Consider the following 56,424-nt stretch of genomic DNA (forward strand, 5'->3'; position numbering starts at 1 on the left):
CACAGATATTTTTACAGTCTCGCGTCTTGTTTTACCGCAATGATATGAAAATAGCGGCCCAGCCACAGATAAGGGTGAACAGTTCCGTACTGTATTTCCTTAGCTTTGATTTGCTCATAGTGGCTGCTTTGCATTGTTTTATCACGCATATAGTCATGAAAACATCGTATTCCCGCCTGGTGCCTGATATCCAGCCCCGCCTTCTCTACAAAATCCAGTACCTGTGACGGCGGCAAGGCATTGTTCGGGTTAAGGCGGACCCTGTTACTGACCACAAAATCTTTATCGATATAGTCGAAATTGCCGTACAACAAATTACTGAATCGATGCGCGTCACGGTTAAAAAAGCTTAAAGATATATAGCCGCCTGGCTTTAACCGGCTAAACAGGTGCTTCAATGCGTCGAAAGGATCATGAAGCCATTCCAGCACCGCATGGCAGAGGATCAGATCAAACTCGCAGTCAGCAGCCAGGCTCTGCAGGGGGCCGCAGTGAAACGCCACATCAGCAAAGCCGGCCAGTTTAGCCCGCGCCAGTTCCAGCGCCTGATCAGAGATATCATTCACCAATACACTATGCCCCAGATCAAGCATCTCTTTCGCCATCATCCCTGTTCCTCCTCCGGCATCAAGGCACTTAAGAGGCCGCTCAGGCAAATGATGGCGCAGATAATGAGACAACAATTCATGGCGTAAACGGCCTTTGCTTGTGCCATAGATATTTTTTTCGAACTTATCTGCTATCTGATCGAAGTTCTGATCCTGTTGCCACTGCTTAGTCATGTAATTATGCCGGGTTATCGATATCAACAAATTCCACGGTCAGATCAAGCTGACCTGCCAGATGTTCCCCTGTCGCTTTGGCACCATAGCGTTCGGTAGCGTGATGCCCCGCAGCAAAAAAGGCGATGCCCATCTCTCTTGCTGTGTGAATGGTTTGCTCGGATACTTCACCGGTAATAAAGGCGTCAATTCCCTGCGCTGCAGCGTGCTCAATAAACCCCTGACCTCCCCCTGTACACCAGGCCACCGTGTTGATGGGTTTGTCCTGATTCCCCTCAACTAATGGTTGTTTTGACAAGCGCAGTGCGATGCGCTCGCTGAGCTGCGCCACAGTAACCGGCGCATTAAAACGCCCACGCATTGCAACAGAATTAGGGTTAGCGGCTTCCAGCCCCCCGGTTACCTGTATATCAAGTATTCTGGCGAGTTGCGCATTGTTACCCAGCCCCGGATGAATATCCAACGGCAGGTGATAAGCATACAGATTGATATCATGAGCCAGTAAACTGGCCAATCGACGTTTCTTCATGCCTGTGACACATTGCTCTTCTCCTTTCCAGAAATAACCATGGTGAACAAATATTGCGTCGGCCTGGCGGGTGATTGCTTCGTCTATCAGCGCCTGACTGGCGGTGACTCCGGTTACCAGTTTATGGATTTCAGTTTTACCTTCTACCTGCAGTCCATTGGGACAATAATCCTTAATGCTGTCAGGTGAGAACAGTTTATTGAGGTATTCGGTGAGTTTATCTCGCAATATCACGTTAGAACCGCCTGTAAAGAGTGAAAATTAGACATTAAAAAGCAAACAAGGTATATATACTCCAGAGACCTCAAAGTATGAGGTTCAGAGCCACTGGTTACTTGGGTATAAACACCCATTCTGCGTTTTTAATCACTCAAAATAAAGGTACTGATAAAAGTATTAAGAGATCTCTAATTATGAGTAAACTGGATAAAGAGCAAGTCATAGAAAAATTCACCGCCGCTTATAAAGCAGCGAATGGTAAAGCCCCTGATCTGGAAGCCAAAGGTGGCTGGTACAGTGTTGATGGTGGCAAAAATATGCGCCTGGCTCAACTCGACGAGTTGGCAGATTCATTGTCAAAAGGTGGAGCGAAGAAAGCTCCGGCCAAAAAAGCCGAGAAAGCAGCTGAGAAAAAAGCCGAACCGGTGAAAGCTAAGCCTGCAGCAAAAAAAGCGGCTGCACCGGCAAAAGCCAAGAAAACCAAAAAAGCCAAGAGCTCTGACTTCTCCGTGAAAGCTATGTGGGCAGAGCAACTGAATGGCAAAGACCATCAGTGTCGTCTGCCAAGATAAAGACAGACTTTGTGCTTAAGAAAAAGCGGCTGACAGCCGCTTTTTTTATGTCCAGGGATGGACGGTATGCCGGAAATGTCGGGAACGTTTTTCCGGCGATGTCCAGGGATGGACGGGCAGGTGATTGCTCCTGCATAACCTGCACTTCCGCCATCCTTGGCGGTCGTATGCCGGAAATGTCGGGAACGTTTTTCCGGCGATGACCAGGGGCTGATCGCGTCCGGAAACTGCGGAGCAATGTAGTGCCCAATTTATTGGGCATAGAAAAAGTCGAATAAATTCGACTCTACACTGCAAGAGGCAGGACGCCTGATCCAAAAGGACGGGCAGGTAATTGCTCCTGTATAACCTGCACTTCCGCCATCCCGGCAGTGTTCAGTTTTTCAGAAAATCAGCGAACTGCGCTTTAGTATCACTGACTGCCTGCTTGTGCTCTACCACTGGCTGAGGGTAGTCCAGGCTATCTGCCCCTGACCATTTTTGCGGTTCATGCAGATATTTTTTTGGCACAAAGGACAGCTCCGGCACCCATTTCAGCAAAAACTCCCCTTCTTCATCGAAACGTTTACCCTGGCTAGCCGGATTAAAAATACGAAAATAAGGAGCTGCGTCGGTACCTACCGAAGCACTCCATTGCCAGCCACCGTTATTGGAAGCAAAATCTCCATCGATCAGCTTACTCATAAAGTAATCTTCACCCCAGCGCCAGGGTAACCGCAGATGCTTTGTCAGAAAGCTGGCTACCACCATCCGCAGTCTGTTGTGCATCCATCCGGTCTGATTCAGACAACGCATAGCAGCATCGACAATAGGATAACCGGTGTGTCCCGTGCACCACGCCTGAAATAAATCTTTATCTGTTTGCCAGGCAAAATTATCGTACTTTGTCAAAAAGCACTGATGCCGGCAAACATGTGGAAAGTGATACATCACATAACGATAAAAATCCCGCCACGCAAGCTCTTTGAGCCAGGTGTATGCGCCCCCCTCTGCAGAAAACAAGGTATCGCCAAAACGATTAACAAGGGCATTGCTGGTCTGCACAGGACTGAGCACGCCCATAGAAAAATAGGGAGAAAGCTGACTGGTACCGGGCTCAGATGGAATATCCCGCAAAGCGTCGTATTCCGTCACATCCTGGTCCAGAAAATCTGCCAGGCGTTGTAAAATCTCATCTTCGGTGGCGGGCCAACCATCTGATTTATGGGTTAAAAAGGCAGTGACCAAATCAGCGTCATTCGCGAGGCTTTGGCTAAAAGTCTGACTGTTACTAACCTGCCCGATACCGGGAATCGGTACTATTGCAGACTTAAGCCGCTCTAGCCAGATCCTGAAATAAGGGGTAAACACCTTATAAGGCTGTGAACTCTGGTTTAGTATTTTATCCGGACGGCTGGTACAGGTGTCATGAAATACACCGCATTCAATATCATGTTCTGACAACATGGCTCTGACGGCTTTATCTCTGTTGCGCTCATCCAGTTCATATTCGGCATTAAAGTACAGATGCCGGATATCGTATTCCTGACACAGACTTTCCAGCTTTTCGGGAATATCAGCAAAGTTCTGCGCAGCTACAATATTAAGTATAATGCCCTTCTCTTTCAGTTCATTCCTCAGCTCCAGCACCCTTCTTATTAACAGGTCCAGCTTACTTTCGGCCAGTCCATAGTGCTGCCATTGCTCCGGAGTGATGAAAAACACCACGCTGACATTGTCGTGCTGCTTTGCAGCATAGGAAAGAGGTGAGTGCCATAATGTTCTCAGATCGCTTCTGAGCCATACCAATGCTGACATACTAAGCTCTTAGCCCCAGTGCTTCAGGATAAGGCTGCAAATAGCGCTGTTGTTGCAGATAATCATTCGGGTACTTTTTCAGATGGTGGCGCAGCAGGGTGACCGGCGCCATTAATGGCACATAGCCAAGCCTGTATTTGTCTATCTGCTCACAAAGCTCCTGCTTATCGGCTTTATCCAGCTGTTTCTTAAAATAGCCCTGAAGGTGCATCAATACATTAGTATGTTTGCGTCTGTTGGTGGGCTTACTCAATGCACGCATCATTAAAGTCAGATATTGTTTTGATATGGTCTCTTCATGCCCTTTCGCACCGGCCACCAGACGCCCCAATGCCTGATAAGCCTGCGGACTATAGGCCATCACCAGCATCTTGTTCCGGCTGTGAAAATCCACCAGAGCTCTGACACTGAGCGTGTTCAGTACCTGTCGACGAAAATCATGATAAGCGAATATGCGCGTAATAAAACTCTCCCTGAGACCTTCATCATTAAGGCGACCATCTTCTTCCATGGGTAAGTCCGGGAATTGCTGTTTCAGCATCTGAACGAAAATCCCCTGCCCCTTTCGATGCAGCAACTCGCCCTCTGGTGTATAGACTTTAATTCTTTCCATACCGCAACTGGGGGATTTTGCTGCGAGAATATATCCATCCAACTGGCTTAGCTGTGGAAGTCTTGCGGAAAAATAAGCCTGCATCTTATCAGTATGATCTACCTGTGCATCGCGACTATCCGTTAAGCGTTGTTGCTGTCCAATCTCCCTTATATGTATTGTCGGTCTTGGCACAGGCATACCGATTCCCATCTCAGGACAAGCTGGAGCGAAACGGATAAATTCTGAGAGCTTGTCTGTAACAAAAGCTGAACGCTTATGCCCACCGTCATAGCGAACCTTTTCACCCAGCACACAACTGCTGATGCCGACTACCGGTTTACTGTCAGTATTGGTCATAATTCTAAGGCTACCTGATTTTGTGTCGGGCACATATTTGCCCACCTTAATGATGTATTGTGTTTATACGATAATATAAAACTCTGGATCAAACTGGTTACCGGTAAACAAAAAACGCACCTTATCAGGTGCGTTTTCTATTGGTACGGGGTTATTCTTAATATCAGCTCAACGGCTTACTACTTTCCACCCGGCTTTTCAGTTTTTGGCCGGGCCTGAAAGTAACAACACGGCGGGCCTTGATGGGAATATCTTCACCGGTTTTTGGATTCCTACCCGGGCGTTCATTTTTTTCCCGCAGATCAAAGTTACCGAACCCGGAAAGCTTAACCTGTTCTCCGGTCTCCAACGCTTCTCTGACTTCCTCAAAAAACGACTCAACCAGATCTTTCGCATCACGTTTATTGATGCCCAGCTTTTCAAACAAATGTTCTGCCATATCGGCTTTGGTAAGCGCCATAGTTCAATCCCTCAGAGATGCACCGAATTTTTCTGACAATGCAGCCAGAACGCGTTCAACCACAGCTTGAATCTCTTGTTCTTCGAGGGTTCTTGCCGGGTCCTGCAGAGTCATTGATATTGCCAGACTATGGTGCCCTTCGGCAATACCTTTGCCCTTATAGATATCAAACAAGTTTAGGCCAACTAATTGATTTCCGCCATAATTTTCTATGCACTTCAGTATATCTCCGAGCGCATGCCGTTCATCGACAACGATCGCGATATCTCGCCGGTTTGCCGGATAGCGGGAAATCTCCTCTGCCTGGGGCAGACGACGCTGGCACAATGCATCCAGTTCAATTTCAAATACAAATGCCCGCCCGTTGAGTTTCAGCGATTTCTCAAACTGAGGATGCAACGCACCCAGAATACCAATCTGGCGATCGTCGCGATAAATGGCTGCAGCCTGGCCAGGGTGAAGCGCGCTGTGACTGATTGCTTTAAAGCTAAAAGAACCCGGCGACGAAGCCGTTGCTAATACGCTTTCAACAGCACCCTTGAGATCGAAAAAGTCCACAGATGTGGTTTGCAGATCCCAGTGTTCAGCCTGACGTAACCCTGCCATAACCCCACCGATAACCGCCTGCTGTTTTACACCGGCTGTCTCATTGCTATCCGGTACAAATCGCAGGCCTGTTTCAAACAGGGCCAGTGTCGATTGCTGACGCTTCTGATTGTACGAAACAGCCTGTAACAATCCAGGCCACAGGCTTACACGCATGGAAGACATGTCAACAGAAATAGGATGTGGCAATTGCAACGGTGCCAAATCTGGGAACAGACTCTGCTGCACTTTGGGGTCAACAAAAGAATAGGTAATCGCCTCCTGGAAACCAGCGCTGATCAGGCGGTGTTTAATCTGATTCAGCGGCGTTTGCTGCTCAGGTTGGCCTGTCATTCTCAGATTTGCAACCGGGGCGACTTCCGGTACGTTATGATACCCAAAGACTCGCGCCACTTCCTCGATCAGGTCTTCTTCGATACTGATATCAAAACGATATGAAGGAACACTCACCTTCCAACATTGTTCACTTTCAGTGTAGCTGACGGCAAAACCCAGGCGTTTGAGAATATCGGTAACTCTGTCAGCATCAATATGCAGACCGATGATTCTGTCGAGTCGCGTTCTGCGTAATTCCACGTTTGCCGCCACCGGCACATCGGCTTCACTTTTTGCCTCAACTAACGGACCGGGTTTACCGCCGACAACCTCCACCAGTAATGCCGTTGCTCTTTCCATGGCATCGCGCTGTAGCTGCGGGTCAACGCCTCTTTCATAACGATGAGATGCATCGGTGTGCAGACCATACTGACGCGCTCGCCCCATAATGGCATCAGGTGCAAAAAACGCACTCTCAAGAAAGATATTACGGCTGCTATCAGTCACGCCGGAAGCTTTCCCACCAAATACGCCGGCCATGGCCAGAGGCTTTTTCTTATCGGCGATCACCAGAGTATCCGTATTCAGCTCGACTTCCTCACCATCAAGCAATACCAGTTTTTCCTCCGGTTTTGCCATTCTCACCAGAATGTCACCCTCAAGCACATCGTTATCGAAGGCATGCATAGGATGACCGAGCTCCAGCAACACATAGTTGGTCACATCCACAACCGGATCGATACTGCGAATACCACTGCGGCGCAGCCTTTCCTTCATCCATAATGGTGTGACGGCGTCCATATTTATATTTTCAATAACCCGGCCCAGATAACGCGGGCAGGCTGAGGGCGCCTGCAGGGAAATATTACGTCTGGCATCGCTGGCTTGTGTGACAGGCTCTATCACCGGTTCATTCACATCAGACTGAGTCAGTACCCCCACCTCTCTGGCCAGGCCTTTAATCCCCAGACAATCCGCCCGGTTAGGGGTAAGATCGACTTCGATGCTGACATCATCCAGCTGCAACAATTCCCGGAAATCTGCCCCTACCGGGGTTTCCCCAGGCAGTTCCAGAATACCATCGTGATCATCTGAAAGACCAAGTTCAGACCAGGAGCAGAGCATACCGTTTGACGGCTGCCCACGAAGTTTGGCCTTCTTAATTTTAAAGTCACCGGGCAATACTGCGCCGACCACAGCAACCGCAACTTTCAGACCCTGACGACAATTGGGCGCACCACAGACGATATCCAGCAGTTCACCCTGCCCTGCATCCACTTTAGTAATCTGAAGTTTGTCCGCATCAGGGTGTGGGCCGCATTCAACAACTTCACCTACAACAACACCAGAAAAGGCGGCAGCGACTGGCTCAACACCATCCACTTCTAATCCTGCCATAGAAAGCTGCTCAGCCAGTTCATCACTGGAGATATTCGGGTTAACCCACTCTCTTAACCACTTTTCACTGAATTTCATTCACCGAATCCTAATTAAACTGTTTCAAAAAGCGCAGATCGTTTTCGAAGAAGGCCCGCAAATCATTAACCTGGTAACGCAGCATAGTCAGACGCTCAACACCCATTCCAAAGGCAAAACCAGTATATTTCTCGGGATCGATGTTCACCGCTTTGAGTACATTAGGATGCACCATGCCGCAACCGAGCACTTCGAGCCACTTGCCATTCTGCCCCATTACGTCAACTTCAGCAGAAGGCTCTGTGAAAGGAAAATAGGACGGGCGAAAACGTACCTGCATATCCTGTTCGAAAAAATGGTTAAGAAAATCGTGCAAAATACCCTTAAGTTCTGCAAAGCTGACGTTCTCATCTACCATCAGCCCCTCGACCTGGTGAAACATCGGCGTGTGGGTCTGATCGTAATCATTACGGTATACGCGACCAGGGGAAATGATTCGAAGCGGTGGCTTTTCCGTTTCCATGGTCCGAATCTGTACCCCTGAGGTCTGGGTACGCAGCATCAGATCGGGATTAAAGTAAAAGGTATCATGGTCTGCCCGGGCCGGATGATTGGCCGGGATATTTAACGCATCAAAGTTATGAAAACCGTCTTCAATTTCCGGGCCTGATTTAACCGCAAAGCCCAACTCACCGAAAAACGCTTCAATCCGTGCAATAGTGCGGCTGACCGGATGCAGGCCACCGGGCTGTCTGTTCCTGCCTGGCAGCGTAACATCTATTTTCTCTTCAGCCAGTCTGGCATCGAGCTCCTGTCGGCGCAACAGCTCGCCACGCTGATTAATCATTGCCTGAATCTGTTGTTTGGCCTTATTGATTTGCTCGCCCGCGGCCGGGCGCTCTTCAGCAGAAAGTTTACCCAGCCCCTTGAGTAACTCAGTTAAACGACCTTTTTTGCCGAGATACTCGACTCTGACTTTATCCAATACATTAAGATCGGCCGCATCGCTGATCTGCGCTTCGGCCTCTTTGCTTATGGCTTCAAGATCCATGTCTACTCCGCAACATTGCCAATCGTGAGAGGGTCACGAAGGATAAAAAATAAAAAAGGAATTCTACACGAAAATGCCGGTTTTTCACCAGCTTAAAGACACTATTTCGCACTTATGGAACCATTGTTTGCTCTGGCAATGGAGGGTGGCGGGAGTGAATTTATTTCGTTTTGTATTCAGAAAAGAAAACGGGGAGCATCCTGCTCCCCGTTTCCTAAGAAAGAACTTAAGCTTAATAGTTAATTATTAAGCCAATGCACCCTTGGCAGTTTCTACCAGAGCGCCAAATGCTGCCTTGTCATGTACAGCGATGTCAGCCAGGATCTTACGATCAATTTCGACAGATGCTTTTTTCAAACCGTTAATGAAACGGCTGTATGACAAACCATTCTGACGGGATGCCGCATTGATACGTGCAATCCACAGTTGGCGGAATTGACGTTTCTTATTACGACGGTCACGGTATGCGTACTGGCCAGCTTTGGTAACCGCCTGTACAGCAACGCGATACACCCGTGAGCGGGCTCCATAATAACCTTTGGCTTGCTTCAGTACCTTTTTATGACGGGCACGTGCAATAACACCACGTTTTACTCTTGCCATTATTCAGTCTCCTAAGCTTAAGCGTACGGCAACATGCGTTGGATTAACGCAGTATCCGAATCATGGGCCAGTTTCTTGCCACGTAAGTGACGTTTACGCTTAGAGCTCTTCTTGGTCAGAATGTGACGCAAGTGAGACTGCTTTGTTTTAAAGCGACCAGAAGCTGATTTTTTGAATCGCTTCGCAGCACCTCTGTTACTCTTCATTTTAGACATTGCTAAAACTCCGCATTGTTAATGTTAAAAACCAGCAGCAAGGCGTTTTCAGTGCGCAGTCACTGAAACTCTTGTAGGCCTTTACTACTTCTTAATGGGGGCCAGCACCATGATCATCTGTCTGCCTTCCACCCTTCTGGGGAAAGACTCGCAGGTGGCCAGTTCTTCCAACTCGGTTTTAATCCGGTTGAGAAGATCAATGCCGATCTCCTGGTGTGCCATTTCACGACCGCGGAAGCGGATCGTGACTTTGGTTTTATCACCCCCTTCCAGAAAGCGACGCAGGTTGCGCAGTTTGACCTGGTAATCGCCTTCATCAGTGCCAGGGCGGAATTTCACCTCCTTGACCTGAATTTGCTTTGTCTTTTTCTTCTGCTCTTTCTGAGCCTTACTCTTTTCGAAAAGGAATTTGCCGTAGTCCATGATCTTACAGACTGGCGGCTCCGCATTGGGGCTAATTTCAACCAAGTCCAGCTCTACTTCAGCTGCTTTTTCCAATGCTTCAGTCAGAGATACAATCCCTAACTGATCACCATCCATACCGATCAAACGAACTTCTTTTAGCTTTATTTCTTCGTTAATGCGGGCTTTTGCCGAATCTTGACCCCGATTGTTAGCGCCTTTAATGTGCTATTCCTCCACGAAATTAATCAATTAGTTTGCTATCGACCTGTTGTGCTGCAAGCTTTATAAAGTCTTCAACACTGAATTTACCCAGGTCTTCACCTTTGCGTGTCCTTACTGCTACCTCGCCAGCTTCCATTTCTTTATCACCGACAACCAGCATATAGGGAACTCGCCGTAAAGTATGCTCGCGGATTTTAAAGCCTATCTTCTCATTTCTCAAGTCAGACTTTGCTCTAAGTCCCGATTGTTGTAACTTTTTCACCACATTACGTGAATATTCGCCCTGATTGTCGGTAATATTGAGTACCACCGCCTGGGTCGGAGCCAGCCATAATGGAAACAGCCCTGAGTATTCTTCGGTCAGTATACCGATAAAACGCTCCAGTGACCCTAATATCGCACGGTGAATCATTACCGGCACCTTACGCTCTCCATCTTCCGCGACATAAGTACTGCCGAGACGACCGGGCATAGAGAAATCCAGCTGAATAGTGCCGCACTGCCAGGCACGATCCAGACAGTCATGCAGGGTGAACTCAATTTTAGGACCGTAAAACGCCCCTTCTCCGGGCAGATAATGGAATTCAATACCTTTATCCTGCAAAGCCTCAGCCAACGCTTTTTCTGATTTATCCCAGGCTTCATCTGAGCCGACGCGTTTTTCCGGCCGCGTAGAAAGCTTAACGACAATTTTCTCAAAACCGAACGTCTTGTACGTATCGTAAATCATATCGATACAGCCGCCGACTTCATCCAGAATCTGTTCTTCAGTACAGAAAATATGCGCATCATCCTGGGTAAAGCCTCGTACCCGCATCAGTCCATGCAACGCGCCGGAAGGCTCATTACGATGACAGCAGCCAAACTCCGCCATTCGCAGTGGCAAATCGCGATAAGACTTCAGGCCCTGGTTAAAGATCTGTACATGACCGGGGCAATTCATCGGCTTGATGGCATATTCACGCTTTTCTGACTCTGTGGTGAACATGTTTTCCGCGTATTTATCCCAGTGACCGGATTTTTCCCACAGGCTCCGGTCCATCATTAATGGTCCTTTCACCTCATCGTAGTCGTATTCACGCAGTTTCTCGCGCACATACTTTTCCAGTTGGGTATAAATGGTCCAGCCATCGTTATGCCAGAACACCATACCCGGGGCTTCTTCCTGCCAATGAAACAGATCCAGCGCCTTACCGATTTTGCGGTGATCGCGCTTTTCTGCTTCTTCGAGGCGCTGTAAATAAGCTTTGAGTTGTTTCTTGTCTGCCCAGGCAGTGCCATATACGCGCTGCAGCATTTTGTTATCGCTGTCACCACGCCAGTAGGCACCGGCCACTTTCATTAACTTAAAATGCTGACAGAATCTCATGCTGGGCACATGGGGGCCCCGGCACATATCGATGTATTCCTCGTGATGATACAACCCTGGCTGATCGTCCTGACTGATATTCTCATCCAGGATCTGAATCTTATAGGGTTCGCCGCGCTGTTCAAAAGTATCTCTGGCCTGCTGCCAGCTGACGACTTTCTTAATGACGTCATACTGCGTCTTCGCCAATTCCAGCATGCGTTTCTCGAGTTTATCCAGATCTTCCTGACTCAGAGTGTGATCCAGATCCACATCGTAATAGAAGCCATTATCAATAACCGGACCGATGGCCATTTGTGTATCCGGCCATAGCTGTTTAATCGCATGCCCGAGTAAATGCGCGCAGGAGTGGCGAATTATTTCCAGACCATCTTCATCTTTAGCAGTAATAATCTGTAAGCTGGCGTCATTGTGAATCAGATCGCTGGCATCAACCAGTTTCCCATCCACTTTACCGGCAATGGTGGCCTTAGCCAGACCCGGGCCGATATCATTGGCCACATCCAAAACAGATACAGATTGTTCAAACTGGCGTTGACTGCCATCGGGGAGCGTAATCAGGGGCATGTAACATCCTCAACAGTGGTGACACAAACCAAGCGCCACTTGTTTAATAATCAATAAAAAACACCCGGGCGGGTGTTTTGCGTATTTAGTTTAAGTGTCTGCTACTATCAGACTACTATCTTCATAACTATATCGATTTCGCGCCCCAGATGCAATTTCCCCTGTTCGTAGTACTTCTTTTTTGCGCCCTTTTTACCCGGGCCTCATGCCTGCCCGCGGATGCAGGATGGCAAATACGAAAATCTGACAATCAGGTAAAGGTCTATGTCAGAGAAGTGGATAACACCTTTGAAATTCTCGCCATTACCCAGGTAGAAAGCTCACCGGAAGCCTTTTTGTCTTTGCTCAGAGATACTGATAAGAGCCCTGACTGGATCCACAAGGCCAGCAAAGTCACCTTACTGGAACAACCTGCACCCGATCAGGATCTAGTCCATACTGTTTTTGATGCACCATGGCCGGTACAGGACCGTGATATGGTCACGTTGTCCCATATTGTCCGTGTTCCACAAAGCAACGAAGTCAAAATCAGAATATCCGATGCAGGCAATCAACATCCCCCTGCCCCGGACAGAGTCAGAATGAAAAACGTTAGTGGCTTATGGCGTTTGCTCCCCCAGAACACACACACCCTTATTTGCTATCAGGGAAGTGGTGACGCTGCCGGAAGTGTTCCTGACTGGCTTTCACGTTCTTTATTGGTTTCAGGCACTTATAATAGTTTCATTAACCTTGCTAAGGAGCTTGAACAAAGAGACTCACAAAATGAGTAGAAAAATTTTCATCACAGCCCCAACATCTGTTCCATACTAAGAACAGGTTTCACCTGACATTTAGCTACTATGTGGCATTTTATCAGCGAACAGATTAGCGAGCAGCTGGGCCAGGATTTTATCTGTGATGATATTCGCCAGTTACATGAGCAATTCTACACCCGGGCTTTTCGTATCACAGATGGACAGCGCCGGTTCTTCGTGAAGGTTACTGAAGTCTCTGAGTTACTTCGCCTGGAAACAGAAGCAGCCGGGCTGAACAAGCTACGCCAGAGTGAGTTGCTTAAAATTCCTAAGGTCATATGTGTCGGGAAAACTTCCCAGTCCGGGTTTCTGGTGCTGGAATACCTGCATATGCAGGAGGGCAGCCCGGAGCAGTGGCAACAATTCGGCCAACAACTTGCCAGATTGCATCAGTCTGATCACCAACAAATGTACGGCTGGCAGGAGGATAACTATATCGGCGCTACCCCGCAGCCAAACGGATGGAAAAAGAAATGGTGCCAGTTCTTCTCTGAACAGCGTATTGGCTATATGTTGCAGTTACTTAACGAAAAAGCCCTTCTCAAATCAGATGTGGATAAAGTGGTCGACCGGGTCAGGCAATTACTGGCGGGTCATACTCCCCCGGCGTCACCTCTGCATGGTGATCTCTGGCAGGGAAACACCGGGTTCTGGAAAGGCCAGCCTGTGCTCTATGATCCGGCCTTCTATTTTGGCGATCGTGAGACCGATATTGCCATGACCGAGTTTTTTGGTCGTTTCCCGGAGGCTTTTTATCAGGGGTATGAACAAGTCTGGCCGTTAAGCGAAGATTACCAGTATCGCAAGCCTGTGTATCAACTCTACCACAACCTTAATCATGCACTTTTATTCGGTGGGCAGTATATTCACAGCGCCCAGAACCAGCTCAACAATATGGACTAACTGCGCGTCTTTGCATATTGTGCGGTTATTTCCGGCTACAGTACCCAGCAGAACTCTATGCAAACTCAACAAAAAGTTATCTTCATCAGTGGCAGTGCTAAACGCCTTGGTGCAGCCATAGCGCGTTTCCTGCATCAACAAGGCTACCGTATAGTGCTGCATTGTCAGCATTCACTGGACGATGCCAGAACACTACAAAATGAACTCAATGAACAAAGAGCCGGCTCGGTGGCACTGGTCATTGGTGATCTCTGTAACCACGATGATTTACGCAGGTTATCCACAGAAATACTGGCTGCATTTGGCAGACTGGACGGGTTAATCAATAACGCCTCAGGTTTCTATCCTACCCCTGTGGGACATATTGAAGAGCAGGACTGGAATAATCTGATGGGAAGCAATGCCATGGCGCCGCTGTTCTTGTCCCAGGCACTGAGCGGCGAGCTTAAACGCCGACAAGGCACTATCATTAATATGGTGGACATTCACGCAATGCGGCCGTTGCAGCAACATACTGTCTACTGCATGGCAAAGGCGGCTCTGGTAAATATGACAGAATCTCTGGCAGTGGAACTGGCGCCAGATGTCAGGGTCAATGCTATAGCACCCGGCGCCATTTTATGGCCAAGTTCAGAGGTACCTGAGCAACAGAAACACGACGTACTGGAAAAAGTCCCTATGCAGCGCCTCGGTGACACCGATGATATTACCGAAGCGGTGAATTTTTTAATCAACGCGAACTACGTAACCGGCCAGATCCTGAAAGTAGACGGTGGCCGCAGCCTTTCGGGAAACGGTCCGTTTTAAAAATAAAGGAGAACATAATGAAAGCCAAAACTGTTCATGTAGATTGCCCTCATTGTGGTCACAGCATGCATGTGCTGCTTGACTACAGTCAGGGAGATCAGGACTATTACGAGGAATGTACAAATTGCTGTAATCCAATCCGTATCACTATGCACGTGGACGAAGAGCACAGTAAGCTCAGTTTCAGTATCAATGCGGATGATGAACAATACTACTGACAAGGCATGACGTTGCCATCCAGACACATTTTAATGCCCATCTGCCTGCTGTTGTGTAGTTGTAGTTTTCAACCTGACATTAGCGATATCACAACAGAATATGCTCAGCGACTGGCCACCGTTATGGACAGCTCTGCGGCTGAACTTTCTCACATCACTCCCTTGCCTGAACTACCAACAGAAAATATTTCCGCAGACATAGTTGAAATCAGCCTGAAAGATTTTTATCAGCTCAGAAATTGTCGTCTTTACAGCCTGGTTGCTGAACGCAATACAGCACTGGGCAAAATCCAGGCGGCTTCACAACGATATCTTTATGAAATTAAGCTATTGCAGGAAATGCAGGTTTGTCTGAATCTCATTGATGATAAAACACTCAGAGAGCAGATACAGCAGTGGCAACAACAAAAGCAAAGCGCATTACAGCAGCAATGGCAGTTGGTTCTGCAAAGTGATGAAATTCGCTATGCCCTGAGCAGAAATAACGGATGGATCGGCACCAGACAAACTGATCAGTTAGGTGAAACCCGCCAGTCATTGCAGTACCTTCTGAACTTGCGCCCCGAAACCCACGAGCAGCGTGCCCCCTCTGCATTAGAAAAGCACCTGCAACAGTTACAACAAGCACGGCTGATGGCCAGAGTTTTCCGGACTGCGCGACTACTAGACTCACACCTCAGCAGTCTGACTCAATGGCTCAAAGCACGGCAGATACATTGCCCCGATGGCAACGCACCACAACAGATACAATACCTGCGCAACGTATTCGGTCTGTTTTTCATCGAACAAATCCAGCCTTTGGCAAGCCGGCTCAATGATATTTACTATCAGTTAATGCCAAAATGGCAATCCTTATTGCAGGCGCATAAGGGTATGGATGAGTGGCTGCATCAGCGAGAAAGTGAATTTGAACAGTATCGCCATAGTCTGACCGGGCATATAAAGTTCTGGCAGACGCTGTTTAAGCAATGCAATCTGTCACCACCGGTTTCCAATAAGCCATAGCCCCATCAATACCGGCATCAGTATACTGGCTATTACATTCAGCGCCATAATGGTCTGAAAGCCTTTTGATTGGGGCTTATTCGTGTAAAGTCCTGTGAGCACCTTTATATTAAGTAACAAAGGCAGGAACAATGCCCATCCCCAACCAGGAGATGTCACAAGAATCAGCGTTATCAAAAGGGCAATTGCAGCAAGAGCTGTGAACAATGCATAAATTCTGTTGCTGGTTTTAAAGCCATAGGTGCTGGGAAATGTACAACGGCCGTATTCACTATCTGCCTGACAATCAGGGTACTGATTGACCAACAGAAGATTATTAACAAGAAAAAACGGAACCAGAGAAACGACAAATACAACAGCAGAGAACCGCCCGGTAAGTACAAATACGGAGCCCGCTACCATAATCAGACCAAAACCTGTGCCCGGTGCTATTAAACACAGCAGTGGTTTCTTATTGAGTACAGATGTATAGGTTAAAACAATGGCAACGGCCAGTATCCCAAACGCATGGGGAAACCAACCCATCCCACTGCTCAGGTGCAGCCCCAGAATTATACAGCCAACAAGACTTACAATAGCAACGCCAAGCACAACAGGCGCTGCCTGAGAATATTCCGGTAATGCGCCACTTCCTCCGCTGAACGGTGTTCTGGTCGTTTTGTAATCCAGGCCCGAACGAAAGTCCTGATATTCATTCAGGCAATTCACACTGATATGAGCCAATAGCGCACACATCAGTAGCTCGGCACTTCTACCCCCGTCCACCTCACCTTGCAGATAGTAAGCGCAGGCGACTGCCAGAAATACAGTGGCAAGAGTCAAAACTAGAAAACCCGGTCTTGTCGTTCTGAGCAGAACGTTCAACATTTCTACACCATCAGACAGTGATGTCTCCAGATTGATTAGTCAGCGGAGTTAAACGCTGACCAATTGTGTCAGCATCAAACTGGATGCCACCATGGCGAGGATACTACGAACACTATGTAATCGCCCCCAGGTTTCCAGCAATTTGCGGGCACGAACAGATTCAGGCTCAAGATCAGCCCGTTGTAATTCAGTATTAACGGGCATGATTATAGCGAAGGTGAAAGGCACAACCAGCAGAATCAATACGCTGGCCAGCAACCATAACAGGCTGCCACTTAACCACCATACGCCAGCAGCAGAAAAGCCGCTGATCAGCGCCAGTGGCGCCTGCATTCGTGTGGCGCGCTTGTAGCTGGATTCCCAGATTGATAACGCGATGGTATTTGAAAAGCTCAACCGGGTGGGATGTTCTACCAGATTGATGTACACCGCAGCTCCGGTGAACATCAGTGCACAAAACATAGCGACAAATTGCGCGGCTGCCAGCATCGATAACTCCTTTTATCTTAACTAAAAAAACTGCTACCAAGCATAAATTGATTTTACAGGTCGAGTAAAGAAGCTTTAGTAACAAAGCGTTACATCTGTTTTGGCAAAGGAGTGAGGAGCGAGGAGTGAATGAGAATTCCCGGGGTCACCGAGGTTGTCAATTAAAAAGCACGGAGGACTGCCTGCGGAATAACTGAGTGGTTTGACAGATCGTTAGGGATTGCGCCGGGCTGTCCCTGCCCGCCGCCGCTTCGCGGCCAGCCTGCGGCTGTCCCACCAAGCATTTTAGGAAAAATGCAGAACAGCTTTAGCTGGCCTGCGAAGCAGGTGAGTCTCAGGGATGAGACGAGCAAAAAAAGCCCCTGCGGATTACTGCTGAATTTCTGAGTTTGCTGAATAACCGTGAGGGATTGCGAAATACTTCCCTGTATTTCGTCGCTTCGCGACCAGCCTGCGGCTGTCCCAGTTTGCTCCCGGCAAACTGGTCGAACCGAGGGGTTCGAACCAAGTTCTCAACTCGACCGCTTTAAACGAAAAAACCGGCAGACTACTACTGCGTACCTGAGTTAGCTGATGCACCGTGAGGGATTGCGAAATACGTCCTTGTATTTCGTCGCTTCGCGACCAGCCTTCGGCTGTCCAAAAATGTTCCCTACATTTTTGTCGAACCGAGGGGTTCGAACCAAGTCCTCAACTCGACCGCTTTAAACGAAAAAGGCCCCGATGAACAACATCGGGGCCTTTTTCGTTTAATATGGCGGAGAGTGAGGGATTCGAACCCCCGGAAGGTTTAACCCTTCGCCTGATTTCAAGTCAGGTGCATTCAACCGAGCTCTGCCAACTCTCCATTAAGTGGTGCGTATGCTAATGAGCTTTATGATTATTGTAAAGTCTAAATTAAACTAATCGTGGCTGAATGGCGTATCTTTAACCAGATTGCTGTAGTATTCAGCAATCTGGCGGATAACTTAGTTACCTGTTACGGAATTGCTTGAAAAAAGGAACTAAAGGCCATACAAATACGTCATAGATTACGGTTGAATTATTTAGCCTGTTAAACCCGGAGTAGAAAATGGATCAGAGAACCTTACATACCAGTTCATCGCAGGTTTCTGCGCTGCAGACCAACAAAGTGTTGCGTAATACCTACAGCTTGCTGGCAATGACTCTTGCCTTCAGCGCCGTATGTGCTGTAGCCACGATGGCGATGAACATATCGCCTATTGCATCCCTCGGCATGACAATCGGTGCCTTTGTGCTGCTATTTGTAGTGCATAAAAAAGCCGATTCAGCCTCGGGAATCTACTGGACGTTTGCCTTTACCGGTCTGCTTGGTGGCTCACTCGGTTACACGCTTAACTATTATGCTGGCTTTGCAGGAGGGCCGCAGTTAATTGCCCAGGCGTTCGGCGCGACAGCATTAGTATTCTTTGGTCTTTCCGCTTACGCACTGACCACTAAGAAGGACTTCTCGTTTTTGGGTGGATTCCTGATGATTGGCCTGATCGTTGCTATTGTCGCAGCCATAGCAAACATCTTCCTGCAGATTCCGGCCATGAGCCTGGCCATCAGCGCCGGTATTGTGCTGATTATGTCTGGCTTTATCCTGTTTGATACCAGCCGTATCATCAACGGCGGCGAAACCAACTACATTCGCGCTACCGTAAGTTTATATCTGAGCATTTATAACCTGTTCACTGCTATCCTTCATCTTCTGGGTGTTTTTGGCGGCGACGACTAAATTTACCTTTATCGGATTACGCCCCGCCCTGCGGGGCGTTTATTTTTGCGCTAATGGCCAGATTTTCTTTACTAATAACCTCCTCTCCTGTTGATGATCAGGGCGTTGTCACGGCAATCAACTTTGCCCGCGCAGCACTGGCAGCCAACCATCAGCTTTGCGGCATATTCTTTTATGGACCCGGCACCCACAATGCCAACTCGCTTCAGTTGGTCCCAACAGATGAGTTTCAACCCTATTCCGCCTGGCTTGAGCTCGCCGCACAGGGGATTCCGTTGCATGTGTGCGTTACCGCCGCAGCCCGCCGCGGTATTCTCAGTGAAACCGAAGCCAACGAGCAGGATAGTGTCAGCTATAACCTCACACCGCCCTTTCAGGCCAGTGGTTTAGGCCAGTTTATCGAATTAATGAACAGCGCAGACAGAGTGGTACAATTCTGATGTCCCTCCCCTCTCTCGCCATTATCAGCCGCCACGCTCCTCATGGCACGGCTCATGGTCAGGAAGCATTGGATCTGGCGCTGGTTTCCGGAACATTTGGCCAGGCAATAACACTGTTTTTTATCGGCGATGGCGTTTATCAGCTTTTACAACATCAGCAAACTGATATGATTGGCCGTAAAAATTACAGTAAAACCTTTGCTGCACTGGATTTCTACGATGTCAGCCAGCCGGTGGTATGTACTGAGAGTCTCGCTCAAAGGGGAATTAGTAGTGAGAGCCTTTGTATTGAAGCCAACCTTCAGCCCCCCGAAAACTGGCGGGCCCTACTGAATAATTTCGATCAAATAGTGACCTTCTAATGATTCTGCATATCCTCACCGAGAGCCCGGGCACAGATACATTCAGACAATGCTTTGCCAGTATCAGTCAGGGTGACGGATTACTGTTGATCCAAAATGGCGTCTATATGAATACCGAGCATCAGATGTTCTCGCCTGTGGCAAAAATATTCGCTCTGGCAGCAGACAGACAGGCCCGGGGCCTAACTGATCTGTCTCCTGAGATTAACCTTATCGACTATGCCGAATTTGTGGAACTGACCCTTAAGTATGACAAGACGGTGACCTGGTAATGACACAACAGCTTCAATTTAAAGATCGGAACATTAGTCTGGATAAAGCAGGATATCTGAAAAACTATCAGGACTGGGATGACGAACTGGCTTGCGTACTGGCAGAAAAAGAAGGCATTGAAATGAGTGAAAGCCACTGGGAAGTGGTTTGGTTTGTGCGCGAATTCTACCTGGAGTTTAATACCAGCCCGGCGATCCGCGCCTTAGTCAAGGCGATGGCTGCTAGGTTTGGCCCGGAAAAAGGCAACAGCCGCTATCTGTTCCGACTGTTTCCAGATGGCCCGGCTAAACAGGCGACTAAAATCGCTGGATTACCGAAACCCGCTAAATGCCTCTAAGCTTTTGCTTGTACCAGTCCGCATAGATAATTGTTATTACATGGAAATAAGACCGTTATACACCGCCACAAAAGCCAGCCAGAATAGATACAACACCAGACCCATGGTGATGATCATGGTCGTGTAATACAGCAGCTTCATTAAAAGCCGCACATCAGAAGTTACTTTCATTACTATCGCTACGCTGCTTACTTATTGTTATTAAAGCACAAATTCTTCAGAACGGCATTTATACAGACAACATTGCTACACGTTATTACCCTATACACCCCGCAATCGCCGTGAGTCTATAAGAATTCGGCTTTCTTTATTTAAGCAATCTGAGCCGCAAAGAAAGCAGAGTATATAAGGTTTGTATCCTTACAACTCTGCACATTCATTTTGAATTCAGACGATCTTTTCCAGCCCGCCCATATAGGAACGCAGTACATCCGGTACCTCAATGCTGCCGTCTTCCTGCTGATAGTTTTCCAGAATAGCAACCAGAGTACGTCCAACTGCCAGACCCGAGCCGTTTAAAGTATGCAGTAATTCGGGCTTGTTGGTCTCAGGGTTTCTGAAGCGTGCGTGCATACGTCGAGCCTGAAAATCCAGCATATTGGAGCAAGATGAAATTTCGCGATAACAGTCCTGAGCAGGTAACCACACTTCCAGGTCATAGGTTTTACAGGCACCAAAGCCCATATCACCGGTACAAAGCAGCATTTTACGGTAAGGTAATCCCAGCAGCCTGAGCACTTTTTCTGCATGCTCAGTTAACTCTTCAAGTGCCTCAAATGACTTTTGTGGGTGTACCATTTGCACCAGCTCTACTTTGTCAAACTGATGCTGACGAATCAAACCACGAGTATCTCTTCCATAAGAGCCCGCCTCGCTCCTAAAACAGGGCGTATGTGCGGTAAGCCTTACAGGCAGAGCATCAACAGGAAATATTTCATCCCGTCCCATATTGGTCAAAGGAACTTCAGCCGTTGGGATCAGAGACAATCCCTGCCCTTCTTCCGTAGCCGGGCCAGTATGAAAAAGATCTTCACCAAATTTCGGCAACTGTCCGGTACCGGTCAGGCTCTCGGCATTCACCAGATAAGGCACATAAACTTCCTGATATTCATGTTCATTGGTGTGCAAATCCAGCATAAACTGAGTCAGTGCACGGTGCAGACGGGCAATTTTGCCGCGCATCACCACAAAACGCGAACCGCTGAGCTTTACTGCCGTCTCAAAATCCAGCCCTTTGCCCAGCTCAGCCGCCAGATCCACATGATCTTTCACCTCAAAACTAAACTGGCGGGGCTTACCCCAACGTTCGATTTCGATATTTTCCGATTCATCTTTTCCGGTGGGAACCGATTCATGGGGCAGGTTCGGCAGCGTCAGAGACAATTGATTTATCTCTTCGAGTAACTCACTCAGTTCACCTTTTGCCGAATCCAGCTCATCACCTAACTGGCCCACTTCAGCCAATAAAGGTGCAATATCCTCACCTGCCGCCTTGGCTTTGCCAATATTTTTTGAACGCACATTACGTTCATTTTGCAGATCCTGAGTGCGCATCTGCAAGGCTTTACGTTTCTCTTCCAGCTGCTGAAACTGCTCTGTATCCAGCTTAAAGCCGCGGCTTGCCAGTCGCTCTCGGGTTTGCTCTATGTCACTACGCAAATATTTAGGATCTAACATGCTCTGTGATTAACCTTTCATCATCATCAATTTTATTCCTAACCAGGCCGCCAACAGACAGGCAAACAGGTTTAACAGGATATTCAACCCAGCCTTCAGCCAGGCCCCTTGCTGCAACAGCAACAGGGTATCCAGAGAGAAGGTGGAAAACGTGGTCAGGGCGCCAATAAAGCCTATGCTTAAAAACGTACGCCAGGGGTGCCCGGCCACGGCCTCACTTTCAATCAGCCCATAAACGACGCCCAATAGGCAGGAGCCCAGAATATTGACCGCTAGTGTACCAAAGGGGAAACCTTTGCCAAACCATTGCAATGCTAATTGAGAAATAAAATAACGAAGACATGCGCCCATCGCACCGCCAAGGGCAATCACCATATACAATGCCAAACTACTTGTAGCGCTGAACATCGCTTTGCTCGTCCTGTTGTGTTAAATACTCCAGCTTGGCTCGAATTCGCTTTTCGAGCCCCCGCTCATTGGGCTGATAGTAGCGTTTGCCTTGCATTTCCTGGGGCAAATAGGCCTCACCGGCCGCATAGGCTCCCGGCTCGTTATGAGCGTATCGATACTGCTCACCAAAACCCTGCTCTTTCATTAATTTTGTTGGCGCATTGCGTAAATGGTGGGGTACCTCATAATCGGGTAATTCCTTCGCATCGGTTTTGGCCTGACTGAAAGCCATATATACAGCATTACTTTTTGCCGCACAGGCGCAATATATCAGTGCCTGTGCGATGGCCCGTTCTCCTTCAGCCGGCCCTACCCGATGGTATATATCCCAGCCGTCTAAACAAATCTGCAGTGCTCTGGGATCTGCATTACCAATATCCTCTGACGCTATGGCCAGCAAGCGCCTGGCAATCACCAGCGCATCACAGCCACCCTCCAGCATTCTTGCATACCAGTACAGGGCCCCATCCGGGCTGGAGCCTCTGACGGACTTATGCAAGGCCGAAAGCATGTCATAAAATTGATCGCCGCTCTTATCAAAACTCATGACTTTGCCGCCGACCGCTTCTTTGATGGCCTCGGTGTTGATCTGCCCCTGCTCGGCAAAATCCGCCGCCAGTTCTAAATAATTTAATAGTCTGCGTCCGTCACCGCCTGACAATTCACATAACAGCGCTGCCGCCTCGTCCTCCAGCTGAATCTGGCTGAATTCTTCGCTAGCCAGGGCGCGTTGTAACATGGCGCCGAGGTCTTCATGAGTGAGCTTTTTCAGCACATACACACGGGCACGAGATAACAGTGCACTGTTAAGCTCAAACGAAGGGTTTTCGGTGGTGGCTCCGATAAAGATGACAGTGCCATCTTCAATATGAGGTAAAAATGCATCCTGCTGGCTTTTATTAAAGCGGTGCACCTCATCCACAAAGAGCAATGTTTTTTTGCCCAGTGAAGCGGCCTGATGGCGGGCACTCTCTATGGCCAGACGAATATCTTTGATCCCCGAGGTCACCGCAGAGATGCGCTCCACATGGGCGTCAACATAATGGGCAATAAGCTCTGCAAGAGTGGTTTTTCCGGTGCCAGGCGGGCCCCACAGGATCATCGAATGGGCCTTGCCCTGCTCCAGTGCCACACGCAGTGCTTTGCCCGGCCCCAGAATATGCTGCTGGCCCATATAGTGATCGATGTGAGTTGGGCGCATCCTCGCCGCCAGTGGAACGAATGGTGCCTGTTCGCCAAAATCAAAGGACTGGCTCATCTTTTTACCCTATTCGTCGAGACGGCGCTGATCATCAAGCTCATAACCTTCCGGCAGGGTGAATTGGAACAGTTCAGGAGCCAGCTTAATATTCTGGCGGATCTGATTAAAGGTCATCTGAGTACGTTGCTGCTGGCGATCCTCAAAGGTCAGTTTCGCCAGTTTCTGGTCCTCAAATTTCAGGCTCAGACTGGCTATCTGGCTGTCTTCGGATTCACTTTTTATCACAAAACGACCCGTCTCAGGCTGGCTTATCTGAAAAGACTGCCAATGATCGCTGTCCGGCTCCGCCAGTAAAACTAAAGGATTACCCTGCACAGCCAGGCTTTGCTCATAGGCAATCACCTGCTCCACATAAGGATCCTGATGCCAGACCGTATCACCATCGGCGATAAGCGTTGTTTCATCGGGTTCATTGGGTTCATCGAGTTGCCAGCGCATTTTATTGGGTTGCTGTAACTGCAATTTACCTGTCGCCGACTGCAGTAACTCTCCCTGTAAATCGGTGACCTGCTGTTCAAAGTCTGCCTCAAAGCTGTGCAGTTCACTGAGCCTGGATTTCAACTCGGTGGCGGCGTTTTCTGTGACAGCCGCAAAAGAAGGAAGGGACAACACCAGAGCAAATACATACAGAATCTTTTTAATCATTCTTTCTCAACTCACTTTTAAAAATACCATTGTCGTCATCGAAGCTGAGTACAGCCTGAATAGAAGATTTACCTCAACCAATCGTCAGAATTATCAGGGAGGCGGCGGTGCCAGAACTTCACGGTTGCCATTGTGACCCTGGGCGCTGACCACACCGGAATGTTCCATCTGTTCAACAATACGCGCTGCGCGATTGTAGCCTATACGAAACTGGCGTTGCACACTGGACACCGAAGCACGGCGATTCTGTGTCACAAAAGCCACTGCGTCATCATACAACGGGTCAGATTCATCATCGGTTTCGGACTGCTCGCCCGGTAACATGACCTCTGCACTGCCCTCACCGGAGAGAATTTCATCGATATAATCCGGCTTACCACGTTTCTGCCAGTCTGCTACTACCGCATGCACTTCATGGTCATCCACAAAAGCGCCGTGAACCCGGGTAGGTACACCGCTTCCCGGTGGCAGATAGAGCATGTCACCGGCTCCCAGCAATGCCTCGGCTCCCTGTTGATCCAAAATGGTTCTGGAATCAATTTTAGAGGACACCTGAAAGGCAATACGGGTAGGAATATTGGCCTTGATCAGACCAGTAATAACATCCACTGAAGGCCGCTGTGTGGCCAGAATCAGATGAATGCCGGCAGCACGGGCTTTTTGCGCAATACGGGCAATCAGCTCTTCAACCTTTTTGCCTACGATCATCATCATATCGGCAAATTCATCCACCACCACCACGATGCTCGGTAGCTTTTCCAAATCCGGTGCTTCGGGCTCCATGCTCTGTTCCGGCTTCCACAGCGGGTCTTTAATCGGTTCACCCCGCGCAATGGCATCAGCAATCTTGGCGTTATAGCCCTTAAGATTACGCACCCCCAATGCTGACATCAGGCGATAGCGCCGTTCCATTTCACCTACACACCAGCGCAGCGCATTGGCCGCTTCTTTCATATCGGTGACCACCTCAGCGAGCAGGTGCGGGATCCCTTCGTAAACCGACAGCTCCAGCATCTTGGGGTCGATCATGATCAGGCGCACATCTTCCGGAGTAGACTTATACAGCAGGCTGAGGATCATCACATTCACCCCAACTGATTTACCCGAGCCAGTAGTACCGGCAACCAACAGATGTGGCATACGGGCCAGGTCCACCACTACGGGTTTGCCAGAAATATCCGTGCCCAGCACCATGGTCAGATTAGAGCCGGATTTCTGGAAGGCATCACATTCTATTACTTCAGACAAACGCACCATTTCACGGTTTTTATTCGGTAATTCCAGTCCGATCACCGATTTTCCGGGGATCACTTCCACCACCCGTACAGAGATAGCCGATAAGGCCCGGGCCAGATCTTTGGATAAACCGGATATCTTGCTGACCTTGACACCGGGCGCCAGATCCAGCTCAAAACGGGTGATCACCGGCCCCGGATACACCCCTACCACCCTGGCTTCGATGCCAAAGTCCATCAACTTAGCCTCAACCAGGCGTGACACTGATTCAAGCTCTTCCTGCGTAATCGGGTTTTTAACTTTGTCGGGCCGATCAAGCAATTCTACCGTCGGCATTTCACCTACGGATTCTGACATACCATTATCCGGCTGGCTGGCAGGCGCTGTGCTTTTTGCAGGGCGGGCTTTTTTCGGTTGTGGGGTTTGTGTAAACACAGGTTCGCTGATCACCGGCTCATCCGCAAACCCCGGCTCCAGCACCGGTTCACGTTTTGGCTGTGTGAATTGCCCGTATGAGGGTGATGAATTTTCTGGCTCGCCCCCCCCCTGTGTATCGTCTTTTTGCCGCTTCAGCGAAGTAAAGTTCAGCCTTGGCAGGCCCGGCATATTGGTACCCTGCACTTTTGCCGGAATCCGCAACAATCCATTCACGGCAGAGATAGTACCGGCTCCACAAGCATCAATAATCGCCAGCCAGGAAATGCCCGTCATCAGCGTAAAGCCGGTACAGAAAAAACACAGCAGCAATAAAATCGTGCCGGCGAGATTAAAATAAGGTAACAGACGAGAACTGATCACATCACCAACAAAACCGCCGGCAGAAAACACATGAAGATCGTCAAAGTTCAGGCTGGCCAACCCGGTGGCACCCACTAAGAGTAAGATCACACCGATCAGACGCAGGCCAATGGTCAGATAGTCTATTTCCGATAGTTGTTTGATTTGCTGGAACAGGAACCACCCCAGCAGTGCCGCACCAAAGGGAAACAGATAAGCAATATAGCCAAAGCTGTTCAGCAGGATATCGGAAAACCAGGCACCCACCGGGCCTGCCGCATTTTCTACCTGTTCACGGAAGCCAGCCTGACTCCAGCTGGGATCAGCTGGGTCAAATGAAGCCAAAGCAAGCAACAGAAACAGGGCAAAGACACTGCTTACAATCATGCCCACTTCCATAATCCTTTGGATACCGGAGAGTCGCGCCATAGATGTTTTACTAATCACTTTAATTGAAATAAATACCCAGATGATCCCGAAATTCCGGATTCAGAGCCGTTTGTTGCTTTCAAATGCAAGGTAATCTGCCGTGACGCCGCCTACCTTAGCTGTTTTCTGTAACACCGCAGCGGTACATCACGCTGCCCCCTGCATTTTGAGATCATTCAGGCATAATGAGCAGTAAAAGATACCAGTCATGGGTCTAAAATCCTAGAGCGCCATATAGTTTAAATAAACAATACCAGCGAGAGTTCAAAAAGCGCACAGGCAAGGCAAATTTTTGAAGGTTTAGTGGGCCTGAATAAAGATTATTTAAGGCTGATCTTGATCGTACTGGTATGTTTCACTTCTTCCATCACTACATAGGTTCTTGATTCACTTACCCCTGGCAACCGCAATAATGTGTCACCAAGTAGTTTGCGATAACTGGACATATCTGCAACCCGTGCCTTAAGCAGAAAATCAAAATCCCCGGAAACCAGGTGACATTCCTGAATATCTTCATGCTTTCTCACCGCAGCAGAAAATTCTTCGAAGATATCCACCGAGGTTTTGGTTAATGTAATCTCTACAAACACCAACATTGCAGCACCCAGCTTAGTAGGATCCAGCCTGGCATAATATCCAAGAATATAGCCCTGCAACTCCAGACGGCGCACTCGCTCAAGGCATGGCGTTGGGCTCAGACCTACCCTGCGAGACAACTCCACATTAGATATACGCCCATCTTTTTGCAGCTCCACCAGAATATTGCGATCAATGCGATCGAGGTGTTTGGGGGTTTTTACCAACATATTTTAATCTGCATTAAGCTTTTTACCTAGCATATAATACTGCATCATATTGATATTCAGTACAACCTGCTGAAAAACTTCCCCTATACTTCGCCTTTCCAAAATCGTTACCAAGGTGAGATAGAACATGTTGATCGGTGTACCCAAAGAAATAAAAAATCATGAATATCGCATTGGCCTCACTCCGGCCGCAGTTAAAGAGTTTGTCACTCATGGCCATCAGGTAATTGTTGAAAATGACGGGGGTGCTGCCATTGGTTTTACCAATGAACAGTATGTTGCCGCGGGCGCCGACATTATCAATACGCCGGAAGAGATCTTCGCCAAAGCAGACATGATTGTAAAAGTAAAAGAGCCGCAGCCCCACGAATGCAAAATGCTCAGAAAAGGCCAGACCCTGTACACCTTTTTGCACCTGGCACCGGATCCAACCCAAACAGAATTACTCGTGGCCTCCGGCGCAACTTGTATTGCCTATGAAACCGTTACCGATAACCGTAACGCCCTGCCTCTGCTCGCGCCAATGAGTGAAGTAGCAGGACGTATGTCAGTCCAGGCCGGTGCGCATTATCTGGAGAAAGCCCATGGCGGCAGTGGCACGCTACTCGGTGGTGTACCCGGCGTTGCACCGGGCAAAGTCCTGGTTATCGGCGGTGGCGTCGTTGGTACCAACGCAGCAAAAATGGCATTAGGCCTTGGCGCTGATGTAACCATATTAGACCGCTCTTTGCCTCGTTTGCGCGAACTGGATGATATCTTCAATGGTCAGGTTAAAACCGTATTCTCTACAGTTGATGCCATTGAGCATTACTCTTCACATGCCGATTTAGTGGTCGGCGCGGTCCTGATCCCCGGTGCAGCAGCACCTAAACTGCTGACCCGTGAACATCTCCGTAATATGAAAGAAGGCTCGGTAGTGGTGGATGTAGCGATTGATCAGGGTGGTTGTTTCGAAACCTCGAAAGCCACAACGCACCAGGATCCGGTCTATGTTGTTGATGGCGTCGTCCATTATTGTGTAGCCAATATGCCCGGTGGTGTGGCGAGGACATCCACCATGGCGCTGAACAACGCTACCCTGCCTTTCGGACTGGCACTGGCAAACAAAGGGCCTAAAAAGGCCATGCTGGATGACCAGCATTTGCTTAATGGTTTAAATGTGCATGAAGGTAAAGTGACCTATCAGGCAGTGATCGACGCACTGGGTGAAAAACTAAACCTCACCTATGAAGACCCACGCACAGCGTTGGGTGCATAGTCAGCCGTTATTTGAAAAAAGCGCCCGATGGGCGCTTTTTTTGCTTAATCAAGGCTGCTTTGTTTGGTTCCCTCACCGCCCGTAACCGGCGAGAAATGTGCTGCTCTGACTTTCCATTGGCCGTTTTCTTTCACATACACCTCGGTAACCCGGGTCAGATAGTGTGAAGTCATGGGCATCCCTTCCGGCTGATATGCCCCCTCTGAGTAATACATAGCAACAGCGGATTTGCCCTCTTCCAGGGTCACGACCTGAATATGTTTTGGCGTCAAACCAAAGTTTTCAAACCGTTGCACTGGCGAATTGGCTGGTACGGACTGCATTAAACCACCACTGGACCAAAACTCAAGAGTTCCCTGGGCCGACACCGGATCCGCCGGAGATTTCATATTCGCTTTAGTATAAGCATTATTCTGTTCGATAGTTTTTTGCACTTCCGCCGCTGTGTCAGCAAACACAGAGAATGAAAAGCAGTACAGTGCCATCATCAAATAAACTGGCTTAGTCATTATTTATTCTTCTTAATAGTAAGTGGAGCAACAACTATAGTCGCCGCTAACTTTGGCATTAGACCATTAACGACTAAGTGTAGACGAATCTAGTCCGAGGCAAAGTTTAAAACTCGCTATTGGCTGTTCACTCTGAGCGGTATAGGATCAGCTATTATCCAATTACGCTAAGGTAATCTCGTGTCCAGACGCGCAGCTGCATTACACATTTTGGTCAAGACCCAAAAACAATGTCAGGAACTCAGAACACAGCTGGAGCAGGGAGCCAACTTTCAGCAACTGGCCCGCAAGCACTCAATATGCCCATCTGCAAAACGAGGAGGAGAATTAGGTGAGTTTAAACAAGGTGTAATGGCGCCAGCCTTTGACAAAGCGGTATTCAAAGGCCCCGAGTTACAGGTTCAGGGCCCGGTCAAAACCCGTTTTGGTTATCACCTGATTAAAGTCTTGTATAAACGATAAGGCCTTGAATCTTTATCCGCAAACACAAACGCCTTACCTGAGATACTGTTTTGGCTAAACGCTATGGCGTTTTATTCTGGCGGGCAGAACAGGAATTGAAATGTTCATGCCCGACAAAGTTGCAAGCAGTTACCCGGTCGGGATTGAGTCTATCCCTGCATCCGGGTTGATTTTATGCTCAATACTCCCACCAGCCTTGCTGCCACCATGCCAGAAACTCAGTGAAATCAATATGGCCGTCGGCATTTTCATCGATCAAATCGAATGCTTCCTGTACGGATTTGACTTTGGTTTTAGGTGAAAGCACGGTTAACAACTCGATAAACTCACCGAGATCGATCATGCCGTTATTGTCGCTGTCGAAAAAATCGAATTCTTTACGAATCTCGGCAACCTGACTTTCTGTTAATGCCTTGTCTGACATGTTCTTCTCCGGAGACACAATGGCACCAGTCTACTGGATTTTGACTGACGCCAACAAGCCTTATCAGCCTGTTTGCTTTGTTTTTGAGCTTTTCGCTTTTGCCGCCAGTGCGCGGGCGCGTTTTTCTTCAGCCTTCTGACGCCGACGCATTTCCATGGCTTCTCTGGCTTGGGAGCCAACATGTTCTTCGTTGCGCTGGCGGGCCAGGTTTACCTGCTTCTCACGTTCGCGGAAACGGGCTATCTGTTCTTCACTGTGAGTGCCATAACAGCGGGGGCAACTTACACCACGCTCATAGTGTTCACTTTGCTTATCTTGTTCGGTGATCGGCAGACGACAGGCATAGCACTGATCATAACCACTACGCTCCAGATCGTGATTCACTGCCACGCGGTTATCAAATACGAAGCAATCTCCTTGCCAAAGGCTGTTCTCTTTTGGCATCTCTTCGAGGTATTTAAGAATACCGCCCTCCAGGTGATACACCTCATCAAAGCCCTGCTCTTTTAAATAGGCAGTGGATTTTTCACAGCGGATACCACCGGTACAGAACATCGCCACTTTCTTGTGTTTGCTGCGATCGAGCTGTTCTTTTACGTACTGTGGAAACTCCCGAAATGAATCTGTTTTCGGATTGACCGCGTTTTTAAACGTACCGATTTCAATCTCATAGTCATTCCGGGTATCAATCAGCAAGACTTCAGGATCGCTGATAAGATCATTCCATTCATCTGGCTGAACGTAGGTTCCTACAGTCTGACGGGGATCGATACCTTCAACGCCCATAGTCACAATTTCTTTCTTCAGTTTGACCTTAGTGCGGTGAAAAGGCTGTTCGGCGTCGATAGATTCTTTATAGGAAATAGGGTTAAGACGGGCATCCTGATTCAGCCAGGCCAGCAGAGTATCAATCGCTGCACGATTGCCGGAGACCGTACCATTGATACCCTCATTGGCCAGTAACAAGGTACCTTTAATACCCTGCTCTTCCATTAACTGATACAGGGGCTTACGAATGGATTGGTAATCATCCAGGGTGGCGAACTTATACAGCGCGCAAACAATCACTTCAGACATCTTTTTTCCTTAAGCGAACCGGCGCGCATTTTATAACAACAGGTCGTAATTTTAAATCGGGGATTTTTTAATCCGCAGCATTGGGGTTTAACACCGATGCCCGGTTGCGTAATAATGATAAACGGGGTTGTACAAAACTATCTTGATGCCCTATTTCGTACCAATAATGGCTGAAGTGGATAGCTTCCCGGTAAACCGGGCAACCAGATTGGCGGCGACACTGAGGTGTTGCAAATTGGCCTGGGTTTCTCTGAATGGCAAATAACACAACAGGAGCCAACAGCTTGACAGAAAAGAGCAGTAGCTTACAGAGCGACCGTCTGAGCACCCATGCGAATCCACAGCGCCATCTTTTTGGTACTTTCGGCGGTGTGTTTACGCCAAGTATCCTGACCATAGTCGGTATTATTCTGTTTCTGCGCACCGGTTATATTGTCGGTGAAGTAGGATTAGCTCAAACCCTTATTATCATGACGTCTGCATTTGTCATCTGCCTGCTGACCGGGCTGTCGCTGGCGGTTATCGCTACCGATACACGGGTTAAGGAAGGTGGGTTCTATTACGTCATCTCCCGCAGCCTGGGACCGCCTTTCGGAGGTGCTCTGGGTTTGACTCTGTTTCTCTCCATTTCAATATCGGTGGCGTTTTATGTCATGGGACTGGTGGAAGTTCTGAATAATCTGCTTTCGTTACCTGACTGGCTCAGCCCAAGGTTACTGGCATCGGGTGTCATCCTGACACTGTTTGTATTTGCCTGGCTGGGAGCCGACTGGACCACTAAATTACAATATCTGATTATGGGCCTGGTCGCCTTTGGCTTACTTTCATTTTTTATTGGTGGCAGTAACGCATTCTCTGAGCAAACGCTGGCTGAAAACTGGACAAAAAGTGGAGATACAGGCCAGTTCTGGTTAGCTTTTGCGTTATTTTTCCCGGCGATTACCGGTTTCACTCAGGGCCTGAACATGTCCGGCGACCTGAAAGTGCCCCATAAGGCTATTCCTTTGGGTACCTTTACTGCTATCGGTTTGTCGGTGCTGCTTTATCTGATGGTAGCACTGGTGCTGGCAGGTGCTGTCAGCACATCCCGGTTATCTGAGAACTATTACATTATGGCCGACGTATCAGTCTGGCCGTCATTGGTGGCGGCCGCTGTCATCGCCGCGACCTTATCGTCAGGAATGGCGTCCATGCTGGGGGCGCCAAGAGTATTGCAGGCAATGGGAGATGACAGACTGATCCCATTTCTGGCACCCTTTGCCAAAGGTGAAGGAAAAGACAACAATCCCCGACGTGCCGTTTTTGTGTCAGCTATTATTGCCCTGGCCTGTGTCATTATTGGCGATCTGAATCTGCTGGCGCCGATAATCAGTATGTTTTTTCTGGCTGCTTACGCCTTGCTTAACTATGCCACATTCTTCGCTCTGAACTCGGAAAACCCGTTTTTCAGACCTCGCTTCAGATGGTCTCACAAAACGGTCAGTTTACTCGGCGGCATCGGCTGCGTGGCAGCAATGCTGGCCATCAACTTTGTAGCATCCATGATTGCCCTGGCAGTATTGTTTGGCCTGCATCAATATCTGGCACGCAGCCATCAGCATCTCCATTTTACTGACCATCAGCGAGGAGCAATGTTTAAACGCATCCGCGAATTGCTGTTTGAAATGAACAGGCTTGAACCTCATCCCGGGGACTGGCGCCCTCATATGCTGGTCTTTTCCAAGAATCCTGACCACCATACTCAGTTATTGAAGTTTTCCGCCATACTGGAGGGCCAAAGCGGGCTCACGACTCTGACACGTATCATTAATACTGATGATGCTAATGAGCCAGACAGACAGAAAGTGCTCGACCAATACCATAAAGCGATTGACGATGCGGGGATCCGGGCATTCAGTCTTGTTACCCAGGCATCAGACTTTCGCAGTGGCTTACGTCATATATTGCATGCCTATGGTATCGGACCGATCCGGGCCAATACCGCAGTAATTCACTGGACATCGGAGTCAGTAAACCCGAACTTTGACAACCGCCCCAAAGATTATGCAGCCAGTTGCCAGGAAGTCATTGAAGCTAATATGAATCTGGTGGCACTGGCTTCGTATCAGAGCCAGTTATTTGAGCCGGAGGAACCATCCAGTGCCAGACAGATTGATATCTGGTGGCGCGGCGGTCCAACCGCAAGACTAATGCTGATGTTTGCTTATCTTTGTACCCGTTCCAATGGATGGCAGCACACCAGGCTACGCATACTGACCGAAGCTGAAAAGTACTCGCGAGAACAAGTACAGGATATCTTTTCCACCTATCTGGATCAGGTTCGTATTGAAGCCGAGGTAGAAGCTCTGGATAACGTAAACCTGGATATCATTAAAGAATACTCGGGTGAGTCAGATCTGGTGTTTTTTCCCATTAAGGTCAGTGAATGTGACATAGTCGATGACTTTGATGTGGGTGTTCAAAACCTGGTCAGTAAACTGAATAATCTGGCATTGATGCAGGCCTGCGAATCGATGCAGTTAGACCCGGATCCTGACAACGGCAACAATGGCGGGAAAGATGGAGAAAGAGGCTAAACGACGTATTAATGGTTCGCTAAGCTGGTATTAGCTCTGAAGCCAGATTCTCAATCCTCTGACTGTGAAAACCACAATGGCCACGGTTAAAACCAGGCCGGTAAGGGCAAAGAGTAAGTAGACGAGCCTTTTCAATTTGACTGAAATCTTCCTCAAAAATCTTTCATCAGAAGCTGGTCTGTCAGGAACATCAGGAAAAGCAACGAGAAACCAATACAGTACCCCGGACCACAGCAGAGAAATGCCTACGGGGATCAAATACTGATCCAGCGCCCAGAAGCATTTTTGGCAGACAAGACTATACAAAAACACCGCCAGTGAAATCGCCCCAATGATTAAAGCTAAGGGCTTTAACCACTGAAACTTATTTGAAAAAACCTTTAGCCTGTCTATCATCATCATTGTCTTTGACCCAGCGATAAAGGGGGATTGCGGCTACCAGTGGAATGGCGCTAAGAATAACTGACTTACCAAAATCCATTTGCTGCATTTTTGATCACCCCTTGATCCCAATTCCGACCTCCCCCAATCCCTGGCGTACGACATAAAAAAAGCAACCCTAAGGTTGCTTTTTTGTATCTGCTTAACTCACACCGGAGTAACCGGGCAGTTTTTTAATCAGATACCCTGAATATTTTCAGCCTGGGGACCTTTTTGGCCCTGACCAATAGTGAACTGCACTTGTTGGCCTTCTTTAAGGGTTTTGAAACCATCACCAACAATTGAACGGAAATGTGCAAACACATCTGGGCCGCCTTGCTGCTCAATAAAACCAAAACCTTTATCTTCGTTGAACCACTTAACGGTTCCTGTAGTTGCATTAGACATAATATTATCCTGAAATTTATATAGTAAGGCCTTTAACAGCCATGAATAGCGTAAAAATAGAGACTGGAATTTAAGATCTGCAGGACGAGTATTACGAATAAGACAACGAAATGTAGGGTATAAATATAAGACTTCTTTCTAGCTGCGGGCACTATACGCAGAATAATAGCGCCTGTCTATTTATTCAGTGATTTATTTTCACTACAAAGCAGTCTTTGCCCAAAAGACCATACAAAAACAAAACCAGTACGTCCTGTTAGCAGAAAGACAAGCGTCAGTCGGAGAAACGTGCTAGAGAAGATTTTCAACCTATCTATCATCACTCACACAATTCTCAGCAGGCGGGGCAACAGCCCGCCGTATTTTATCCAACACCTGATTGTCCGGCATACTCTGGTCAATACCAAAGCCGGTTAACAGCGTAACCACATCAAGCAGCGCCGTTGCCGGATTGCCGCTATACGCCGCAATCAAATCATCTGTGCTGATCTGAGTCTTGTGCATAATCAGCTCGACAATCTCCCTCGTCCGCTGTGGGTATTTTTGATCGTCGATAGATTCCAGTGCTTCAAACAGCTCTGTGGTGGTATAGGCTGAAAAGTCCGGTTGTGACATCGTTTAAAGTTTGTTGTTCACAGGCTTATTTCAGAACAGGCGTTTCCCTGTCACGGCAATATACACAGCAACCAGGCCAATCACCGAATAAACCAGTTCAAATGCGCTAATACCTGCCACACCGGTGTTTAACGCAGTCACGACAAGCATATAGCCCAGCGCTAATGAAGGCAGGCTGGCAAGACCAATTAAGATACGAACTCTGGCCGAAAGCCGCTTTTTGGGTTGTTCTGTCACAATATGATTGTCATTTTGTTTATTAATCACTCTGCCCTCTTACCAGTTTGTTCTGCCACGCAGCGCTTATCCGCTTAATAACCAGCCTTTTTCTACCGCCAGATCAATTTGCTCAAGCGCATAACCCCATAATTCTGGCGCTAATCCTTCAAGGTATTTATTACGCTCAACCACCTGTGATCTTTTCACACTATGCCTTGCCCAGCTACCGCCTTCATTCTGCATATTCTGAAGTAGTGGTAATATTCTATCCATCGCTTTGGCAAATCGTGCATCGGCGGTGTTTGCAGCCTCAAACTCAAGCCATAGTTCTTTTACATGCCTGCACTGCGTATCGGGTAGCAGACCAAAGATACGGTTTGCCGCCTGAAATTCTTTATCTTGCTGACCATCCAGTTCATGTTCAGACGCAAAAGCAAAGGTATCGCCCGCGTCAATCTCTACGATGTCATGAATAAGTAACATATTAACCACACGTGCCACATCAACCGGCTCCTGAGCATAGTGGCAAAGGGTTTGTGCCAGCATAGCCACATGCCAGCTATGCTCGGCACTGTTTTCCTGCCTGTTACCATCCGGTTTCACCAGAGCCTGTCGATAAACTCTTTTAAGGTTGTCCAGCTCTAAAATAAAATCCAGTTGCTGTTCCAGTTCTTTCATTACTTCTCCGTATTGAACATGGCTACAATGCCGTATCTGCAGACTGCGTAACTCTCAGCTGAATGTGAAGGCTATTCAGGCAAGGTTTGTCAGAAAATCAGCAAAATCTCTGGCCTGTGATGCAGTACTGAAGGATGTTTCTGAGGCACCCGTTGAATCCTGATACCTGACAGAGTTTTCATTCACACTGATATCACTCACTGGTGGCGAAACAGTAATTAGCTGGCCGTCTATTTCTATTTCTTCAATGCCCATTCTTACCTCCTTTCTTAACGTGTAACATCGAGTACAGCGTTGCCAAAGCATCCGTGAGAACCCGCGCCGCTGCACAGCATTATCTAATTAAACATAGAATGGCAAACCCGGCAGGGCAAAAACCACAAGTATCAGGCAAAGCTTACCCCTCAGCGACGCGTTTATGGAGTGATTTACCTTATTGAAAGCGAATTCTGGCAGACTAAGCTTTGAAACTCACACAATAAGCAAGGGAGACAGGCTGTAGACTCCGACAGCAGTCCTACTTCGCGACACCAGTGCACAGGTGCAATTGCTATATTAATGTTCCTGTGCAGGTTATTCTTTTGTCACCAGATCAAACAACCGATAGAAATTATCAGTAGTGATTTTTGCCAGTTCTGCCACCGGCATTTCTTTCAGGTCGGCTATATACCGGGCTACATCGGTTACATAGGCCGGCTCATTCGGCTTACCACGGTGCGGCACAGGAGCCAGCCAGGGGGAATCAGTTTCAATCAGCAGGCGCTCTAATGGCAACTGCTTAACCACCTCTTTAAGCTCTTGTGCGGCTTTAAAGGTGACGATACCGGAGATGGAGATATAAAAGTCCATGGCCATGGCCTGCTCGGCCATTTCCAGGCTTTCAGTAAAACAGTGTAATACCCCTTGGGTATGCGGCGCTTTGTATTGTTTTAGCAGGGCAATGGTATCTTCCCGGGCGTCGCGGGTGTGGATAATCAGCGGCTTGTTTAATTCATTTGCCACTTTTATATGGTCGATAAAAGACTGCTTTTGTACTTCCCTTGTATCGCTGCTGTAATAGTAATCAAGACCGGTTTCACCTATGGCCACCACTTCAGGGCGACTGGCTTTCTCCAGTAATTCTTCATAACTGCAGGCGTCTTCCTGGTGCAACGGGTGTACCCCGCAGGACACTGATACATCTCTGAAGTCTTTTACCGCCTCTTGCATGCTGTCATAGTCTTTGACCGATACACTGACACACAGAAAATGCTCAACACCGGCGGCTCTGGCCTGCTCCAGTGTCTGTGCCAGTTGCTCAGGGGTTTTATCCAGTCGATCAAGATGACAATGAGAATCTACAAACACAACTTCAGTTCCTCAATTCGGTTAAGGATTGCAATACACTGTTCAGTAACAGCGCCTTGTTCAGACCCGGTTTAGTAACCTGAGCCCTGGCTTGCGAGCACTGTGTACAAAGGCCCCAGAGTTTATCATCCCGGGGCTGTTGTTTTAACCGTTGCAGCAGGTCAAACTGCAACCAGCCGAGCAGCCTGTCTGCCTGTTCCTGCCACTCACTGGCCAGTTCCAGAGCACTTTTTTTGCCACCAATCACTTCGCTAAGCTGCAGTTTAAAGCTGGCATAATCAGGGCCGTCACTGTCTTCCAGTAATGCCTTTAGCTGCAGGGGGGAGTCACTGTACATGGCCAGCAATTCCGGCTCTGCCTGAAGTTGCTGCTGTTCCAGCCAGCGATGTGTCTGCTGACTATCCGGTTTCGGTAGCCGGATTTTCTCACAGCGGCTGAGTATGGTAGCCAACAGGCGTTCGGGTTTATTGCTGGTAAGCAGTAAATAGGTACCCTGCCCTGGCTCTTCGAGTGTTTTCAGAAGGGCATTGGAGGCGGATTCGGTCATAGTGTGGGCCTGATAAATAATCAGCACCTTGGCTCCTGACAGTTGCGCCATACCACTGAGCTTCGCACCGGCCTGACGAATATCATCCACACCAATCTGTTTATCGCTCTGAATCTGATAAAAATCCGGGTGGGATGCGGCGTTAAAAAGACTGCAGGACTGACACTGACCACAGCGCTGTGTCTGGGGATGCTGGCATAGCAGGTAACCGGCCAGTTCCTGCGCCAGTTCAGCCTTGCCCAGGCCCTGAGGGCCAAGCAGTAACAAGCCATGGTGTAAATGGCTGGAGCGAATTCGCTCACCCAGTTGCTCAAATACAGATTCAAACCAGGGGTATATCATCTTAAATAGCGATCCAGTGTCTTTTTTATCTGCTGATGCACTTGTTCTATGGGTTGCATAGCATCAATCACCTCGATGCTGCTATCCTCATCGGCCAATTGCAGGTACTTATTTCGGGTGCGCTGAAAAAAAGCCAGGCCAGATTGTTCAATACGATCCAGCTCTCCCCGGCCCCGCGCCCGTTCCAGCCCAATGGCCGGATCCACATCCAGGTACAACGTCAGATTCGGAGTAAACCCCTTTAAACTGATGTTACGCAGATTTTCAATCAGGCTGTCGTCAAGTTGCCTGCCACCGCCCTGGTAAGCGCGTGAGGAAAGGTCGTGACGATCACCCAACACCCATTTATCCTGGCTCAGTGCCGGGCGGATAACATTTTCCAGTAACTGCACTCTGGCCGCATACATCAGCAGCAATTCAGCTTCGATAGTGACAGTTTCCTGCCAGGGGTGTTTTACACACTCCCTGATAGCCTCCGCCATCGGTGTACCACCTGGTTCACGGGTGCATACCAGCTGATGTCCGGCAGCTTCGATACAGGATTTTACCAGTGCCACCGCGGAGCTTTTACCGGCTCCTTCGAGACCTTCAATTACAATAAATTTACCGGGCATAGTTTCTCTATTTATTTACCACAAACCACCCAGCAACCTTTGATTCATCTACAAAGTAAAGCTGGACTAATCCAGTATTCAAAGGTGCTGGGCAAGCACATAACGCAGAGGGGTTTAGGGCACATAGCTTATCAATTCCCTTTCTCTGCTGTGTAATACTTTATTGTTTACCAACAACACCAATACTCAACTTCAACACTGTTCGTCATGCCCGAGGTAGTTATCGGGCATCCAGAGACCTTTTATGTAACTCAGTTCACCACAGAGGCACTGGGTTCCCGCTAACAACTTGCGGGAATGACTAACTTTATATCCTTAGGCATGCTGCCGTTTGTCAGAGATCCTGAAACAAGCCCAGCACCTTTGATTAACAGATGGTGCTTAATAAGACTATCCCATTCAATCAAAGGCTGCTGGGCAAGTTCAGGATGACGAGGGCGGCTCCAGATCAGAGACATTACCAGACCTCTGTGTTCTCCGTGTCTCTGTGGTAAAAACCATCCTTTACTTTTGATTAAGCTGGTATTGTCGCACTGCCTTGTTGTGATCGGCAAGATTAGTAGAGAACACATGGCTGCCGTCATTGCGCGATACAAAATACAATTCGTCGCTGGCTACGGGGTTAACTGCGGCCATCACTGATGCAGCGCTGGGCATGGCAATCGGTGTGGGTGGCAGACCATTAATCACATAGGTATTGTAGGGTGTGGCTTCACGTAAATCTTTGCGGCGAATATTGCCGTCAAAGCTCTCACCCATTCCATAAATCACTGTTGGATCAGTCTGTAGGCGCATACCCCGGCGTAAGCGATTAACAAATACCGCGGCAATGCGGTTGCGCTCCTCGGCAAGGCCCGTTTCTTTTTCAATTATCGAGGCCATTATCAATGCTTCATAAGCCGTTGTGTAAGGCAAATCCGGATTGCCACTTAGCCACGCCTGCTGCACAAAGTCCTGCATTCTATTATAGGCCTGACGCACAATCTTGCGGGCATCGGTACCATTGGAAAAATGATAGGTGTCAGGCATTAACCAGCCTTCAAGACTGCCGCCCTGTGGGTCAAGTTGCTGAACAAATTCGTTATTCAGCCCACTGCCATCCAGATTCGGATGAGCCTGTATCTGCATCAGCCAATCCTGCCAGCGAAAGCCTTCCACCAGTTGTATGGAAAATAGCTTTTCTTTACCGGCAACCAGCATATTCAGCAGCTGCAATATGCTCATACCGGGCTCAATCTCATAAGTACCAGCCTTAACCTGTGCCAGTTCTGGCTTGATTTTCACCAGTACTCTGGGCGCAAACCGGCTGGGGATCATGTCATTGGCACGTAAGTAATGCAGCAGATGATTCACATGCTGACCGCGTTCAAGGGTATATTCAACCGGGCCGGAAAGATTAAGAGGGGCATTCACCTGCTGCAGCAGTGCGCGATAACCCCAGGCCGCCGCAAGCAGCCCTAACACCAGTAATAACACTAACCACTTCAGTTTATTCAAAGTATCTCCCTGGCAAGCTGCCTTACGCTGTCGATTGCAAAGTTATAATGCTTGTAGCGCCTGACCGGAACAATCCCCATCAGACTGTTGCAGAGTAATACTGCCTGGGCCTGTTGCAGGATGCGAGGCGAAGCCTGTACTTGCATAACCGGACTGCCAACCGTCTTAAAGTGCTGCAAAATTCGCTCACGCATCACACCGGCCACTCCGCAATAACACAGATCCGGGGTATACCATACACCGTTGATTTGCCAGAAAAGATTGGATGCTGAGCATTCCACTATCATGCCCTGCGTATCGCAGACCAGCATTTCCTCAGGCCCGTCATCAGGTACATGCATTTTTACCAACACCTGTTCCAGGCGGTTAAGATGTTTAATACCGGCAAGCTTAGGCTGACGGGCCAGTTGAATCTCGCTTAACCCCAGTTCAATGCCTTGTTGCTGCCATTTCTGATAATGTTCAGGCATCGGGTGAACAGTTAATATCCAAAGTGGCTGTTGCATTTCAGGAGTCTGGTAACCCCGGCCCCCCTCACCACGACTGATCAGCAGTTTAAGCACTGCATTTTGTGCCTCTTGCGCCTGGCAGTTAATGGCATCCTGCACCTTATCCCAGCTATTGAAGTCGATACCCAGGATCTGCAGGCCTTTTGTCAGGCGCTGATAATGCAGGGGCCAGAGCTGTGGGGCACCCTGTTCAACCTTTATCGTGGTAAAGATGCCATCACCGTACTGCACTGCCCTGTCGGCAGCGCTCAGGCTGTTTTGTGGCTGGCCGTTAATCAATATCTTTGTCATGCCCTGCTTCGAAACGAAAAAAAAGCCTGTAAGAAGTCGAACTCTACAGGCTTTGTTTTATTTTACCAGTTTGGTGTCCGCTCAAACCTTTTTAAACAGCAGCGAACCGTTAGTACCACCAAAACCAAAAGAGTTGCATAAGGCATATTCCATCTGTACATCTCGTGCCGTATGCGGCACAAAGTCCAGATCGCAGCCCTCGTCGGGGTTGTCCAGATTAATGGTGGGCGGCACTTTTTGATCAACCAGCGCCAGTGCCGTAAAAATAGCTTCAACTGCACCAGCGGCACCGAGTAAATGGCCGGTCATGGATTTGGTCGAGCTAACCAGTACCTTATCCGCCGAACCGGCAAACACCCGTTTCACCGCCATGGCTTCGGCCACATCACCGGTTGGTGTCGAGGTGCCATGGGCATTGATATACCCCACCTGATCAGCATTCACACCAGCATCTTTAAGAGCGTTGTCCATAGAGCGCGCCGCGCCTTCCCCACCATCCGGCGGCGAAGTCATATGATAAGCATCGCCACTCATACCAAAACCGACCAGTTCAGCGTAAATTTTTGCGCCACGAGCTTTCGCCTGTTCATACTCTTCGAGCATTACCACACCGGCACCGTCACCCATAACAAAGCCATCACGGTCTTTATCCCAGGGTCGACTGGCAGCCTGAGGATTGTCATTGCGGGAAGACAGTGCCCGGGCGGCAGCAAAACCGCCTAATCCCAGCGGCGTAATCGCCGCTTCGGCGCCCCCTGCCAGCATGGCATCGGCATCGCCATAGGCAATGGTTCTGGCCGCCACACCAATATTGTGCACACCTGTAGTACAGGCGGTAACAATATTCAGGTTAGGGCCTTTCAGGCCTTCCATTATCGACAAAAAGCCTGAAATCATATTAGTGATAGTGGACGGTACAAAGAAAGGTGAAATTTTGCGCGGGCCAGAAGCCAGCAACTTAGAATGGTTTTCTTCAATCAGCCCCAGTCCGCCAATGCCCGAGCCAACGGCAACACCGACGCGCTCGGCATTCGCTTGTTTGATTTCCAGGCCCGAATCTTTCAGCGCCTGCATACCGGCAGCAATGCCGTACTGAATAAAAAGATCCATCTTTTTACTTTCTTTTTTCGACATGTACTGTTCAACGTCAAAGCCCTTAATCACACCGGCAAAGCGGGTAGAGAACTTGCTGACGTCAAACGTTTCGAGATTAGCGATGCCGCTTTTACCGGCAAGCAAAGCATCCCAGGTAGTGCTGACATCCAGCCCTAAAGGTGAAAGCATGCCAAGACCTGTTACAACAACACGACGTTTGGACACGATGGCCTCCGAGAGGAAAATTTATTACCAGACACAATGATCATAGAATGGTTCGCTAAAGCTGTGGGTGCTTCTGCAATAGTTTCGTATGAGACTCGCCGCCCTGACATACCAGCCAAGTTTGGCTTTGGGCGCCCTGAACTGTTCATATGCTGTGCGTGATGGTGGGATGGAAAAACGGCTCAGAATGAGCCGTTTTTTGTTATTTTTACGCGTCTTTGTGAGCGTTAATGTAGTCAATGGCTGACTGAACTGTAGTGATCTTCTCGGCTTCTTCATCCGGGATCTCAGTATCAAATTCTTCTTCAAGCGCCATTACCAACTCTACTGTATCCAGTGAATCAGCGCCCAGATCGTCAACAAATGACGCTTCAGACTTTACTTCTTCTTCTTTAACGCCCAGTTGCTCAACAATAATTTTGATTACGCGTTCTTCGATATTACTCATAGTTCTAGTTTTCCCTTAAAAGTGACGCTAGATGTAAATTTGGCAGTAGTGTATTTTGCAAGTTAAGGCCTTGCAAGCTACAGCGTAAAGTTTTTTTCTGGTCAAACCACAATCTAGCACAAAACATATTCATTAACAGGTATTAGTTTTTTACCCGCATGAACTCGTAAAATCAATACAAATACCGGTATCTTTACACCGGTTAACCGTGATAGATGGCCCTATCAGGCCATCAACATACCACCATTAACATGAATGGTCTCGCCGGTAATATAAGCGGCACCATCTGACACTAAAAACATCACGGTAGCCGCAATCTCTTGTGGGTCACCCAACCTGTTGGCCGGAATATCCTTAAAGATGGCTTCTTTTTGTTCATCAGTCAGCGATTGGGTCATATCGGTGTCAATAAACCCCGGCGAAACAGTATTCACTGTAACACCGCGCGAGGCAACTTCCCGCGCCAGTGACTTGGAAAAACCAATCACTCCGGCTTTTGCCGCCGCATAATTTGCCTGGCCAGGATTACCGGATGTACCCACCACCGAACCTATATTAACAATTCTGCCCTGGCGTTTTTTCATCATGCCTCGCAAAACCGCTTTTGACATACGGAATATCGACGTCAGATTGGTGTCCATAATGCTCTGCCATTCGTCGTCTTTCATTCGCATAAGCAGATTATCGCGAGTAATACCGGCATTGTTTATCAGAATATCCGGGTCACCGAATTCACTCTTAATCTGAGTCAGACACGCTTCAATCTGTTCTGGCTCGATAACGTTCAATGCCATACCTTTGCCGCGCTCACCCAGATAATCAGTGATCTTCTGCGCACCAGACTCAGAGGTGGCGGTACCGATTACCGTCGCTCCCTGAGCCGCCAATTGTTCGGCTATGGCTTTACCTATGCCACGACTGGCACCGGTTACCAGTGCAACTTTACCTTGTAAGTCAGACATTTATTTACCTTTCTCAGTTAGTGTCTGGATGCCCTGCGGGGTATTAACCGCATCACAACTCAGACTCTTATCAATGCGTTTTGTCAGCCCGGTCAGTACCTTGCCCGGACCTAACTCATACACCTGAGTCACGCCTTCACTGACCATTTTTTGCATACTTTCGGTCCAGCGTACCGGGTTAAATAACTGGCGAACCAGAGCATCTTTAATCCGCTCCGGCTGTTGCTCGGTTTCTACATCAACATTATTAATCAGTGGTATGACAGGCGCATTAAAGGTCAGTTCAGCCAGTTCCGCTGCAAGTTTTTCTGCGGCTGGTTTCATCAGCGCACAATGAGAAGGCACACTCACTGGCAGAGGCAATGCGCGCTTGGCTCCGGCTGCTTTACAGGCTTCCATAGCCCGTTCAACTGCAGCTTTTTGCCCTGCAATTACCACCTGGCCGGGGCTGTTATAGTTAACAGCGGAAACAACATCACCAGCGGCCGCTTCGGCACAAGCCTGTTCGACTTTGTCATCATCCAGACCGATAATCGCGGCCATAGCGCCGGTACCAGCAGGAACCGCCTGCTGCATAAATTCGCCACGCAGCGCGGTGAGTTTAATGCCATCTGCAAAATCCAACACACCGGCACACACCAGCGCCGAATATTCGCCCAGACTGTGACCAGCCAACAGATCCGGCGGTGGAACCCCCTGGGCTTGTGCGACGCGCCATACAGCAACGCTGGCGGCCAGCAAAGCAGGCTGTGTGCGCTGTGTCTGATTTAAATCGGCCTCAGGCCCTTGTTGAACGAGATGCCAGAGATCGTAACCGAGTACCTCGCTGGCCTGTGCAAAGGTTTCTTCAACCTGCGGATAATCTGCGGCCAGTTCTGATAGCATACCCAGAGACTGAGAGCCCTGACCAGGAAAAACAAACGCAGTTTTTGACATAGATTGTCTCCATATTTTTATCACCACAGAGATACGCTTCCTCGTCATCCTGATGAAAATCAGGATCTTTTAACGGCCGCTGCACGACTAAACCTAGCCAACTCAGCCGTCTGTAAAGGATTCCGGCTAACAACATGCCGGAATGACGATCAATGTTTATCTCTGTGGCGAATTATTGTTAGTAACGTACTAATGCCGAGGCCCAGGCAAAACCACCACCAAAAGCTTCCAGCAGAAGATTGTGCCCGCGCTGTATGCGCCCATCGCGAATTGCTGTATCGAGCGCAGTGGGTACAGTCGCTGCAGAGGTGTTGCCATAATCCTGCAGTGTGAGCACCACTCTTTCCATTGGCATTTCAAGCTTTTTGGCAGTGGCTTTTATAATACGAAAATTAGCCTGATGGGGCACCAGCCAGTCCAAGTCTGACTTTTGCATATCATTAGCGGCCAGTGTCTGCTCTACCACTTCACTGAGTTTGGTGACGGCCACTTTAAACACTTCGTTACCTTTCATCACGCCCCAGTTCTCGTGCACAGACTGTTCATTGCCCCGCTCAGGGTTACCCACATAGAGCAGGTCATTGTACGAGCCTGCGGCGTGAATATGAGTCGAGAGAATGCCCGGTTCTTCACTGGCCTCGATCAGCGTTGCCCCTGCGCCATCGCCAAACAGGATCACCATAGTGCGATCCTCAGGAGACACTAAGCGGCTCAGGCAATCACTGCCGACCACCAGGATACGTTTGCACATACCGGACTTAATATACTGATCAGCCACACTCAGGGCATAACAATAACCGGCACAGGCCGCGCCTACATCAAAGGCGGGAATACCATCCAGCTGCAGAATTTTCTGAATATCACAGGCCGCACTGGGCAGAGACTTGTTGTGACTGGTAGTGGCACAGACAATCATATCGATACTACGGGGATCAATACCAGCCGCTTCAATAGCGTGTTTTGAGGCTTCTGCACCCATGGTTGCAGCGGTTTCATCGTCGCCGATAATACGTCTTTCTTTAATACCGGTGCGGTCGGTAATCCACTCGTCGTTAGTATCGACCATCTGCTCCAGATCGGCGTTGCTACGCACCTGGCTGGGATAATAACTGCCGGTGCCAATAATTCTCGAATACATGGTTCAGGGCCTTTCCATTAGAAGGGTTTCTATTTTATGTTTGATTTTTGTCGGAACCTGCCTGTCGACCTCACTTATGGCCTCTTTTATGGCGTATAGCAAAGCTTCACTCGAAGCATTACCGTGGCTCTTTACAACAATTCCGCGCAATCCTATCAGACTCGCGCCATTGTACTGGTCGGGGTTCACCCTTGAGTAGATTTTACGCAGGATAGGTAATGACAGGCGCGCCATTACCCTGGTCAGAAGGTTCTTGCCTGAAACCCGCTTCACTTCACTCAGAATCAGCTTACCCAGGCCTTCACAGGCTTTAAGAGCAATGTTACCGACAAAACCATCAGTTACTACAACATCCGCTTTTCCGGTAAAGATGTCATTGCCTTCTACATAGCCAATATAGTTAATGCCGGGCACAGAAGACAGAATTTGTGCCGTGTGCTTAACCTGATCATTACCTTTAATCTGCTCTTCACCCACATTGAGCAATCCCACCCGGGGCTTATTAATCCCCTCCACTTCTTCTGCCATTACCGAACCCATAACCGCATACTGAAACAGAATTTCCGAATCGCAGTTAACATTGGCGCCGAGATCAAGCAGATAAACCTTTTTCTTACCAGAGGTAGGTAAAGAGGAAATTAAAGCCGGCCTGTCGATACCCGGAAGCGTTTTGAGTACGTAATAAGCCATGGCCAGCAGCGCACCGGTATTACCGGCACTGACACAGGCATCGGCTTTCCCCTGCTCCACCAGTTCCAAAGCACGGCGCATTGAAGAGTTCTGCTTGTTACGCAAGGCGCTACTGGGGCGTTCATCCATCGCAACCTGTTGATCAGTATGCAGGATCTCTAAGCGCTTTTCGGGTAAATCGGAATAGCTTTGCAGACCATGGCGTATGATTTCACTGTCGCCACAGAGTATAAGATGCAGATGTGAATATTCTTTCACCGCAAGGACTGCGGCTTCGATAGTAACGGGGGGGCCGTTATCCCCCCCCATCATATCTAACGCGATGGTTAGATGTGTCAAAGTCAGCTCGCTTAGTTTGCGACGACTTTATTGCCTTTGTAGTAACCGTCAGCTGTTACGTGATGACGACGATGCGTCTCACCTGACGTGGAATCTACAGACAAGGTTTCCGCTGTTAAGGCATCATGCGAACGACGCATGCCGCGCTTTGAACGGGTTTTACGATTCTTTTGTACCGCCATTACCTACTCCTGATCTCGCTTAAGTTCTTTCAACACCGCAAAGGGGTTTGGACGCTCAGCGGCCGGTTCAATCTCTCCAAAACTCATTTCTTCCGCACCCCGTTTGCAGTCTTTTTCTGCGTGAAAAGCCACAATGGGCAGGGCTAAAATCAGTTCGTCTTCTAAAAGCTGGAGTAAATTGATTTCTCCATGTTCATCAACTTCAACCGGCTCGTAAGCCTCCGGTAACTCATCGATGTCTTGCCCGTCCTTTACAGGACAATAGCAAAATGACACGTCCAAGTGATGAGTGAAAGGTTCATTACACCTTTCACAGATAAGTGATACCTGCGTTTTAACGCGACCTTCAAAAAAAGCCAGTTCCTGTGCGTCTTTACTGAAGCTGACTTCTACATCTATGTCGTGTGCCGCCGATGCAACCGCCTGCTGTAGCCTGACCAAATCAACAGCCTGAAACACACCAATATATTCGGCGCGTTTAACGGCATTTCTGATCGGATCTAGCTGCTTGGGCAGTTTCACTTTCTGCATAGGGCGCGCATATTATAGCCTGAAGGGGGTGGAGTCAAAGAAAATATCTGCGCGACAATGGTCACAAGGCTGCTCTGTAACCCGTTTGTTGCTAACATTATAAGCCAGCTTAAAACACACTGACGGATTCATCGGTGAAAGATCTTATTCTTGCTTCTACCTCCGTATACCGAAAAACCTGCCTGGAAAAGCTGGGTTTACCCTTCTCATGTGATACCCCTCATTGTGACGAAACGCCCCATAACAATGAGCGGGCAGAGCAACTGGTAACTCGCCTGGCATTAAAAAAAGCTGAAAGTATCGCCCATAAGCACCACGATGCCCTGATCATCGGTTCTGATCAGGTGGCCTGCATTGAGGATGAGATTATCGGCAAACCCCTTAACCATGATACGGCAATCGAACAACTTAGCGCCGCCAGTGGCAAAACTGTTCGCTTCTATACCGGCTTATGTTTGTTTGACAGTCATGATCAGAGTTATCAGCTTGAAGTGGAAACTTTTGACGTCGTATTTCGTAAGCTTAGCCAGCAACAAATAGAAGGCTACCTGCGCAAGGAGCAGCCTTATTACTGTGCCGGCAGTTTTAAAAGCGAAGGGCTGGGCATCTGCCTGTTTAAGCGTCTGCAGGGACGGGATCCCAATACTCTGGTCGGCCTGCCATTGATTCTGCTCAGTGAAATGCTGCGTAATAAAGGTATCGATGCGCTGGTGTAATATTTATTCTCTCGCAGGGCCGCAGAGGGCTCTGAGGTTATAAGTATAAAGTTCTCAGCGCCTTTGCGCCTCAGCGAGATCAAAGAAAACAGAGAGCTACAGGATTAACTCAGAATCGTAGCCTGCAAGGAGCGAAGCGGACTCGTCCAGCAACTTTGCTCATTGAAGTGTCGGACTTAAGCCGCGACCTGCGCAAAGGCTGCTGGATTGCGGGAACGAAAATAACAATGGAGGGGCTGTAGGGGCGAATTTATTCGCCTGACTCCGCCAACTTAAACAGGCAAGCCGAATGAATTCGGCCCTACATCGCCTCTGTGGTAAATATTTCTTTTCGGGTGGTTGGTGTTTTCGGATTCGGCTGTCGGGTTGGCCGACGAGGTGCATCCCTGCAACGTCGGCATACCGTCCATCCCTGGACATAAAGCCCGGTCTACAAAATCAGCTCAGCAATCTCAGCCAGTGAGTCCACGATCACTTTAGGCTTGTGCTGGCGCAGACGTGCAGTTTCGTGCACACCAAAACTGACACCAACACGATCCATTCCTAACTGTTCCGCCATATGCAGGTCATAACAGGTATCCCCTATCATCAGCGCTTCATGGGGCTGAACCGACAATTCGGCCAGAATCTGTTCAAGCATATCCGGATCGGGCTTAGAGCGGGTCTCATCGCCACAGCGTGAGGCACTGAAAAAATGCCCGGTACCTGTCTGTTGCCAGACCCGGTTTAATCCTCTGCGGGCCTTACCTGTGGCCACAGCCATCAACATCTGGCGCTGTCTGATCTGTTCCAGTAACTCGATGGCTCCACCAAACAATGGCGTTGGCGTGGGATCATTATCCACATACTCCTGACGATAAAGTTCAAATAACAGTTCAGACTGCTGCTCTGGTAATTCGCCAAACAAGCGGGCGATGGCCGGGCGCAAGCTGATACCGATAATATCCCGCACCGCGGCCTCTTCTGGTACAGGCAACCCTGCGCGTCTGGCAGAGGTTCGCATGGCCGAAACGATGCGGCCACAGGAGTCCATCAATGTGCCGTCCCAGTCAAAAATAACCAACTTATACATACTGCTTATACTTCCCGACGTAAGGCGTCCAGCGCCTTTTTTAATGACGGTTCCAGCGGTGCCTGCAATTTCAGGGTCTCACCTGTTTTAGGGTGCAGGAAACTGATACTGCCGGCATGCAGGAATAAGCGTCTGAGTCCTAATTTGCGCATTCTGTTATCAAAATATTCATCACCGTACTTGCTGTCACAGGCAATAGAATGTCCCGCATGCTGACAATGCACGCGGATCTGATGAGTACGGCCGGTCACCGGAAAGGCCTCAACCAATGTCGCCCCACTGAAATGCTCCAGTACCCGAAAACGGGTCTCAGAGGCCTTTCCTTCCGTTTCCACAGAAACCATGCGCTCACCGGATTTAAGGGTGTTCTTATTCAGCGGTGCCTTGACCTTATGTCGGCTGTCAGGCCAGTTCCCCACCACCAACGCCAGGTAGCGCTTATCCACCTGTTTATCCCGCAACTGTTCATGCAGGGCCTTTAAGCAGGAACGACGCTTAGCCACTAACAAACAACCAGAGGTGTCTCTGTCCAGCCGATGTACCAACTCCAGAAATTTGTCCTGTGAACGCAACGACCTGAGTGCTTCGATTACGCCAAAGCTCAAGCCACTGCCACCGTGCACGGCCATTCCCGAAGGTTTATTAATGGCAATCAGAAGCTCATCCTCGTATAGAATGCAATCTTCAAGGGCCGATACTTTGTCCAGTTTGGCCGAGGGGCCCTCTGTTTTTTCTGCGGTTTTAACAGGCGGAATACGAACCTGATCATTAGCCTGTAGCTTATAATCAGGTTTGATGCGTTTTTTGTTAACCCGCACTTCACCTTTTCGCAAAATGCGATAAATCAGGCTCTTTGGTACGCCTTTAAGCTGAGTGCGCAAAAAATTATCAATTCTTTGACCTTCCAGCTCCGGATCCACGAAGATAAATTGTACTTTAGGTGATGTAGATTCTGTCATAGGGGGGCTATTCTACTCAATTACTGGCCGGGTTACGACGCTTTTTGCTTCGATTTTTCAGCCTGTTATCCCACCAATTTAGCCTTTGTGAAGCACATAATTACCCTGATGCAACTGTCCGGTTATAAAATTACAGGCATTTACTATACAAACCACTGAAATTACAGTCCTTAGCATGAGTTTTTATTAACTTGCCTGACGCACAGGAAGCATGCGATAATCGCCGGGCTTTTGGTCGTGAAAAAGGCCATTTCTGCCAGATTGCAGAACGGGTTCTGTACGCAACAGCGATAATACGCGTAGAGAATGAGCGAAACAGGTCGGCTGCGAAGAGTGTAATAGTTCGTTTAAGCCAGACAAAACAGAACCCAGGCAATATAGCCAAGATACCCCTAGGTCGCTTGGATATAAAACCAAATTATTATTACCAGATTGCTATCGAAGCACAGCATAAGACCAGTTTAGACACCTGCCCGGCCAAACATGCCTGGCAAGTATTAAAGATTAAACAAGTAGAGAATTTGCTCAGGCTAGAGCCACCTGCCAGTCGGGAGACTGCCCACAAAGACTAGATTGGTGGTGTACTGTTCGCCGATAGTGATCGATACCTATCGAGTCACAATATGAAAAGAATGTTAATCAACGCAACCCAGCAAGAAGAGTTGCGTGTTGCCCTGGTAGACGGGCAAAAAATGTATGATCTGGATATTGAAAGCCCGGGTCATGAGCAGAAAAAATCCAATATTTACAAAGGCAAAATCACCCGGGTTGAACCCAGCCTGGAAGCAGCTTTTGTCGATTATGGTGCCGAGCGCCACGGCTTCCTCCCCTTAAAAGAAATCGCCCGTACCTATTTTCCCAAAGGCTACAACTTTGAGGGCCGTCCGCAGATAAAAGACGCCATCAAGGAAGGCCAGGAAGTCATCGTACAGATAGACAAAGAGGAACGAGGCCAGAAAGGTGCAGCACTGACGACCTTTATCAGTCTTGCCGGAAGCTACCTGGTACTTATGCCCAATAATCCCCGTGCCGGTGGCATTTCACGTCGTATTGAAGGCGACGAGCGCACTGAACTGAAACAGGCACTGAATAAACTCAGTCTGCCTGACGGTATGGGCCTGATTGTACGTACCGCCGGTGTCGGCAAATCCTTTGAAGAGCTGGAGTGGGATTTAAGCGTACTGCTGACCCATTGGAAAGCCATCACTGAAGCCTCAGAGTCGCGCCCTGCCCCTTTCCTTATCCATCAGGAAAGCAACGTGATCATTCGTGCTATTCGTGATTATCTGCGCCGTGATATCGGTGAGATCCTGATCGATGATGAGAAAATCTTCGATCTCGCCAAACAACATATCGAGTTGGTACGCCCTGATTTTTCCAACCGCGTAAAACGTTATCAGGGCGATGTGCCCCTGTTCAGCCACTATCAGATAGAAAGCCAGATTGAATCGGCATTTCAGCGTGATGTGCGCCTGCCATCCGGTGGCTCTATAGTGATCGATCAGACCGAAGCTCTGACTTCTATTGATATCAACTCATCTCGTTCCACTAAGGGCGGTGATATTGAAGAAACGGCTCTGAATACCAACCTTGAAGCAGCCGATGAAATTGCACGTCAATTACGTATTCGCGATCTCGGAGGTCTGTTTGTTATCGACTTTATCGATATGGGTCCGGTTCGCCATCAGCGTGAAGTGGAAAAACGTCTCAACGATGCCGTGCGCCCCGACAGAGCCAGGGTTCAGTTAGGCCGTATTTCCCGCTTCGGGCTGTTAGAGATGTCTCGTCAGCGCCTGCGACCTTCATTGGGTGAATCCGCTCATCATGTGTGCCCTCGTTGTGACGGACACGGAACGGTGCGCGGTACAGAGTCTCTGGCATTGTCAGTATTGCGACTGATGGAAGAAGAAGCGATTAAAGATAATACCGGGCAAATTGAAGCTCAGGTGCCGGTCAGTGTGGCCACCTATCTTCTTAATGAAAAGCGTCCTTCTGTAGCCGAACTGGAACGACGTCATAAGGTCAATCTGCTGATCATACCCAACCCGAATCTGGAGACCCCCCATTACCGGGTATCCCGTCACCGGTCCGACGATCAGATCAGCGATGTCAGCTACAACGTAGAGCTGGATGACGTGAAAACCATAGAAGCCGATCGCCCCACCAGTAGTCAGCCTGCCCGTGAAGAGCCGGCTCTGAAGACGCTGATTGCACCACCTAAGGCCCCACCTGCAGCGAAGGTATCAACCCCTGCGCCTGCACAGAACACACCTCAGGGCCCTTCCCTGCTGGCGAAACTGGGTAAGTGGCTGGGTGACTTGCTCAAAGAAGAGCCTGTCGAAGCAAAATCAGGCAATGATAAGAATCAGAATAAAGACGCAACGGGTAATCAACGTGGTGGCAGAAATGCCAATCGCCGCGGTGAAGGCAGACGCACAAAACCCCAGGACAGTAAGCCTCAATCTGAACGGCCACAAGAGCGTAAACCTGCCACACGCAAACCTCGCAGAGACAGTGCTGATAATGCCGATACGCAAAAGAAATCAGCCAGAACGCAACCCAAGGAACAACCTGTTCAGGCTAAACAAGAGCAAGCTGAAACTAAGGATACCCAGAAGCAGCAGCTTGCCGAACGCCGTAAACGTCGTGACAGAAGACGCAGCGTAAGGGTGCAGGACAAAGAAGATCTCACCAATGTAGAGCAGAATGTCGCCGAGGCTGCAGAAGCAGATCAGGGCAAAACAACGGCACAGGCCAAAACTGAGAGTCAGAAACCTGCTCAGGCTGAAACAGCTGGTCAGAAAAAGGCAGAGACTGAAGCATCTTCGACTGATAAAAATACTGACGAAGACAATCAGCAGACAACCACGACTGATGAGAAAGGTGCTGAAACCAGCCGTAATCGTAGTCGTCGCTCGCCTCGCCATATCCGAGCGGCTGGTCAGAAACGTCGTAAGGATCAGGCAGAGGAACAGCAGGCAGAGAGCCCTGAACAGTCTACCCTGAGTCATGCTGATGAGGCAGAAGTTAAGCCGGCTGACAGTGAAAACAAGGCACAACCCCTTAACGATGTGCCTCCGGTAGATAATACATCAGCAGCCGTTGAAGCAAAAAGCACGCAGGCCAGCAAAGTTGTAGGTGCCCCGAGTACCGATGACATTGGTAAAGACACGCCTGAGGCTGAGCAACCTGTACAGGTAAATACTGAACAAGTGCAAAGCAAAGGCGCTGAGGCAGACGCATCCCCGACAGAGAAAGCCGTTGCATCCGAATCTGTTGAAAAAGCGCCTGAGGCCGAAAAGACGGAGAAGTCGGCAAAAGCCACAGCTGCGTCTGACAAGAAAGAGGAATCTGAAGCCACAGAAGTTAAGGCGAAAGCTGAAACACCCAAGGCTGAGAAACCCAAAAGAGCACCTCGTAAGCCGCGGCGTAAAACCCCGGAACAGGTTGAAATAGCCCTGGACGAGACTGATGATAAAGCAGAGAAAACCGCAGACCAAGCGACTGAAGAGCAGAAACCGTCTGCAGTTGCTGAGCAGCCGACTAATGCTAAACCGGATGAACCAAAACAGGCTGAGCCTGTAGCGGAGAAATCTGAAGAGGTCTCTGAAAAGCCGGCAGCAACGTCTGAAGCAAAGACAAAAGCAGAGCCGAAAACAACGGCAAAAGACGAGAGCAAGTCAGTAGAGGTGATATCCGAAAAGCCGGTGAAAAAGGTAAGCTTTATGTCTCACCCCATGGCAAAACCCTCAAGCCTGAGCGATGAGTTCAGCGAGATCACCATCTCAGCCATAGACAATGAACAGCGCCAGGGGCTGAAAAAATCAGGCAAGACTGCCAGTCAGTCGAGCCTGAGTAATCAGGCGAATGCGCCGGCCGGTAAGCCATCCAGTCTGAACCCGTAAAACCGTCAGACTGATCATAAAGAGCCGCTGATTTCAGCGGCTTTTTTGTTCACTATACCGAAGTGGTTCACCCATTTTTTATGGCTTTTCGCGTCTGTGCTGAAAAGCCTACTCTGTGTCAACGATCACCATATGTGCCGCCGCAGCGTCAATCACCTCAACGTGTAAATACTGACAATCGAGCTGATACTTCTGGTTGGCATCGCGAACCACACGGCCAAGCAATTCCAGCGCGTTATTTTTACGCTCAGGCATCACCAGCAGCTCAATGCGCAAACTGCTTTCCTGGATCACCGACTCCGGCGGATAATGTCGCTGATGGTTATTCCCCTCTTTTGACCAGAACCCCACCCCCTTGCTGATAAACACCCCACCAAAGCCTTCGGTTAATTGCCGGCCAATATAGCCGGTAATCTTTTCAAGCTCTGAAGATGTTGAGCCGAGCAAGGCAATAATCTTCAATCGCCCGTTTTCTTGTGCCGGAACAATACTTTTCATATCAGGACTCGCTACGGTAAATCAGAAACACCACTGCGATCACAATAGCCACAGCACCATAGAGTACGCCATCGGCTGGCAGACGGTAAAACAGATCCAGCATTCCGGGTAAATGATCTTCCCGCAGCCCTTCACTCTCACTCAACATAACCAGCGAAATGTCCAGTATTGCCAGACCGCCAATAAAGGCCAGCAACGCCTGCACCAGTCTACCCTGCTTTATTCGCCGTTCCTGAAAACGCCTTGATATGCGCTCCCTGAGTAGTCCGGCCCAGCCCATCACATTGTCAAACTGCCCCGTGGTATTCCAGGCTTCATGAATAGTGTTGACCATAGTGCGGCGACTTCCCTGCACACCATACAACGCCTGGCCATGCTGAAGGCGCACATAATCGAGATGATCCAGCTTATTCTCAACCTGGCGCAGCAGTCTGTTTTTCGCCCGTGAAATTCCCCGCCGGGCTACATAAATCTCTAACTGACTGAGATCATCGTTCAGTTGCTGCAAATATAACGACAGGATCACTGAATAAAACTGACACAGACTCATGGCCCGGATAAGATTACGCTGCTCCTGTGCAGAATCACAATCAATCAGCAGGCTGTTGCCTGACCCCACATAGAGTGAAAACTGCTTATTTTGTAGTACTGTGTCTTCCTGTGCGTCGGCCCATGTCATCCACTGCTCATAGTCATGACTTTGACTGTTCACCAGCGCGATACGGGCCACCCATAAGGCCTCACGGTTTAAAAGCTGTTGCCGGGCGACGTCACGGTAAACCACAAACTCTTCAATACTGCGCCAGCGCCATGATACCGGAGTTTTATTACTCAACTGCTCTGCCAACGGTTGCATTAGCTCATCCACTACTCTGCAGACCAGATCATTAGTCAGGGCAGTCAGAGTTCTGTCAAGTTTCGTTGATGGTTCAGCCTTCACCTCCCATTGAGCGAAAAGTACTGCTACCGTGTCATCGTAAAGGTGTACCTGAAAATTCAGCAATCTGATGTTTGTATCGGACTGGCTGATTGACTGAAATAGCTCATCAGTGGGAACAACAAATGCGATGGGCTGAAAAAAACCGGGAATGGCATCATGGTTTAACGAACCATAGCCAAACGGCCAGTCGGGCGCCTGCACCGTAAAGCCCTGATTAGGAAGCATAGTGGCCAGTTCGGCTCGAACCTGCTCCAGTTCAGACTCTGTCAGTCGCTCACTACGCAGATTAATTGGTGTGCGAAAAGGCGCAATACTGATCAGGTGTGTTGGGGTTATCTGGCTTTGCTCGCTTGACACTTATTACGTCCGTTTAGGAGAGTGTAAAGGATTTTGTG

62 protein-coding genes and 1 tRNA gene are annotated in these 56,424 nt (G+C 48.8%); 16 read left to right on the top strand and 47 right to left on the bottom strand.

The window, feature by feature from the left end; translation table 11 throughout:
- Positions 1-11 precede the first annotated feature (11 nt).
- Both CDA54_RS17680 and CDA54_RS17685 read right to left on the bottom strand, forming a co-directional pair.
- Positions 12-782 carry a methyltransferase domain-containing protein gene (locus CDA54_RS17680; protein WP_099036377.1) on the bottom strand — a complete coding sequence of 257 codons (771 nt, stop codon included), beginning with the start codon at positions 780-782 and terminating at the stop codon, positions 12-14.
- A 4-nt stretch (positions 783-786) separates the two neighbouring features.
- Entirely contained in the window at positions 787-1,542 is a 756-nt protein-coding gene (locus tag CDA54_RS17685) for a Nif3-like dinuclear metal center hexameric protein (RefSeq protein ID WP_099036433.1), read from the bottom strand.
- A 182-nt stretch (positions 1,543-1,724) separates the two neighbouring features.
- On the opposite strand from CDA54_RS17685, the gene CDA54_RS17690 reads away from it, so the two are divergent.
- Positions 1,725-2,102 (top strand): hypothetical protein, encoded by a 378-nt coding sequence (locus CDA54_RS17690; protein ID WP_099036434.1) that lies wholly within the window; start codon positions 1,725-1,727, stop codon positions 2,100-2,102.
- A 375-nt stretch (positions 2,103-2,477) separates the two neighbouring features.
- Here the strand turns inward: CDA54_RS17690 and phrB are convergent, their stop codons facing one another.
- The 9 genes from phrB to thrS form a co-directional block, all read right to left on the bottom strand.
- Complete coding sequence (gene phrB, locus CDA54_RS17695) at positions 2,478-3,899, bottom strand: deoxyribodipyrimidine photo-lyase (protein WP_099036378.1); 1,422 nt, start codon at positions 3,897-3,899, stop codon at positions 2,478-2,480.
- A gap of 1 nt (position 3,900) precedes the next feature.
- On the bottom strand, positions 3,901-4,851 hold the full coding sequence (locus CDA54_RS17700; protein WP_099036379.1) for a YbgA family protein: 951 nt from the start codon (positions 4,849-4,851) through the stop codon (positions 3,901-3,903).
- A gap of 163 nt (positions 4,852-5,014) precedes the next feature.
- Entirely contained in the window at positions 5,015-5,311 is a 297-nt protein-coding gene (locus CDA54_RS17705; protein ID WP_099036380.1) for an integration host factor subunit alpha, read from the bottom strand.
- A gap of 3 nt (positions 5,312-5,314) precedes the next feature.
- Entirely contained in the window at positions 5,315-7,708 is a 2,394-nt protein-coding gene (gene pheT, locus CDA54_RS17710) for a phenylalanine--tRNA ligase subunit beta (RefSeq protein WP_099036381.1), read from the bottom strand.
- Positions 7,709-7,718: 10 nt separating this feature from the next.
- Positions 7,719-8,699 carry a phenylalanine--tRNA ligase subunit alpha gene (gene pheS, locus CDA54_RS17715; RefSeq protein ID WP_099036382.1) on the bottom strand — a complete coding sequence of 327 codons (981 nt, stop codon included), beginning with the start codon at positions 8,697-8,699 and terminating at the stop codon, positions 7,719-7,721.
- A 246-nt stretch (positions 8,700-8,945) separates the two neighbouring features.
- The gene (gene rplT, locus CDA54_RS17720; RefSeq protein ID WP_099036383.1) at positions 8,946-9,302 is read right to left on the bottom strand and encodes a 50S ribosomal protein L20; all 357 of its coding nucleotides are present in this window, start codon (positions 9,300-9,302) and stop codon (positions 8,946-8,948) included.
- 17 nt (positions 9,303-9,319) lie between these two features.
- Entirely contained in the window at positions 9,320-9,517 is a 198-nt protein-coding gene (gene rpmI, locus CDA54_RS17725) for a 50S ribosomal protein L35 (protein WP_099036384.1), read from the bottom strand.
- Positions 9,518-9,601: 84 nt separating this feature from the next.
- Complete coding sequence (gene infC, locus CDA54_RS17730; RefSeq protein WP_099036385.1) at positions 9,602-10,144, bottom strand: translation initiation factor IF-3; 543 nt, start codon at positions 10,142-10,144, stop codon at positions 9,602-9,604.
- A 19-nt stretch (positions 10,145-10,163) separates the two neighbouring features.
- On the bottom strand, positions 10,164-12,080 hold the full coding sequence (gene thrS, locus CDA54_RS17735; protein WP_099036386.1) for a threonine--tRNA ligase: 1,917 nt from the start codon (positions 12,078-12,080) through the stop codon (positions 10,164-10,166).
- A gap of 149 nt (positions 12,081-12,229) precedes the next feature.
- On the opposite strand from thrS, the gene CDA54_RS17740 reads away from it, so the two are divergent.
- From CDA54_RS17740 to CDA54_RS17760, 5 genes are all read left to right on the top strand, one after another.
- Positions 12,230-12,853, top strand: coding sequence for an START domain-containing protein (locus CDA54_RS17740; RefSeq protein ID WP_099036387.1), 624 nt, complete (start codon positions 12,230-12,232; stop codon positions 12,851-12,853).
- 69 nt (positions 12,854-12,922) lie between these two features.
- Positions 12,923-13,780 (top strand): fructosamine kinase family protein, encoded by an 858-nt coding sequence (locus tag CDA54_RS17745; RefSeq protein WP_099036388.1) that lies wholly within the window; start codon positions 12,923-12,925, stop codon positions 13,778-13,780.
- A 57-nt stretch (positions 13,781-13,837) separates the two neighbouring features.
- Positions 13,838-14,587, top strand: coding sequence for a pteridine reductase (locus CDA54_RS17750; protein WP_099036389.1), 750 nt, complete (start codon positions 13,838-13,840; stop codon positions 14,585-14,587).
- 17 nt (positions 14,588-14,604) lie between these two features.
- Entirely contained in the window at positions 14,605-14,805 is a 201-nt protein-coding gene (locus tag CDA54_RS17755; protein WP_099036390.1) for a CPXCG motif-containing cysteine-rich protein, read from the top strand.
- 123 nt (positions 14,806-14,928) lie between these two features.
- On the top strand, positions 14,929-15,810 hold the full coding sequence (locus CDA54_RS17760) for a DUF3080 family protein (protein WP_180237270.1): 882 nt from the start codon (positions 14,929-14,931) through the stop codon (positions 15,808-15,810).
- On the opposite strand, the gene CDA54_RS17765 is transcribed toward CDA54_RS17760, so the two are convergent.
- From CDA54_RS17765 to CDA54_RS17775, 3 genes are all read right to left on the bottom strand, one after another.
- Positions 15,784-16,677: a prenyltransferase gene (locus CDA54_RS17765; protein ID WP_099036392.1), complete on the bottom strand. Its 894-nt coding sequence runs from the start codon at positions 16,675-16,677 to the stop codon at positions 15,784-15,786. The two genes, CDA54_RS17760 and CDA54_RS17765, sit on opposite strands and share 27 nt — an antisense overlap.
- A gap of 48 nt (positions 16,678-16,725) precedes the next feature.
- Complete coding sequence (locus tag CDA54_RS17770) at positions 16,726-17,166, bottom strand: anthrone oxygenase family protein (RefSeq protein ID WP_099036393.1); 441 nt, start codon at positions 17,164-17,166, stop codon at positions 16,726-16,728.
- 755 nt (positions 17,167-17,921) lie between these two features.
- A tRNA-Ser gene (locus CDA54_RS17775) sits at positions 17,922-18,013 on the bottom strand.
- Positions 18,014-18,238: 225 nt separating this feature from the next.
- Here CDA54_RS17775 and CDA54_RS17780 point away from each other — a divergent pair.
- The 5 genes from CDA54_RS17780 to CDA54_RS17800 are packed head-to-tail and all read left to right on the top strand — an operon-like array spanning position 18,239 to position 20,319.
- Positions 18,239-18,907, top strand: a complete 669-nt coding sequence (locus CDA54_RS17780; RefSeq protein WP_099036394.1) for a Bax inhibitor-1/YccA family protein — start codon at positions 18,239-18,241, stop codon at positions 18,905-18,907.
- Between the two features lie 53 nt (positions 18,908-18,960).
- On the top strand, positions 18,961-19,347 hold the full coding sequence (tusD, locus tag CDA54_RS17785) for a sulfurtransferase complex subunit TusD (RefSeq protein ID WP_099036395.1): 387 nt from the start codon (positions 18,961-18,963) through the stop codon (positions 19,345-19,347).
- Positions 19,347-19,709 carry a sulfurtransferase complex subunit TusC gene (gene tusC, locus CDA54_RS17790; RefSeq protein ID WP_099036396.1) on the top strand — a complete coding sequence of 121 codons (363 nt, stop codon included), beginning with the start codon at positions 19,347-19,349 and terminating at the stop codon, positions 19,707-19,709. Before tusD ends, tusC begins: the two co-directional genes overlap by 1 nt.
- On the top strand, positions 19,709-19,981 hold the full coding sequence (tusB, locus tag CDA54_RS17795) for a sulfurtransferase complex subunit TusB (RefSeq protein WP_099036397.1): 273 nt from the start codon (positions 19,709-19,711) through the stop codon (positions 19,979-19,981). Before tusC ends, tusB begins: the two co-directional genes overlap by 1 nt.
- Entirely contained in the window at positions 19,981-20,319 is a 339-nt protein-coding gene (locus CDA54_RS17800) for a TusE/DsrC/DsvC family sulfur relay protein (protein ID WP_099036398.1), read from the top strand. Before tusB ends, CDA54_RS17800 begins: the two co-directional genes overlap by 1 nt.
- A 36-nt stretch (positions 20,320-20,355) precedes the next feature.
- Here CDA54_RS17800 and CDA54_RS19975 read toward each other — a convergent pair whose 3' ends face one another.
- The 7 genes from CDA54_RS19975 to lrp form a co-directional block, all read right to left on the bottom strand.
- Complete coding sequence (locus tag CDA54_RS19975; protein ID WP_268235346.1) at positions 20,356-20,490, bottom strand: hypothetical protein; 135 nt, start codon at positions 20,488-20,490, stop codon at positions 20,356-20,358.
- 216 nt (positions 20,491-20,706) lie between these two features.
- Entirely contained in the window at positions 20,707-21,996 is a 1,290-nt protein-coding gene (gene serS / locus CDA54_RS17805) for a serine--tRNA ligase (protein ID WP_099036399.1), read from the bottom strand.
- Between the two features lie 9 nt (positions 21,997-22,005).
- Positions 22,006-22,404 (bottom strand): fluoride efflux transporter CrcB, encoded by a 399-nt coding sequence (gene crcB / locus CDA54_RS17810; protein WP_099036400.1) that lies wholly within the window; start codon positions 22,402-22,404, stop codon positions 22,006-22,008.
- Positions 22,385-23,704 (bottom strand): replication-associated recombination protein A, encoded by a 1,320-nt coding sequence (locus tag CDA54_RS17815; protein WP_099036401.1) that lies wholly within the window; start codon positions 23,702-23,704, stop codon positions 22,385-22,387. Before CDA54_RS17815 ends, crcB begins: the two co-directional genes overlap by 20 nt.
- Positions 23,705-23,713: 9 nt before the next feature.
- Positions 23,714-24,352, bottom strand: coding sequence for an outer membrane lipoprotein periplasmic chaperone LolA (gene lolA, locus CDA54_RS17820; RefSeq protein ID WP_099036402.1), 639 nt, complete (start codon positions 24,350-24,352; stop codon positions 23,714-23,716).
- A gap of 93 nt (positions 24,353-24,445) precedes the next feature.
- Positions 24,446-26,794, bottom strand: a complete 2,349-nt coding sequence (locus tag CDA54_RS17825) for a DNA translocase FtsK (RefSeq protein ID WP_099036403.1) — start codon at positions 26,792-26,794, stop codon at positions 24,446-24,448.
- 320 nt (positions 26,795-27,114) lie between these two features.
- Positions 27,115-27,600: a leucine-responsive transcriptional regulator Lrp gene (gene lrp, locus CDA54_RS17830; RefSeq protein WP_099036404.1), complete on the bottom strand. Its 486-nt coding sequence runs from the start codon at positions 27,598-27,600 to the stop codon at positions 27,115-27,117.
- 127 nt (positions 27,601-27,727) lie between these two features.
- Here lrp and ald point away from each other — a divergent pair, with 127 nt between their 5' ends.
- On the top strand, positions 27,728-28,858 hold the full coding sequence (gene ald, locus CDA54_RS17835) for an alanine dehydrogenase (protein WP_099036405.1): 1,131 nt from the start codon (positions 27,728-27,730) through the stop codon (positions 28,856-28,858).
- A gap of 44 nt (positions 28,859-28,902) precedes the next feature.
- On the opposite strand, the gene CDA54_RS17840 is transcribed toward ald, so the two are convergent.
- Positions 28,903-29,367, bottom strand: a complete 465-nt coding sequence (locus CDA54_RS17840) for a nuclear transport factor 2 family protein (protein WP_099036406.1) — start codon at positions 29,365-29,367, stop codon at positions 28,903-28,905.
- Positions 29,368-29,547: 180 nt separating this feature from the next.
- Between CDA54_RS17840 and ppiC the strand changes: the two genes are divergently transcribed.
- Positions 29,548-29,829, top strand: coding sequence for a peptidylprolyl isomerase PpiC (gene ppiC, locus CDA54_RS17845; protein ID WP_099036407.1), 282 nt, complete (start codon positions 29,548-29,550; stop codon positions 29,827-29,829).
- A 178-nt stretch (positions 29,830-30,007) separates the two neighbouring features.
- Here ppiC and CDA54_RS17850 read toward each other — a convergent pair whose 3' ends face one another.
- Entirely contained in the window at positions 30,008-30,253 is a 246-nt protein-coding gene (locus CDA54_RS17850; protein ID WP_099036408.1) for an EF-hand domain-containing protein, read from the bottom strand.
- Positions 30,254-30,316: 63 nt separating this feature from the next.
- The gene (trhO, locus tag CDA54_RS17855; protein WP_099036409.1) at positions 30,317-31,330 is read right to left on the bottom strand and encodes an oxygen-dependent tRNA uridine(34) hydroxylase TrhO; all 1,014 of its coding nucleotides are present in this window, start codon (positions 31,328-31,330) and stop codon (positions 30,317-30,319) included.
- Positions 31,331-31,614: 284 nt separating this feature from the next.
- On the opposite strand from trhO, the gene CDA54_RS17860 reads away from it, so the two are divergent.
- Positions 31,615-33,906 (top strand): amino acid permease, encoded by a 2,292-nt coding sequence (locus tag CDA54_RS17860; RefSeq protein ID WP_180237271.1) that lies wholly within the window; start codon positions 31,615-31,617, stop codon positions 33,904-33,906.
- Between the two features lie 364 nt (positions 33,907-34,270).
- Here the strand turns inward: CDA54_RS17860 and CDA54_RS19980 are convergent, their stop codons facing one another.
- The 19 genes from CDA54_RS19980 to yceD form a co-directional block, all read right to left on the bottom strand.
- Positions 34,271-34,396 (bottom strand): hypothetical protein, encoded by a 126-nt coding sequence (locus CDA54_RS19980; RefSeq protein WP_268235347.1) that lies wholly within the window; start codon positions 34,394-34,396, stop codon positions 34,271-34,273.
- A 128-nt stretch (positions 34,397-34,524) separates the two neighbouring features.
- Positions 34,525-34,734, bottom strand: a complete 210-nt coding sequence (locus CDA54_RS17870) for a cold-shock protein (RefSeq protein ID WP_099036412.1) — start codon at positions 34,732-34,734, stop codon at positions 34,525-34,527.
- A 309-nt stretch (positions 34,735-35,043) separates the two neighbouring features.
- Positions 35,044-35,349 (bottom strand): hypothetical protein, encoded by a 306-nt coding sequence (locus CDA54_RS17875; protein ID WP_099036413.1) that lies wholly within the window; start codon positions 35,347-35,349, stop codon positions 35,044-35,046.
- Positions 35,350-35,379: 30 nt separating this feature from the next.
- Positions 35,380-35,616: a hypothetical protein gene (locus tag CDA54_RS17880; RefSeq protein ID WP_229748204.1), complete on the bottom strand. Its 237-nt coding sequence runs from the start codon at positions 35,614-35,616 to the stop codon at positions 35,380-35,382.
- Between the two features lie 36 nt (positions 35,617-35,652).
- A complete protein-coding gene (locus CDA54_RS17885; protein WP_099036414.1) occupies positions 35,653-36,246 on the bottom strand; it encodes an HD domain-containing protein in 594 nt (197 codons plus the stop codon).
- Between the two features lie 75 nt (positions 36,247-36,321).
- The gene (locus tag CDA54_RS17890) at positions 36,322-36,501 is read right to left on the bottom strand and encodes a hypothetical protein (protein WP_099036415.1); all 180 of its coding nucleotides are present in this window, start codon (positions 36,499-36,501) and stop codon (positions 36,322-36,324) included.
- A 318-nt stretch (positions 36,502-36,819) separates the two neighbouring features.
- A complete protein-coding gene (locus tag CDA54_RS17895) occupies positions 36,820-37,593 on the bottom strand; it encodes a TatD family hydrolase (RefSeq protein ID WP_099036416.1) in 774 nt (257 codons plus the stop codon).
- Between the two features lie 4 nt (positions 37,594-37,597).
- Positions 37,598-38,482, bottom strand: a complete 885-nt coding sequence (gene holB / locus CDA54_RS17900; protein WP_229748205.1) for a DNA polymerase III subunit delta' — start codon at positions 38,480-38,482, stop codon at positions 37,598-37,600.
- Positions 38,479-39,096: a dTMP kinase gene (gene tmk / locus CDA54_RS17905; RefSeq protein WP_099036417.1), complete on the bottom strand. Its 618-nt coding sequence runs from the start codon at positions 39,094-39,096 to the stop codon at positions 38,479-38,481. The genes holB and tmk overlap by 4 nt, the downstream gene beginning before the upstream one ends.
- Before the next feature lie 504 nt (positions 39,097-39,600).
- Positions 39,601-40,593 (bottom strand): endolytic transglycosylase MltG, encoded by a 993-nt coding sequence (mltG, locus tag CDA54_RS17910; RefSeq protein ID WP_099036418.1) that lies wholly within the window; start codon positions 40,591-40,593, stop codon positions 39,601-39,603.
- On the bottom strand, positions 40,590-41,393 hold the full coding sequence (pabC, locus tag CDA54_RS17915; RefSeq protein ID WP_099036419.1) for an aminodeoxychorismate lyase: 804 nt from the start codon (positions 41,391-41,393) through the stop codon (positions 40,590-40,592). The genes mltG and pabC overlap by 4 nt, the downstream gene beginning before the upstream one ends.
- Positions 41,394-41,474: 81 nt before the next feature.
- Positions 41,475-42,713 (bottom strand): beta-ketoacyl-ACP synthase II, encoded by a 1,239-nt coding sequence (gene fabF / locus CDA54_RS17920; RefSeq protein ID WP_099036420.1) that lies wholly within the window; start codon positions 42,711-42,713, stop codon positions 41,475-41,477.
- A 208-nt stretch (positions 42,714-42,921) separates the two neighbouring features.
- Positions 42,922-43,161, bottom strand: coding sequence for an acyl carrier protein (gene acpP, locus CDA54_RS17925; RefSeq protein ID WP_062479413.1), 240 nt, complete (start codon positions 43,159-43,161; stop codon positions 42,922-42,924).
- 224 nt (positions 43,162-43,385) lie between these two features.
- Positions 43,386-44,123, bottom strand: coding sequence for a 3-oxoacyl-ACP reductase FabG (gene fabG, locus CDA54_RS17930; protein WP_099036421.1), 738 nt, complete (start codon positions 44,121-44,123; stop codon positions 43,386-43,388).
- A complete protein-coding gene (gene fabD, locus CDA54_RS17935) occupies positions 44,124-45,059 on the bottom strand; it encodes an ACP S-malonyltransferase (RefSeq protein WP_099036422.1) in 936 nt (311 codons plus the stop codon).
- A gap of 178 nt (positions 45,060-45,237) precedes the next feature.
- Positions 45,238-46,197, bottom strand: coding sequence for a beta-ketoacyl-ACP synthase III (locus CDA54_RS17940; protein ID WP_099036423.1), 960 nt, complete (start codon positions 46,195-46,197; stop codon positions 45,238-45,240).
- A 3-nt stretch (positions 46,198-46,200) separates the two neighbouring features.
- Positions 46,201-47,226 (bottom strand): phosphate acyltransferase PlsX, encoded by a 1,026-nt coding sequence (plsX, locus tag CDA54_RS17945; protein WP_099036424.1) that lies wholly within the window; start codon positions 47,224-47,226, stop codon positions 46,201-46,203.
- Positions 47,227-47,237: 11 nt separating this feature from the next.
- Positions 47,238-47,408, bottom strand: a complete 171-nt coding sequence (gene rpmF, locus CDA54_RS17950) for a 50S ribosomal protein L32 (RefSeq protein ID WP_099036425.1) — start codon at positions 47,406-47,408, stop codon at positions 47,238-47,240.
- 3 nt (positions 47,409-47,411) lie between these two features.
- Positions 47,412-47,939, bottom strand: coding sequence for a 23S rRNA accumulation protein YceD (gene yceD, locus CDA54_RS17955; RefSeq protein WP_099036426.1), 528 nt, complete (start codon positions 47,937-47,939; stop codon positions 47,412-47,414).
- Between the two features lie 134 nt (positions 47,940-48,073).
- Here yceD and CDA54_RS17960 point away from each other — a divergent pair, with 134 nt between their 5' ends.
- Positions 48,074-48,655, top strand: coding sequence for a Maf family protein (locus tag CDA54_RS17960; protein WP_099036427.1), 582 nt, complete (start codon positions 48,074-48,076; stop codon positions 48,653-48,655).
- A gap of 430 nt (positions 48,656-49,085) precedes the next feature.
- Here CDA54_RS17960 and CDA54_RS17965 read toward each other — a convergent pair whose 3' ends face one another.
- On the bottom strand, positions 49,086-49,727 hold the full coding sequence (locus CDA54_RS17965; protein WP_099036428.1) for an HAD-IA family hydrolase: 642 nt from the start codon (positions 49,725-49,727) through the stop codon (positions 49,086-49,088).
- Between the two features lie 5 nt (positions 49,728-49,732).
- Positions 49,733-50,686 (bottom strand): 23S rRNA pseudouridine(955/2504/2580) synthase RluC, encoded by a 954-nt coding sequence (gene rluC / locus CDA54_RS17970; RefSeq protein ID WP_099036429.1) that lies wholly within the window; start codon positions 50,684-50,686, stop codon positions 49,733-49,735.
- Positions 50,687-51,309: 623 nt separating this feature from the next.
- Here rluC and rne point away from each other — a divergent pair.
- Positions 51,310-54,591 carry a ribonuclease E gene (gene rne, locus CDA54_RS17975; RefSeq protein WP_180237272.1) on the top strand — a complete coding sequence of 1,094 codons (3,282 nt, stop codon included), beginning with the start codon at positions 51,310-51,312 and terminating at the stop codon, positions 54,589-54,591.
- A gap of 108 nt (positions 54,592-54,699) precedes the next feature.
- Here rne and CDA54_RS17980 read toward each other — a convergent pair whose 3' ends face one another.
- Together CDA54_RS17980 and CDA54_RS17985 are read right to left on the bottom strand one after the other, a co-directional pair.
- Positions 54,700-55,089 carry a hypothetical protein gene (locus CDA54_RS17980; RefSeq protein ID WP_099036431.1) on the bottom strand — a complete coding sequence of 130 codons (390 nt, stop codon included), beginning with the start codon at positions 55,087-55,089 and terminating at the stop codon, positions 54,700-54,702.
- A gap of 1 nt (position 55,090) precedes the next feature.
- Positions 55,091-56,386, bottom strand: a complete 1,296-nt coding sequence (locus CDA54_RS17985; protein ID WP_099036432.1) for a hypothetical protein — start codon at positions 56,384-56,386, stop codon at positions 55,091-55,093.
- Positions 56,387-56,424 lie beyond the last annotated feature (38 nt).

This window comes from Lacimicrobium alkaliphilum (assembly GCF_002591895.1).
In the GTDB taxonomy this organism is placed as follows: Bacteria; Pseudomonadota; Gammaproteobacteria; order Enterobacterales; family Alteromonadaceae; genus Lacimicrobium; species Lacimicrobium alkaliphilum.

What these genes read in the sequence shown, in the direction of transcription:
- CDA54_RS17800 (WP_099036398.1), top strand. Translation starts at nt 19,981, where the DNA reads ATGACACAACAGCTTCAATTTAAAGATCGGAACATTAGTCTGGATAAA.
- CDA54_RS17755 (WP_099036390.1), top strand. Translation starts at nt 14,605, where the DNA reads ATGAAAGCCAAAACTGTTCATGTAGATTGCCCTCATTGTGGTCACAGC.
- CDA54_RS17885 (WP_099036414.1), bottom strand. Translation starts at nt 36,246, where the DNA reads ATGAAAGAACTGGAACAGCAACTGGATTTTATTTTAGAGCTGGACAAC.
- pheS (WP_099036382.1), bottom strand. Translation starts at nt 8,699, where the DNA reads ATGGATCTTGAAGCCATAAGCAAAGAGGCCGAAGCGCAGATCAGCGAT.
- rne (WP_180237272.1), top strand. Translation starts at nt 51,310, where the DNA reads ATGAAAAGAATGTTAATCAACGCAACCCAGCAAGAAGAGTTGCGTGTT.
- fabG (WP_099036421.1), bottom strand. Translation starts at nt 44,123, where the DNA reads ATGTCTGACTTACAAGGTAAAGTTGCACTGGTAACCGGTGCCAGTCGT.
- rplT (WP_099036383.1), bottom strand. Translation starts at nt 9,302, where the DNA reads ATGGCAAGAGTAAAACGTGGTGTTATTGCACGTGCCCGTCATAAAAAG.
- rpmF (WP_099036425.1), bottom strand. Translation starts at nt 47,408, where the DNA reads ATGGCGGTACAAAAGAATCGTAAAACCCGTTCAAAGCGCGGCATGCGT.
- CDA54_RS17740 (WP_099036387.1), top strand. Translation starts at nt 12,230, where the DNA reads ATGCAATTTCCCCTGTTCGTAGTACTTCTTTTTTGCGCCCTTTTTACC.
- CDA54_RS17815 (WP_099036401.1), bottom strand. Translation starts at nt 23,704, where the DNA reads ATGAGCCAGTCCTTTGATTTTGGCGAACAGGCACCATTCGTTCCACTG.
- CDA54_RS19980 (WP_268235347.1), bottom strand. Translation starts at nt 34,396, where the DNA reads ATGCAGCAAATGGATTTTGGTAAGTCAGTTATTCTTAGCGCCATTCCA.
- phrB (WP_099036378.1), bottom strand. Translation starts at nt 3,899, where the DNA reads ATGTCAGCATTGGTATGGCTCAGAAGCGATCTGAGAACATTATGGCAC.
- CDA54_RS19975 (WP_268235346.1), bottom strand. Translation starts at nt 20,490, where the DNA reads ATGAAAGTAACTTCTGATGTGCGGCTTTTAATGAAGCTGCTGTATTAC.
- CDA54_RS17680 (WP_099036377.1), bottom strand. Translation starts at nt 782, where the DNA reads ATGACTAAGCAGTGGCAACAGGATCAGAACTTCGATCAGATAGCAGAT.
- CDA54_RS17850 (WP_099036408.1), bottom strand. Translation starts at nt 30,253, where the DNA reads ATGTCAGACAAGGCATTAACAGAAAGTCAGGTTGCCGAGATTCGTAAA.
- CDA54_RS17690 (WP_099036434.1), top strand. Translation starts at nt 1,725, where the DNA reads ATGAGTAAACTGGATAAAGAGCAAGTCATAGAAAAATTCACCGCCGCT.
- lolA (WP_099036402.1), bottom strand. Translation starts at nt 24,352, where the DNA reads ATGATTAAAAAGATTCTGTATGTATTTGCTCTGGTGTTGTCCCTTCCT.
- fabD (WP_099036422.1), bottom strand. Translation starts at nt 45,059, where the DNA reads ATGTCAAAAACTGCGTTTGTTTTTCCTGGTCAGGGCTCTCAGTCTCTG.
- CDA54_RS17890 (WP_099036415.1), bottom strand. Translation starts at nt 36,501, where the DNA reads ATGGGCATTGAAGAAATAGAAATAGACGGCCAGCTAATTACTGTTTCG.
- CDA54_RS17980 (WP_099036431.1), bottom strand. Translation starts at nt 55,089, where the DNA reads ATGAAAAGTATTGTTCCGGCACAAGAAAACGGGCGATTGAAGATTATT.
- rluC (WP_099036429.1), bottom strand. Translation starts at nt 50,686, where the DNA reads ATGACAGAATCTACATCACCTAAAGTACAATTTATCTTCGTGGATCCG.
- CDA54_RS17760 (WP_180237270.1), top strand. Translation starts at nt 14,929, where the DNA reads ATGGACAGCTCTGCGGCTGAACTTTCTCACATCACTCCCTTGCCTGAA.
- thrS (WP_099036386.1), bottom strand. Translation starts at nt 12,080, where the DNA reads ATGCCCCTGATTACGCTCCCCGATGGCAGTCAACGCCAGTTTGAACAA.
- rpmI (WP_099036384.1), bottom strand. Translation starts at nt 9,517, where the DNA reads ATGTCTAAAATGAAGAGTAACAGAGGTGCTGCGAAGCGATTCAAAAAA.
- pabC (WP_099036419.1), bottom strand. Translation starts at nt 41,393, where the DNA reads ATGACAAAGATATTGATTAACGGCCAGCCACAAAACAGCCTGAGCGCT.
- CDA54_RS17765 (WP_099036392.1), bottom strand. Translation starts at nt 16,677, where the DNA reads ATGTTGAACGTTCTGCTCAGAACGACAAGACCGGGTTTTCTAGTTTTG.
- crcB (WP_099036400.1), bottom strand. Translation starts at nt 22,404, where the DNA reads ATGTTCAGCGCTACAAGTAGTTTGGCATTGTATATGGTGATTGCCCTT.
- CDA54_RS17750 (WP_099036389.1), top strand. Translation starts at nt 13,838, where the DNA reads ATGCAAACTCAACAAAAAGTTATCTTCATCAGTGGCAGTGCTAAACGC.
- acpP (WP_062479413.1), bottom strand. Translation starts at nt 43,161, where the DNA reads ATGAGTAATATCGAAGAACGCGTAATCAAAATTATTGTTGAGCAACTG.
- serS (WP_099036399.1), bottom strand. Translation starts at nt 21,996, where the DNA reads ATGTTAGATCCTAAATATTTGCGTAGTGACATAGAGCAAACCCGAGAG.
- CDA54_RS17705 (WP_099036380.1), bottom strand. Translation starts at nt 5,311, where the DNA reads ATGGCGCTTACCAAAGCCGATATGGCAGAACATTTGTTTGAAAAGCTG.
- tmk (WP_099036417.1), bottom strand. Translation starts at nt 39,096, where the DNA reads ATGCCCGGTAAATTTATTGTAATTGAAGGTCTCGAAGGAGCCGGTAAA.
- tusC (WP_099036396.1), top strand. Translation starts at nt 19,347, where the DNA reads ATGTCCCTCCCCTCTCTCGCCATTATCAGCCGCCACGCTCCTCATGGC.
- CDA54_RS17825 (WP_099036403.1), bottom strand. Translation starts at nt 26,794, where the DNA reads ATGGCGCGACTCTCCGGTATCCAAAGGATTATGGAAGTGGGCATGATT.
- CDA54_RS17940 (WP_099036423.1), bottom strand. Translation starts at nt 46,197, where the DNA reads ATGTATTCGAGAATTATTGGCACCGGCAGTTATTATCCCAGCCAGGTG.
- holB (WP_229748205.1), bottom strand. Translation starts at nt 38,482, where the DNA reads ATGATATACCCCTGGTTTGAATCTGTATTTGAGCAACTGGGTGAGCGA.
- CDA54_RS17770 (WP_099036393.1), bottom strand. Translation starts at nt 17,166, where the DNA reads ATGCTGGCAGCCGCGCAATTTGTCGCTATGTTTTGTGCACTGATGTTC.
- CDA54_RS17875 (WP_099036413.1), bottom strand. Translation starts at nt 35,349, where the DNA reads ATGTCACAACCGGACTTTTCAGCCTATACCACCACAGAGCTGTTTGAA.
- CDA54_RS17965 (WP_099036428.1), bottom strand. Translation starts at nt 49,727, where the DNA reads ATGTATAAGTTGGTTATTTTTGACTGGGACGGCACATTGATGGACTCC.
- tusB (WP_099036397.1), top strand. Translation starts at nt 19,709, where the DNA reads ATGATTCTGCATATCCTCACCGAGAGCCCGGGCACAGATACATTCAGA.
- CDA54_RS17700 (WP_099036379.1), bottom strand. Translation starts at nt 4,851, where the DNA reads ATGACCAATACTGACAGTAAACCGGTAGTCGGCATCAGCAGTTGTGTG.
- CDA54_RS17745 (WP_099036388.1), top strand. Translation starts at nt 12,923, where the DNA reads ATGTGGCATTTTATCAGCGAACAGATTAGCGAGCAGCTGGGCCAGGAT.
- trhO (WP_099036409.1), bottom strand. Translation starts at nt 31,330, where the DNA reads ATGTCTGAAGTGATTGTTTGCGCGCTGTATAAGTTCGCCACCCTGGAT.
- pheT (WP_099036381.1), bottom strand. Translation starts at nt 7,708, where the DNA reads ATGAAATTCAGTGAAAAGTGGTTAAGAGAGTGGGTTAACCCGAATATC.
- lrp (WP_099036404.1), bottom strand. Translation starts at nt 27,600, where the DNA reads ATGTTGGTAAAAACCCCCAAACACCTCGATCGCATTGATCGCAATATT.
- CDA54_RS17870 (WP_099036412.1), bottom strand. Translation starts at nt 34,734, where the DNA reads ATGTCTAATGCAACTACAGGAACCGTTAAGTGGTTCAACGAAGATAAA.
- tusD (WP_099036395.1), top strand. Translation starts at nt 18,961, where the DNA reads ATGGCCAGATTTTCTTTACTAATAACCTCCTCTCCTGTTGATGATCAG.
- CDA54_RS17780 (WP_099036394.1), top strand. Translation starts at nt 18,239, where the DNA reads ATGGATCAGAGAACCTTACATACCAGTTCATCGCAGGTTTCTGCGCTG.
- yceD (WP_099036426.1), bottom strand. Translation starts at nt 47,939, where the DNA reads ATGCAGAAAGTGAAACTGCCCAAGCAGCTAGATCCGATCAGAAATGCC.
- ald (WP_099036405.1), top strand. Translation starts at nt 27,728, where the DNA reads ATGTTGATCGGTGTACCCAAAGAAATAAAAAATCATGAATATCGCATT.
- CDA54_RS17840 (WP_099036406.1), bottom strand. Translation starts at nt 29,367, where the DNA reads ATGACTAAGCCAGTTTATTTGATGATGGCACTGTACTGCTTTTCATTC.